Source organism: Paenibacillus cellulosilyticus (genome assembly GCF_003182255.1).
Classification (GTDB): domain Bacteria; phylum Bacillota; class Bacilli; order Paenibacillales; family Paenibacillaceae; genus Paenibacillus_T; species Paenibacillus_T cellulosilyticus.
This window is the reverse complement of the sequence record NZ_QGTQ01000018.1, coordinates 1-57,671: the sequence shown is the minus strand read 5'-3', so window position 1 is coordinate 57,671 and position 57,671 is coordinate 1. Positions and strand designations below refer to the sequence as shown.

General features: G+C 51.3%; 53 protein-coding genes, 1 pseudogene and 1 other annotated feature (1 of these 55 running past the window's edge). Of the genes and pseudogenes, 46 read left to right on the top strand and 8 right to left on the bottom strand.

What is annotated here, in order from left to right; translation table 11 throughout:
• From DFQ01_RS19760 to DFQ01_RS19715, 10 genes are all read left to right on the top strand, one after another.
• A protein-coding gene (locus DFQ01_RS19760; protein WP_110045636.1) for a DUF4129 domain-containing transglutaminase family protein crosses the window boundary here: on the top strand, positions 1–908 show its end. It extends 1,408 nt beyond the left edge of the window; the window shows 908 of its 2,316 coding nt (coding positions 1,409–2,316); its start codon lies off the left edge, out of view; it ends in the stop codon at positions 906–908.
• A gap of 117 nt (positions 909–1,025) precedes the next feature.
• Entirely contained in the window at positions 1,026–1,550 is a 525-nt protein-coding gene (locus DFQ01_RS19755; protein WP_110045635.1) for a YqeG family HAD IIIA-type phosphatase, read from the top strand.
• Positions 1,547–2,674: a ribosome biogenesis GTPase YqeH gene (gene yqeH, locus DFQ01_RS19750; protein WP_110045634.1), complete on the top strand. Its 1,128-nt coding sequence runs from the start codon at positions 1,547–1,549 to the stop codon at positions 2,672–2,674. The genes DFQ01_RS19755 and yqeH overlap by 4 nt, the downstream gene beginning before the upstream one ends.
• Before the next feature lie 44 nt (positions 2,675–2,718).
• Positions 2,719–3,600 carry a shikimate dehydrogenase gene (gene aroE, locus DFQ01_RS19745; RefSeq protein WP_110045633.1) on the top strand — a complete coding sequence of 294 codons (882 nt, stop codon included), beginning with the start codon at positions 2,719–2,721 and terminating at the stop codon, positions 3,598–3,600.
• Positions 3,601–3,648: 48 nt separating this feature from the next.
• Positions 3,649–3,942 carry a ribosome assembly RNA-binding protein YhbY gene (gene yhbY, locus DFQ01_RS19740; RefSeq protein ID WP_110045632.1) on the top strand — a complete coding sequence of 98 codons (294 nt, stop codon included), beginning with the start codon at positions 3,649–3,651 and terminating at the stop codon, positions 3,940–3,942.
• A 3-nt stretch (positions 3,943–3,945) separates the two neighbouring features.
• Positions 3,946–4,548, top strand: coding sequence for a nicotinate-nucleotide adenylyltransferase (gene nadD / locus DFQ01_RS19735; RefSeq protein ID WP_110045631.1), 603 nt, complete (start codon positions 3,946–3,948; stop codon positions 4,546–4,548).
• Positions 4,526–5,095: a bis(5'-nucleosyl)-tetraphosphatase (symmetrical) YqeK gene (gene yqeK, locus DFQ01_RS19730; RefSeq protein ID WP_110045630.1), complete on the top strand. Its 570-nt coding sequence runs from the start codon at positions 4,526–4,528 to the stop codon at positions 5,093–5,095. The genes nadD and yqeK overlap by 23 nt, the downstream gene beginning before the upstream one ends.
• A gap of 3 nt (positions 5,096–5,098) precedes the next feature.
• Positions 5,099–5,446: a ribosome silencing factor gene (rsfS, locus tag DFQ01_RS19725; RefSeq protein ID WP_110045629.1), complete on the top strand. Its 348-nt coding sequence runs from the start codon at positions 5,099–5,101 to the stop codon at positions 5,444–5,446.
• A complete protein-coding gene (locus tag DFQ01_RS19720; protein WP_110045628.1) occupies positions 5,443–6,363 on the top strand; it encodes a CvfB family protein in 921 nt (306 codons plus the stop codon). Before rsfS ends, DFQ01_RS19720 begins: the two co-directional genes overlap by 4 nt.
• Complete coding sequence (locus tag DFQ01_RS19715) at positions 6,363–7,154, top strand: class I SAM-dependent DNA methyltransferase (RefSeq protein WP_110045687.1); 792 nt, start codon at positions 6,363–6,365, stop codon at positions 7,152–7,154. Before DFQ01_RS19720 ends, DFQ01_RS19715 begins: the two co-directional genes overlap by 1 nt.
• A gap of 305 nt (positions 7,155–7,459) precedes the next feature.
• Here the strand turns inward: DFQ01_RS19715 and DFQ01_RS19710 are convergent, their stop codons facing one another.
• A complete protein-coding gene (locus tag DFQ01_RS19710; protein ID WP_110045627.1) occupies positions 7,460–7,750 on the bottom strand; it encodes a hypothetical protein in 291 nt (96 codons plus the stop codon).
• A gap of 279 nt (positions 7,751–8,029) precedes the next feature.
• Positions 8,030–8,263 (top strand) — a binding site (T-box leader).
• Positions 8,264–8,548: 285 nt separating this feature from the next.
• Between DFQ01_RS19710 and leuS the strand changes: the two genes are divergently transcribed.
• Positions 8,549–10,993, top strand: coding sequence for a leucine--tRNA ligase (gene leuS, locus DFQ01_RS19705; RefSeq protein ID WP_110045626.1), 2,445 nt, complete (start codon positions 8,549–8,551; stop codon positions 10,991–10,993).
• A 75-nt stretch (positions 10,994–11,068) separates the two neighbouring features.
• On the opposite strand, the gene comER is transcribed toward leuS, so the two are convergent.
• Positions 11,069–11,908, bottom strand: coding sequence for a late competence protein ComER (gene comER, locus DFQ01_RS19700; protein ID WP_110045625.1), 840 nt, complete (start codon positions 11,906–11,908; stop codon positions 11,069–11,071).
• 150 nt (positions 11,909–12,058) lie between these two features.
• Between comER and DFQ01_RS19695 the strand changes: the two genes are divergently transcribed.
• From DFQ01_RS19695 to holA, 6 genes are all read left to right on the top strand, one after another.
• Complete coding sequence (locus DFQ01_RS19695; protein ID WP_110045624.1) at positions 12,059–12,646, top strand: ComEA family DNA-binding protein; 588 nt, start codon at positions 12,059–12,061, stop codon at positions 12,644–12,646.
• 85 nt (positions 12,647–12,731) lie between these two features.
• A complete protein-coding gene (locus tag DFQ01_RS19690) occupies positions 12,732–13,262 on the top strand; it encodes a deoxycytidylate deaminase (RefSeq protein WP_110045623.1) in 531 nt (176 codons plus the stop codon).
• 99 nt (positions 13,263–13,361) lie between these two features.
• Positions 13,362–16,007 (top strand): DNA internalization-related competence protein ComEC/Rec2, encoded by a 2,646-nt coding sequence (locus DFQ01_RS19685; RefSeq protein WP_110045622.1) that lies wholly within the window; start codon positions 13,362–13,364, stop codon positions 16,005–16,007.
• A 181-nt stretch (positions 16,008–16,188) separates the two neighbouring features.
• Complete coding sequence (locus DFQ01_RS19680; RefSeq protein ID WP_110045621.1) at positions 16,189–16,737, top strand: RNA polymerase sigma factor; 549 nt, start codon at positions 16,189–16,191, stop codon at positions 16,735–16,737.
• On the top strand, positions 16,734–17,882 hold the full coding sequence (locus DFQ01_RS19675) for an anti-sigma factor family protein (RefSeq protein ID WP_110045620.1): 1,149 nt from the start codon (positions 16,734–16,736) through the stop codon (positions 17,880–17,882). Before DFQ01_RS19680 ends, DFQ01_RS19675 begins: the two co-directional genes overlap by 4 nt.
• A 226-nt stretch (positions 17,883–18,108) precedes the next feature.
• Entirely contained in the window at positions 18,109–19,152 is a 1,044-nt protein-coding gene (gene holA / locus DFQ01_RS19670) for a DNA polymerase III subunit delta (RefSeq protein ID WP_110045619.1), read from the top strand.
• A gap of 458 nt (positions 19,153–19,610) precedes the next feature.
• On the opposite strand, the gene rpsT is transcribed toward holA, so the two are convergent.
• Positions 19,611–19,883: a 30S ribosomal protein S20 gene (gene rpsT / locus DFQ01_RS19665; RefSeq protein ID WP_110045618.1), complete on the bottom strand. Its 273-nt coding sequence runs from the start codon at positions 19,881–19,883 to the stop codon at positions 19,611–19,613.
• 223 nt (positions 19,884–20,106) lie between these two features.
• Here rpsT and gpr point away from each other — a divergent pair, with 223 nt between their 5' ends.
• From gpr to lacZ, 19 genes are all read left to right on the top strand, one after another.
• Positions 20,107–21,114: a GPR endopeptidase gene (gene gpr / locus DFQ01_RS19660; protein WP_110045686.1), complete on the top strand. Its 1,008-nt coding sequence runs from the start codon at positions 20,107–20,109 to the stop codon at positions 21,112–21,114.
• Between the two features lie 799 nt (positions 21,115–21,913).
• On the top strand, positions 21,914–23,239 hold the full coding sequence (spoIIP, locus tag DFQ01_RS19655) for a stage II sporulation protein P (RefSeq protein WP_110045617.1): 1,326 nt from the start codon (positions 21,914–21,916) through the stop codon (positions 23,237–23,239).
• Positions 23,240–23,262: 23 nt separating this feature from the next.
• On the top strand, positions 23,263–23,682 hold the full coding sequence (locus DFQ01_RS19650; RefSeq protein WP_110045616.1) for a hypothetical protein: 420 nt from the start codon (positions 23,263–23,265) through the stop codon (positions 23,680–23,682).
• A 125-nt stretch (positions 23,683–23,807) separates the two neighbouring features.
• Positions 23,808–25,625: a translation elongation factor 4 gene (gene lepA, locus DFQ01_RS19645; RefSeq protein ID WP_110045615.1), complete on the top strand. Its 1,818-nt coding sequence runs from the start codon at positions 23,808–23,810 to the stop codon at positions 25,623–25,625.
• A gap of 260 nt (positions 25,626–25,885) precedes the next feature.
• The gene (gene hemW, locus DFQ01_RS19640; RefSeq protein ID WP_110045614.1) at positions 25,886–27,058 is read left to right on the top strand and encodes a radical SAM family heme chaperone HemW; all 1,173 of its coding nucleotides are present in this window, start codon (positions 25,886–25,888) and stop codon (positions 27,056–27,058) included.
• Between the two features lie 93 nt (positions 27,059–27,151).
• A complete protein-coding gene (locus tag DFQ01_RS19635; RefSeq protein WP_110045613.1) occupies positions 27,152–27,622 on the top strand; it encodes an N-acetyltransferase in 471 nt (156 codons plus the stop codon).
• Between the two features lie 123 nt (positions 27,623–27,745).
• Positions 27,746–28,774: a heat-inducible transcriptional repressor HrcA gene (hrcA, locus tag DFQ01_RS19630; RefSeq protein WP_110045612.1), complete on the top strand. Its 1,029-nt coding sequence runs from the start codon at positions 27,746–27,748 to the stop codon at positions 28,772–28,774.
• 215 nt (positions 28,775–28,989) lie between these two features.
• Positions 28,990–29,571: a nucleotide exchange factor GrpE gene (gene grpE / locus DFQ01_RS19625; RefSeq protein WP_110045611.1), complete on the top strand. Its 582-nt coding sequence runs from the start codon at positions 28,990–28,992 to the stop codon at positions 29,569–29,571.
• Between the two features lie 66 nt (positions 29,572–29,637).
• The gene (gene dnaK / locus DFQ01_RS19620; RefSeq protein ID WP_110045610.1) at positions 29,638–31,476 is read left to right on the top strand and encodes a molecular chaperone DnaK; all 1,839 of its coding nucleotides are present in this window, start codon (positions 29,638–29,640) and stop codon (positions 31,474–31,476) included.
• A gap of 145 nt (positions 31,477–31,621) precedes the next feature.
• The gene (gene dnaJ, locus DFQ01_RS19615) at positions 31,622–32,758 is read left to right on the top strand and encodes a molecular chaperone DnaJ (protein WP_110045609.1); all 1,137 of its coding nucleotides are present in this window, start codon (positions 31,622–31,624) and stop codon (positions 32,756–32,758) included.
• A 232-nt stretch (positions 32,759–32,990) separates the two neighbouring features.
• Positions 32,991–33,170: a YfhD family protein gene (locus tag DFQ01_RS19610; protein ID WP_110045608.1), complete on the top strand. Its 180-nt coding sequence runs from the start codon at positions 32,991–32,993 to the stop codon at positions 33,168–33,170.
• The gene (locus DFQ01_RS19605; RefSeq protein ID WP_110045607.1) at positions 33,167–33,397 is read left to right on the top strand and encodes a hypothetical protein; all 231 of its coding nucleotides are present in this window, start codon (positions 33,167–33,169) and stop codon (positions 33,395–33,397) included. The genes DFQ01_RS19610 and DFQ01_RS19605 overlap by 4 nt, the downstream gene beginning before the upstream one ends.
• A gap of 222 nt (positions 33,398–33,619) precedes the next feature.
• Positions 33,620–34,288, top strand: a complete 669-nt coding sequence (locus DFQ01_RS19600; RefSeq protein ID WP_110045606.1) for an SGNH/GDSL hydrolase family protein — start codon at positions 33,620–33,622, stop codon at positions 34,286–34,288.
• A gap of 150 nt (positions 34,289–34,438) precedes the next feature.
• Entirely contained in the window at positions 34,439–36,001 is a 1,563-nt protein-coding gene (locus DFQ01_RS19595) for a response regulator transcription factor (RefSeq protein WP_110045605.1), read from the top strand.
• 4 nt (positions 36,002–36,005) lie between these two features.
• On the top strand, positions 36,006–37,772 hold the full coding sequence (locus tag DFQ01_RS19590; RefSeq protein ID WP_110045604.1) for a cache domain-containing sensor histidine kinase: 1,767 nt from the start codon (positions 36,006–36,008) through the stop codon (positions 37,770–37,772).
• A 233-nt stretch (positions 37,773–38,005) separates the two neighbouring features.
• Positions 38,006–39,313, top strand: coding sequence for an ABC transporter substrate-binding protein (locus DFQ01_RS19585; protein WP_110045603.1), 1,308 nt, complete (start codon positions 38,006–38,008; stop codon positions 39,311–39,313).
• 140 nt (positions 39,314–39,453) lie between these two features.
• Positions 39,454–40,314 (top strand): carbohydrate ABC transporter permease, encoded by an 861-nt coding sequence (locus DFQ01_RS19580; protein ID WP_110045685.1) that lies wholly within the window; start codon positions 39,454–39,456, stop codon positions 40,312–40,314.
• Positions 40,314–41,138 (top strand): carbohydrate ABC transporter permease, encoded by an 825-nt coding sequence (locus DFQ01_RS19575; protein WP_110045602.1) that lies wholly within the window; start codon positions 40,314–40,316, stop codon positions 41,136–41,138. Before DFQ01_RS19580 ends, DFQ01_RS19575 begins: the two co-directional genes overlap by 1 nt.
• Before the next feature lie 32 nt (positions 41,139–41,170).
• Complete coding sequence (lacZ, locus tag DFQ01_RS19570) at positions 41,171–44,206, top strand: beta-galactosidase, LacZ type (protein ID WP_110045601.1); 3,036 nt, start codon at positions 41,171–41,173, stop codon at positions 44,204–44,206.
• 96 nt (positions 44,207–44,302) lie between these two features.
• Here lacZ and DFQ01_RS19565 read toward each other — a convergent pair whose 3' ends face one another.
• Genes DFQ01_RS19565 through DFQ01_RS19555 form a run of 3 tightly spaced genes read right to left on the bottom strand, consistent with a single transcriptional unit; the run spans position 44,303 to position 46,257 of the window.
• The gene (locus DFQ01_RS19565; protein WP_110045600.1) at positions 44,303–44,983 is read right to left on the bottom strand and encodes a hypothetical protein; all 681 of its coding nucleotides are present in this window, start codon (positions 44,981–44,983) and stop codon (positions 44,303–44,305) included.
• Positions 44,984–45,889: an ABC transporter ATP-binding protein gene (locus DFQ01_RS19560; protein ID WP_110045599.1), complete on the bottom strand. Its 906-nt coding sequence runs from the start codon at positions 45,887–45,889 to the stop codon at positions 44,984–44,986.
• Positions 45,886–46,257 (bottom strand): GntR family transcriptional regulator, encoded by a 372-nt coding sequence (locus DFQ01_RS19555; protein WP_110045598.1) that lies wholly within the window; start codon positions 46,255–46,257, stop codon positions 45,886–45,888. The genes DFQ01_RS19560 and DFQ01_RS19555 overlap by 4 nt, the downstream gene beginning before the upstream one ends.
• Before the next feature lie 250 nt (positions 46,258–46,507).
• Here DFQ01_RS19555 and prmA point away from each other — a divergent pair, with 250 nt between their 5' ends.
• The 6 genes from prmA to deoC all read left to right on the top strand — a co-directional run bounded on the left by prmA (position 46,508) and on the right by deoC (position 51,727).
• Complete coding sequence (prmA, locus tag DFQ01_RS19550; protein ID WP_110045597.1) at positions 46,508–47,506, top strand: 50S ribosomal protein L11 methyltransferase; 999 nt, start codon at positions 46,508–46,510, stop codon at positions 47,504–47,506.
• Between the two features lie 6 nt (positions 47,507–47,512).
• A complete protein-coding gene (locus DFQ01_RS19545) occupies positions 47,513–48,184 on the top strand; it encodes a site-2 protease family protein (RefSeq protein ID WP_110045596.1) in 672 nt (223 codons plus the stop codon).
• 192 nt (positions 48,185–48,376) lie between these two features.
• Positions 48,377–49,138, top strand: a complete 762-nt coding sequence (locus DFQ01_RS19540) for a 16S rRNA (uracil(1498)-N(3))-methyltransferase (RefSeq protein ID WP_110045595.1) — start codon at positions 48,377–48,379, stop codon at positions 49,136–49,138.
• A 3-nt stretch (positions 49,139–49,141) separates the two neighbouring features.
• Positions 49,142–50,524, top strand: coding sequence for a tRNA (N(6)-L-threonylcarbamoyladenosine(37)-C(2))-methylthiotransferase MtaB (mtaB, locus tag DFQ01_RS19535; RefSeq protein WP_110045594.1), 1,383 nt, complete (start codon positions 49,142–49,144; stop codon positions 50,522–50,524).
• Positions 50,525–50,556: 32 nt separating this feature from the next.
• Positions 50,557–50,997, top strand: a complete 441-nt coding sequence (locus DFQ01_RS19530; protein ID WP_110045593.1) for an NUDIX hydrolase — start codon at positions 50,557–50,559, stop codon at positions 50,995–50,997.
• Entirely contained in the window at positions 50,990–51,727 is a 738-nt protein-coding gene (gene deoC, locus DFQ01_RS19525) for a deoxyribose-phosphate aldolase (protein WP_110045592.1), read from the top strand. Before DFQ01_RS19530 ends, deoC begins: the two co-directional genes overlap by 8 nt.
• On the opposite strand, the gene DFQ01_RS19520 is transcribed toward deoC, so the two are convergent.
• Positions 51,648–52,625, bottom strand: coding sequence for a Na/Pi cotransporter family protein (locus DFQ01_RS19520; RefSeq protein WP_110045591.1), 978 nt, complete (start codon positions 52,623–52,625; stop codon positions 51,648–51,650). The two genes, deoC and DFQ01_RS19520, sit on opposite strands and share 80 nt — an antisense overlap.
• A 176-nt stretch (positions 52,626–52,801) precedes the next feature.
• Between DFQ01_RS19520 and DFQ01_RS19515 the strand changes: the two genes are divergently transcribed.
• Positions 52,802–54,190: a class I SAM-dependent rRNA methyltransferase gene (locus DFQ01_RS19515; RefSeq protein WP_110045590.1), complete on the top strand. Its 1,389-nt coding sequence runs from the start codon at positions 52,802–52,804 to the stop codon at positions 54,188–54,190.
• 190 nt (positions 54,191–54,380) lie between these two features.
• Positions 54,381–55,397 carry an LCP family protein gene (locus DFQ01_RS19510; RefSeq protein ID WP_110045589.1) on the top strand — a complete coding sequence of 339 codons (1,017 nt, stop codon included), beginning with the start codon at positions 54,381–54,383 and terminating at the stop codon, positions 55,395–55,397.
• A gap of 77 nt (positions 55,398–55,474) precedes the next feature.
• On the opposite strand, the gene DFQ01_RS19505 is transcribed toward DFQ01_RS19510, so the two are convergent.
• The gene (locus DFQ01_RS19505; RefSeq protein WP_110045588.1) at positions 55,475–56,473 is read right to left on the bottom strand and encodes an LLM class flavin-dependent oxidoreductase; all 999 of its coding nucleotides are present in this window, start codon (positions 56,471–56,473) and stop codon (positions 55,475–55,477) included.
• Between the two features lie 212 nt (positions 56,474–56,685).
• On the opposite strand from DFQ01_RS19505, the gene DFQ01_RS19500 reads away from it, so the two are divergent.
• Together DFQ01_RS19500 and DFQ01_RS19495 are read left to right on the top strand one after the other, a co-directional pair.
• Positions 56,686–57,177: an NUDIX domain-containing protein gene (locus DFQ01_RS19500; protein ID WP_110045587.1), complete on the top strand. Its 492-nt coding sequence runs from the start codon at positions 56,686–56,688 to the stop codon at positions 57,175–57,177.
• Between the two features lie 303 nt (positions 57,178–57,480).
• Positions 57,481–57,671: pseudogene (locus DFQ01_RS19495) on the top strand (IS110 family RNA-guided transposase); the annotation flags it as partial.

Below are 57,671 nucleotides of genomic sequence, written 5' to 3'. Positions count from 1 at the left end.
TAGGAAAGCTGGCCGAGCAAATAACTGCCGGATCTTCGAGCGACTATGAGAAGGCGCTGCGTCTCCAGACGTACTTAAAGGATAACTTTGCTTATACGAATGAACCTGATACGTCGCTTCGTACGAGTTCCGATTTTGTCGATTCTTTCTTGTTTGAAGTAAAGGAAGGCTACTGCGACTATTTCTCGACGGCGATGGCCGTACTAGGCCGTTCGGTAGGACTGCCGGTTCGTTGGGTCAAAGGCTACGCGCCAGGTGTTCTGCCTATTAATGAAGATGAGATGCGTTACCAGGGCTTTACATCAAGCGAAGCGCAGCGGAATCCGAATGGCGCAGGGACGTACACGGTACGCAACGCTGACGCACATTCTTGGGTGGAGATTTATTTCAACGGCTTCGGCTGGATTCCGTTCGAGGCTACGCCAGGCTTTGACTTCCCTTATCCGGTAGAGGATGAGCAGGCGGTTACGGTTCCGGATGTGGATCTATCCGACATGAAGACAACGCCGGTCGTGGAAGCGGGCTCCTCGTTCTTCACGCCACGTGCTGTTATGTGGTATTCCATTGCTATATTGGCTGTTCTGCTCGTCTATGCATGGTTCCGTCGTCGGCAATTGGCCGATTCATATACTCGAATTCGCTATCGGGCTACGAATGCGAATGAGCGTATTGTCGTTGAGACGAATCGGCTTGTCCGCTTCGCAAGACGCAAAGGCTTGCAGCGCGAAGATTGGGAGACGGTGCGTGAGGCTTCTGAGCGCTGGGCACAGGAACGAACATACTTGCGTGCTGATTTGAAAGTAGTCGCCGACTGCTTCGAGCGGGCCAAATATGGTACGACCGTCTATGAACAAGATGAGGTCGATCGGTTCCTTTCACTCGTACGCTCCATTCGTGATCGTATGTAATGGCTAGGACAACCGCATGGCGCCAATCCGGCGCTATGCGGTATTTTTTTGCAACATTTTCGGCTATTATGGTATAGTTTTCGTTGTATAGCAGGTCATTTCAGGGGAGTCGAAACTATGTTTGAACGGCTGTTGCCGAATTTACGCCTTAATTCTGTATACGATCTTGACATCGAAGCGCTTGCGCGCCGCGGAATCAAAGGCATCATTACCGATCTTGATAACACGCTGGTCGGAGCCAAGGAACCGCATGCCACGCCACGACTGATCGAATGGCTGGACAAGCTGCACAAGCATGGCTTCAAAATTGTCATCGTTTCCAATAATAATAATGTGCGTGTGTCACGTTTTGCCGATCCGCTCGGCATTCCATACGTTCCGCTCGCTCGGAAGCCTAGCAATAAAGCGTTCCGCAAAGCATTTGAAATTCTCGGTTTGCGGGAAGATCAGACGGCTGTCATTGGCGACCAGATGATGACGGATGTACTCGGTGGCAACCGATTAGGATTGTACACGATTCTCGTTCTGCCGATCGCACCAAAGGATGAAGGCGTGATGACCCGCGTCAATCGACTGATGGAACGAATCGCGCTGAGAAGCCTGCGCAAAAAGGGTTTATGGTATGAGGAGGAAGCAAAGTGACAGTAACAGAACAACCGGGTAAGGATACAGGTTGTGCCGGCTGCGGCGTCAAGCTGCAGTCGACGAATAAGGAACAGGCGGGCTATATTCCGGCATCGGCTTTGGAGCGGACGCCAACGATTTGTCAGCGCTGTTTCCGAATTAAGAACTACAATGATGCATCATCGATCGCGATCGATCAGGACGATTTCCTGCGTTTGCTTGGCGGCATTGCCAGCACGGACAGCTTGGTCGTGCACATCGTCGACATTTTCGATTTCGAAGGCAGCGTCATCTCGGGGCTGCAGCGGTTCGTGGGTAACAACCCTGTGCTGCTCGTTGTGAACAAAATCGATCTGTTGCCGCGAGCGGTTAATCATAACCGCCTTCGCAACTGGGTGCAGCAGCAGGCGAAGGAGCAGGGGCTTCGTACAGTCGAGGTTGTATTGTGCAGCGCGAAGCGCAACATTGGATTCGATCGCGTCGTTGATGCCATCGAGTATTACAGACGCGGCCGCGACGTTTATGTCGTTGGTGCGACGAATGTCGGCAAGTCGACGCTCATTAATCGCATCATTCACGATTACAGCGACCTGGATGCAGAGCTTACGACGTCCCGTTATCCGGGCACGACGCTTGATGCGGTTCACATTCCGCTGGACGACGGCAAAGCAATCATCGATACGCCGGGTATCGTATACAACCATCGGATGACGGAGATTGTTCCGCGCAGCGTGCTGCAGGCGATTACACCGGACAAGCCGATCAAACCACTCGTTTATCAATTGGATGAAGGCCAGTCGATGTTCGTTGGCGCGCTGGCGCGGTTTGATTTTGTATCAGGCGAGCATCAGTCCTTTACGCTATATTTATCGAACGGGCTGGATGTTCACCGGACGAAGCTGGAGCGTGCAGATGAGCTGTATGCGAATCATAAAGGCAAGCTCCTGTCCCCTCCTTCGGTCGAGGAATTGGAAGAGCTGCCGGCTTGGACGCGTCATTCGCTTCGTATCCCACGCGGCGGCGGATATGATGTATTCGTATCCGGTCTAGGTTGGATGCACGCGAACAGTATGGCAGGAGCGGTCGTAGACGTCTACGCACCTAAAGGCATTAAAGTCCACGTGCGCCGCGCGCTGATCTAATCGATCATCCGCACAGCGTTCGAATTGATGGGAGAGTGGCTCGAATGACTGCAGCAGCAGAAAGTAAGGCAGACGCGATTCAGCGTGTTGACAGCCATACGGTCCTGTTCGGCGTCATTGGCGATCCAATCCGGCATTCCAAGTCGCCGATCATGATGAACCGAGCGTTCCGCGAGACCGGCGTCAATGGCGTTTATACGGCATTCCATATAACAGCAGACAAGCTTGGCGATTTCATCGCAGGTGTACGGGCTATGGGCATTCGTGGCGTTAACGTGACGATTCCGCACAAGCAGGATGTGATGCAGTATCTCGATCATATCGATGAGTCGGCTGCGGCGATTGGTGCCGTGAACACGATTGTGAACAACGATGGTGTGCTTACGGGCTACAATACGGACGGGATTGGCTATGTGCGTTCGCTCAAGGAAGAAGCGGAGCCTCAGCTTGCCGGCAAGCATATTGTTGTGCTGGGCGCTGGCGGCGCTGCTCGCGGTATCGTGTACGCACTTACGAAGGAAGCACCTGCTACGATAATAATTGCGAATCGCACGGAGCAGCGCGCAGTTGAGCTCGCTGCTTCGATGAACGGCGAGACGTCTGTCACAGGTGTAGGCAATGATCAGCTGCAGCAGGTTTGTGCCAAGGCGGATATTATTATTAATACAACTTCAACAGGTATGTTCCCGAATGTGGACGAGTCACCGGTTGATGCGTCTTGGCTGCGGCATGGAGCGGTTGCAAGCGATATTATTTATAACCCGATGAAAACGAAGTTTCTAGCGGATGCAGAGCGGGCAGGCTGCCGAATCCATGGTGGACTTGGCATGTTTATTTATCAAGGTGCGTATGCATTCGAGTATTGGACGGGTCAGCCGGCACCAGCGGCAGCGATGCGCGAGACGGTGCTGGAAGCGCTGCGGTAACAGCAGGAAACTAACGTTTAACGGCAAGAGGAAAGAGGGACAACATTCATGTTGACAGGTAAACAAAAACGGTATTTGCGTTCGATGGCGCATCATTTGACTCCGATCTTCCAGATTGGCAAGGGCGGCATGAACGATCAGCTCGTTCGACATATCGAAGAAGCAATTGAAGTGCGTGAGCTGATTAAGGTGAACGTGCTGAACAACAGCTCGGAAGACCCGCGTGAGGTTGGCGCTGAGCTGGCTGCCGGCGCAGGCTGCGAATTGGTTCAGGTCATTGGAAAAACGATAGTGCTCTATAAAGAGTCGCGCGATCACAAAACGATCGAGCTCCCTCGTTAATCGATGAAGCAAATCGGCATCATGGGCGGTACATTTGATCCGATTCATATCGGTCACCTGCTTGCGGCTGAGACAGCGCTTGATGCTTGTCAGCTGGATGAGGTGTGGTTTATTCCAACGAATGTGCCGCCGTTGAAGGAAGGCGTTCAGGGCGCGGATGCAGAGATGCGTCTGCGCCTCGTTCGATTAGCGATCGCGGGCGAACCACGCTTCAAGGCGCATCCGATCGAGCTGGAGCGTGGTGGAGTCAGCTATTCCTTTGACACGATAAGCGAACTGATGGAGCGAGAGCCTGGATGTACGTTCGCCTATATTATCGGATCGGATCGCATTCATGATCTGCCGAAGTGGCATCGGATCGATGAGCTGGCGGAGCGGATCCGTTTCATTGGTGTCGAACGGCCAGGTGAGCCTGTACAATTGAATCGGCTTCCTGAGCATCTTCGTCACCGTGTAACGCTAGTGGAGATGCCGCCGATGGGCATTTCGTCAACGGATATTAGGCGCCGCCGCATGGCAGGTCGATCGATTCGTTATTTGGTACCCGAGCCAGTCTATTCGGAAATTACGAAGGAGGGGCTGTATGAACCGCGAAGAAATGATTGAATCGGTCAAGGCAGAGATGCCGGAACGCCGCTGGCTGCATGTACAGGGCGTCATGGCAACGTCAGTCGAACTAGCGAATCGGTTTGGTGCGGACCCTGTTCGCGCCGAGCTCGCAGCCATCTTGCATGACGTTACCAAGTATTGGCCTACTGCACGTATGGAGCAGATTATTCGTGAAGAGCAGCTTCCACAGGAGCTGCTGGACTACGATAAAGAGCTGTGGCATGCTCATGTTGGGGCATTCATAGCGGAGCGGGATTACGGTGTGACCGATCCCGAGATATTGGATGCTATTCGGTATCATACGTCGGGACGTGTCGGCATGACGCTGCTTGAGAAGATCGTCTGTCTGGCGGATTATATGGAGCCAAGCCGCGATTTTCCAGGTGTGAATAAAATTCGAAGTGAAGCCGAGCATAGTGTGGAGAAGGCGCTGTTGACTGGATTCGATGGAACAATTACTTTTCTCATCGAGAAGGGCAAACGAATCTTCCCATTAACCGTGCTGGCGCGTAATGATATGGTAAGACAAGTAAATGGAGGCTGAAGAATGACAGTAAACGCTGATCGTTTGTTGGAAGTAACAGTTGCTGCCGCTGAGGATAAGAAGGCAACTCGTATCGTCGCACTTAATTTGAAGGAAATCTCGCTCGTAGCCGACTATTTCGTTATCTGCTCCGGTAACTCGGATGTACAGGTACAAGCGATTGCAACGGAAATTCGCAAACAGGCGGAGTCGATTGGCGTACGCGTTCGTGGACTCGAAGGAATGGATTCGGCTCGTTGGGTGCTTATTGACCTTGGCGATGTTGTTGTCCATGTATTCCACCGTGATGAGCGTGAATACTACAACCTCGAGCGGCTCTGGTCCGATGCGAAAGTTGTGGAGTTCGCATGATCGCCGGTACGATTGTTCGACTGCGGGTGGCACGTGAGGTGTCGCCCTATGGCTTCTTCGTAACCGATGGAACGCAGGACGTGCTGCTGCATTACAGCGAAATCGTCGGCCAGAAGATCAAGCCTGGCGATGACGTCGAAGTTTTCATTTATTTCGATACGGATGACCGCCTATCGGCTACGATGCGCAAACCGCTCATTACGCTTGGCGAAATGGCTCGGCTTCGCGTAGCGGATATCCATCCGCGGCTCGGCTGCTTCCTCGAGATCGGCCTTGGTCGTCAACTGCTGCTGCCGTTGTCAGAACTGCCAGAGAACAAGGACTTCCGTCCAGTCATCGACGACGAAGTTTTCGTTATTTTGCGTAATGACAAACAGGGTCGTCTTATTGCAAAGCTTGCAGGCGAAGACGATTTTATGACCAAAGTGTTCCGTGCTCCTTCTGACTGGCGCAACCGTTGGATTGAAGGTTGGGTAACGAAGACGTTGCAAATGGGTTCGTTCGTGCTGTTGGACGGCGGCGTAGTCGGCTTCGGCGCCTTCGGTATGATTCCAGCTTCTGAGCGCAATCGGACGTTGCGTCTTGGCGAGCGGGTACGCGCGCGCGTAACGTTCGTACGTGAGGATGGCCGTGTGAATCTGTCGATGGTTGAACGGAAGGAAGTCGGCATGCTGGAAGATTCGGATCGGATTCTCACGTTCTTGAAAGAACGCCCGAACGGCGCGATGCCGTATTCGGATGAGACGCCGGCAGATCTTGTGAAGCAGCGGTTCGGCATTAGTAAATCTGCCTTCAAGCGCGCGCTAGGCAAGCTGATGCGCGAAGGCATTGTGGAGCAGGAAGGCAACTGGACGAAGCTGATTGTGAAGCCATCAGAGGATGGCGCAGCAGATGCAGCTAAGGGACCTGTGCAATGATGGCGTCCTATCGGCAGTTTGCAACCGTCTACGATCGGTTGATGGAGAATATGCCGTATGCGGATTGGCTCCGTTTTGCACGCACGATATGGTCGGAGCATGGCGAGATGCCGCATTCTGTCGTTGATCTCGGCTGTGGCACGGGTAATATATCCATTCCATTGGCCAAATCGGGCTTCCATGTGTATGCGATCGATCTGTCGGCGGACATGCTGACGATTGGCCGTGGCAAATGGGATGAGACGCCTCAGCGCGCTGCGCGCCTTGGAAGCGGATCGATTCGGTGGCTGCAGCAGGATATGCGCGAATGGGAGCTGCCGGAGCAGGTCGATACGGTTATTTCGTTCTGCGACTGCTTGAACTATTTAACCGAGGAAGATGATGTAGAGGCTGCGTTCCGAGCGACTTACCAAGGGCTTCGCCCTGGCGGTGTGTTCTTGTTCGACGTGCTTCCGCCTACACAGCTGCAGCGATATGTGGAGCAGCAGCCGTTCACACTCGATGAACGAGATGTAGCGTACATATGGACATGCGAGCTGGATACGACGCTAAACGAGATTGAACATGCGCTGACGATATTCGCGCGAGACGAGCAGGACGCTCTGGGGCGCTTCGTGCGAATCGAAGAGACGCATGTGGAGCGAGCCTATGATACGGATTGGCTTGTATCCTCGCTGCTGCGTGCAGGCTTCTCTCGCGTCGATCGCTTCGCAGACTTCAGCACCGTCCCACTCAAGGGCGAGGCACCAGAGGAAGCCGAGCGTCTATTCTTCGCAGCGTACAAGAAGTAGGGACTCTGACTTATATTTCTCCAGTATGAAACGCTCTTCGCTGCGTATATCACTTAGTTTTATTAGCTAAAACAAAAAGAAGCACAGCCGAGGCTGTGCTTCTTTTTGTTTCAACCCACAAATAAATACTTACGTACAACCAGAAGCTTGCCCAAAGGGCACGCGACCCCTAGCACGTAGTAACTTACATACGCCTCTGTCCCGCCACCAACCTCTTCCGGGGTCCAGGGGACGGGAGTCCCATGGGGTCCTCCCTAGCAGGGAGGATTTAGGTGGGTAGAAAACATAGGTGGGTAGAAGTCCTATTATCCGATGAACTTAAGGCTGTCTGCATACTTGTCGATGTTCGCCTTGAACTGCTCTTCGAGCCTAGGCAGATGGCGTTTCATGCAGCTGCAGTAGTAATCTTTGCGACATACAGGGCACGGAATATTCAATAAGCGAGCAACGTCAACCAGCTGCCATTCCGGATCCTTCTTCAAGAAGAAGCGAGTGCGCGAATAGTCATCGAGCGTTACGATGAGCTGGTAGATCTTTTCCTTGTTGTTATAATCCCCGGAGTCTTCGATGTTGATAATAACCGGATTGAATGACATTTCACATACCACCTGTCTGTATAAGGTCTACACGATAGAATAGCTTGATATTATAGCTGCTGTCAATGATTCAATTACATTTTTTGTTGAATAAGGTGTTTGTATTTCGCTAACGGTCATACAGATTAGTTTGCCGCATAATCGAATGTTTTATTCATCTGAACGAAGAAGAGCGGCAGTGCCGCGAATCGCAAGCGCCTTTGGTTGACATCATCTACGGCTTCTCCTATAATCTTTTTATATATGTACAATTAATACATGATCTTGTACAACATCAAGCAACAGGCATGGAAGAGGAGCAGTATTCGCAGTCGTACGCTGCAGAGAGCCGGCGGTAGGTGCAAGCCGGTGCGGACGCGTGAAGAATCTCGCCTCAGAGCCGCATGATGGAGCAGGTTTCCTGTTACATCGCGCCGAATCGCCCGCGTTATGGGTATTGAGTGAGCGATTGGACGAAGCACGTCCGCGCTAACTAGGGTGGTACCACGGGAATAACAACCTCTCGTCCCTAGCGTTATACGCTGGGACGGGAGGTTTTTTTGCTGAAAATAGGATTTTAAGTTTTCAGCATTTTAGGTCCGTTTGTTCTTGCTTGTCAAGCTCGAACGAAAGCTATGTCCGAAAGGGCAAGCGACCCCCAGCAGGGAATAGCTTTCTCGCACCAGAGTCTATCCTAAGCCCCTTCCGGGGTCCAGGGGACGGGAGGGTTTGGGTGGGTAGAAATCTCTGAACCAATGGGGTCAAAGGGGCGGAGCCCCTGTTTCAATGAATGAAAGTGTCGAAGGGAGAAGTTTCGTGATGAGTCAAGACAATCAGAATCAACAGCAGGGCTATAACCCGCTTGTCATTGAGCCGAAATGGCAGCATTACTGGGATGCGAACAAGACGTTTGCAACGCAAGAGGACCCAGGCAAACCTAAATTTTATGCGCTTGATATGTTCCCATATCCGTCTGGCGCCGGCCTGCACGTAGGTCACCCAGAAGGTTACACAGCAACAGATATCGTGTCCCGCTTTAAGCGGATGCGCGGCTTTAACGTTCTCCATCCAATGGGTTGGGATGCATTTGGCCTTCCAGCCGAGCAGCACGCGCTCGATACAGGTGAGCATCCGCGCGAGATCACAGTCAAGAACATTAACAACTTCCGCCGTCAAATTAAATCGCTTGGTTTCTCGTACGATTGGGACCGCGAATTCAGCACGACGGATCCGGATTACTATAAATGGACGCAGTGGATTTTCATCCAACTGTACAATAAAGGTCTCGCTTATGTTGCCGAAGTGCCAGTTAACTGGTGCGAAGCGCTCGGTACCGTTCTCGCGAACGAAGAAGTTATCGACGGCAAGAGCGAGCGCGGCGGCCATCCGGTCGTCCGTAAGCCGATGCGTCAATGGGTTCTGAAGATTACGGAATATGCGGAACGTCTCCTTGAGGATCTGGAAGAGCTCGATTGGACGGAAAGCATTAAAGAAATGCAGCGCAACTGGATCGGCAAATCGACCGGTGCGGAAGTTACGTTCGCTATCGATGGCAATGACGATTCGCTCGTTGTATTCACGACACGTCCTGATACGCTGTTCGGCGCAACGTACTGCGTACTGGCGCCTGAGCATGAACTCGTAGCGAAGATTACCTCGGCTGATCAGAAGGCGGCTGTTGAGGCTTACCAAGAGGTTGCAGCTCGTAAGAGCGATCTCGAGCGTACGGATCTTGCGAAAGAGAAAACAGGCGTATTCACAGGTGCTTATGCAGTGAATCCAGTAAACGGCGAGAAGCTGCCGATCTGGATCGCTGATTATGTACTGGCAGGTTATGGCACAGGTGCAATCATGGCGGTACCGGGCCACGATACGCGCGACTGGGAATTCGCGAAGCAGTTTGACCTGAAGATCCTCGAAGTTATTCAAGGCGGAGACGTTCAGGCTGAAGCTTATACGGGTGAAGGCGAGCACGTAAACTCCGGTTTCCTTAACGGTCTTGGCAATGAGGAAGCGATCGCGAAGATGATTGCTCATCTCGAAGCGGAAGGCAAAGGTAAAGGTAAAACGACTTACCGCCTGAGAGACTGGCTGTTCAGCCGTCAGCGCTACTGGGGAGAGCCGATCCCGATTCTTCATCTCGAAGACGGCACGATGAAGCCGGTTCCAGAATCGGAGCTGCCGCTGCTGCTGCCTGACGTTGATGCGATCAAGCCATCGGGTACGGGCGAATCACCACTGGCGAACGTAACGGAGTGGGTTGAGACGATCGATCCAGAGACGGGCATGAAAGCTCGCCGCGAGACGAACACGATGCCGCAATGGGCGGGCAGCTGCTGGTACTACCTGCGCTTTATCGATCCGCACAACAGCGAAGAGATCTGCTCGAAGGAGAAGCAACGCGAATGGCTGCCAGTTGACCTGTACATCGGCGGAGCTGAGCATGCGGTTCTTCACCTGCTCTATGCACGTTTCTGGCACAAAGTGCTGTACGATATCGGCGTAGTGGATACGAAAGAACCGTTCCACAAGCTGGTTAACCAAGGCATGATTCTCGGTACGAACAACGAGAAAATGTCGAAGTCGCGCGGCAACGTTATTAACCCGGACGTCATCGTGAATGAATTCGGCGGCGACACGCTGCGTATGTACGAAATGTTTATGGGGCCTCTGGAAGCGACGAAGCCATGGAATACGAGCGGCGTAGAAGGCATGTACCGTTTCTTGAGCCGCGTATGGCGTCTGTTCGTAAACGAGGACGGCACGCTGAGTGCCAAAATTACGGACGGGGACGGCACCGACGCATTCAAGCGGACGTGGCACCGTACGGTTAAGAAAGTTACGGAAGATTTCGAAGCGCTGCGCTTTAACACGGCGATCAGCCAGCTGATGATTTTCGTCAACGACGCGTACAAGGCAGAATCGCTGCCGCGTCAAGCGATGGAGCACTTTGCTCAGATGCTGTCGCCACTTGCGCCGCATATCGCGGAAGAGCTGTGGGAGAAGCTGGGCCACTCGGAATCTATCACGTATGTGGCATGGCCAACTTACGAGGAAGCTTGGACGGTCGACCAAGAGGTCGAGATCGTCGTCCAAGTGAACGGCAAAATCGCAGAGCGTCTCAGCATTGCTGCTGATACGGACGTTGAAGAAATGGAGCGCCTGGCGAAGGAGCTCGACAAAGTAAAACAAGCGATTGAAGGGAAGACGATTCGCAAAGTTATTGCCGTTAAAGGCAAGCTCGTGAACATCGTAGCTAACTAATCCTTCAATGCTTCTATAACGATTAATATCCGCTCTTGAAGAGGTGAGCGGCCCGTCACGCTAAAGCATAGCGTGTTACTGGCCGTTCACCTCTTCGCCGTATAAGGACGTAGCGACTTTGTTGGCATCCTCTTTATACTTGGCGTGCGTCGTGCGTATTAGACGATTAAACATGCCGTCGCAATCCAAATTGAGCAGCTCCAACGCCTTGGCTGTAATGCCGCCTGGCACTGCGACACGCTCTTGAATTTGCTCAGGGGTCATTCCGCCTTCTGTCAGCAGCCTGCCTGTGCCGAGCAGCATTGCGCTCGCTACAGCAAGTGCATCCTCATGGCTAATGCCGGTTTCTTCTACCGCTGCTTCTACGAAGCGCTGAACGAAGAATGCAAAAAATGCAGGCCCGCAGCTCGATAAGTCGGAGACGATTCGTGTATACTGCTCGTCAATTCGAATCGGCTCGCTAATATGACGAAGCAGCTGCTCAAGCCGCTCGCGGTCCGTGTCTTTCACGCGGCTGCCGTACATACATAACGTAGCGCCGCTGCCGACATGGTTTGTAATGCTAGGAATGACTTTGGCAGCCTTACAAGGCAGCCAGTCTTCGAGCTGCGCAAGCATTACCGGACTCGTAATCGATACGACGAGCTGCTCCTGACGAAGGCTATCGCGAATATCGGCGAGTACAGAATGGAACTCATGCGGTTTTATGCACAAGAAGACGATGTCTCGTCCTAGCGCTGCTTCGACGTTCGTGCTTTTAACACGCAAGCCCGGATATTGAATAGCCAAGCTCTCGACCTTGGCAATTGTCCGATTGCTCGCCGCGATCTGTGATGGCTTGAGCGCGCCCGATGTTATGAATGCGCCGATGAGCAGGCTGCCCATGCTGCCTGTGCCGATAAACCCGACATTCATCGGTACCCCTCCCTTGCAACTATGATCATGCGTTAGGCGGCAAGACCCAATCATGCTCTTACTACAGTATGCAGGAGAGCGTGGCCAGCATGACGACTATTTTGTAAACCTGTTAATTCAGTAAGGAGAAACGAAAAGGAGGTTAAGCAAATGTTCGCTCGATCGGAATCTTCACGCCGTTTGAATGCCATTCGCCCAGCGATAATGATTGGCTGCCTTGGGGCGCTGCTTGTGGTCATCGGGATCTTCAATATGAGTAACGGAACGGAAGAAAGCTGGCAGCCACTAAACGAAGATTTGCATGCAATATTAGGGAACAACAATTCAGTGGAGGCGTCCAATGCAGTGGAAGAGTCAGCCTCTTCGTCGAACAATACATCGTATCAGGGGGCTGCCTCAACAGATATTGCACCATCAACTTCAGCTGCCGCTTCACCTCAACAGCAGGAGCAGGCCAATATCCCCACTACATCGCAAGACCATGCAAATACAACGCCATCGACGGTTGAATCGACATCTGCCTCGGCAGTCGCAGCTGATGGCCGCATTGATATCAATCATGCTACTGCTCAGCAGCTAGACGAGCTGCCGGGCATTGGGCCGGCAAAAGCGGCTGCAATCATCGCGGATCGTGAGGCGAATGGACTTTTCCGATCGGTAGATGACTTGGACCGGGTGAAGGGCATCGGAGCGAAGATGATCGAGAAGCTGCGTGCTTCGGTTGTCGCTCTTCCATAAATATGCGACAATATCAGGAGTATAGTAACGTCAATTACATCGGCTCCTAGGGAGAGCGAGGCTGCAAGGAAAGGAAGATACAACAATGACACAGGCGAACAACGATGCTTCCCGTAAAGACTGGGATACGTATTTCATGGATATTGCCTATATGGTGGCGACGAGATCGCGATGCAATCGGCGGCATGTCGGTGCGGTGCTCGTCCAAGGGAAAAAGCTGCTTGGTACTGCGTACAACGGTGCGCCTATGGGTGTAGAGGATTGCCTGGAAGCGGGATGTATGATCGTAGAAGAATATGCTTTGGAAACCGTCGATGGTGCAGAGAAGATGGTGAAGAAGGAACGCTGCATTCGAACGATTCATGCGGAGCAAAATTTACTGTTATTCACGGACCGCAACGACCGTGAGGGATCAACGGTATACGTAACGGATCAGCCTTGCTGGACTTGCGCGAATATGCTCGCGAACAGCGGCATACGCGAAATCGTGTTCCACCGTCCTTATCCGAAGGACAGTGAGAAGGTGGAGACACTGATGCGGAGCAAAGGCATTATTTTCCGAACCATTGACCAATATGAACCGCCAGCGAAAACATCTCGTGCGGTTATTTCATAAACCGGCAGAGGAAGAACCTCTCGTGCAAATCCCTTGAACATGGGGATCGTACGGGAGGTTTTTTGCGTTTGTACGTCTTAACGAGAGGAGCAAGAGGTTTTGATCAACCGGCGACTAATCGTATGGCTGGCTATAGGCTGGACGCTTGGCATAGGTCTTGCAAGTCAGCCAATCGTGATAATAGGACTGTTTGGCATTGGGGTGGTGCTGCTGCTCGCGGCCGCAGTTATGTTGAAGGAGGCAACGAGGCGCAATGCTCTGTTGTGTATAGCTGTTTATTGTGCAGGGGTCATATGGGCTTCATGGTCGGATCATCGAGCAGCTACGGGGTTGTCAGATTTGCTGGAAGCCGCCGAGCGAGATTATCCGCCTGCTACGTTCGAAGTGGAGGTAGATGGAACAATCGTCTCTGCCATTCTGGTGGATGGCGATAGTGTACGATTTCAATTACAGGGCTCCGTCGTGAAGGTGAACGCAGAATTAACAACGAGAGCGTTACATGAGACCTTGCAAGTGCAGTTGAAACTGCTGACCGAAGAGGAACAACGGCAAGTCTATACCTGGCAGCGTGGAGAACGTGTGCATGCTGTCGGAGAGCTAGAGCGACCAGCTGGGCCATCAAATGAAGGCGGATTTGACTACCGAAGCTATTTGAAGTCAACTAGTCACATTCATTGGCTGCTGAAGGTGAAAGGTACGGAAGCGACAACGGTAACACCGGGCTCTCCCTATTCGATCTCTACCTTGCTCGGTCGCGTCGATGCGGTACGGGATTGGCTTGGTGCACAGATGGATGAGCTATACCCTGAGGAGCAGGCGGGGTACATGAAAGGGCTAGTCCTTGGCAGCAGTGATGATATAGATCCTGATGTGTTCGGGCAGTTTTCAGCGCTTGGTTTGACGCATATATTAGCGATATCAGGCCTGCATGTGGCGGTATTTCTCTATGCTGTTCATGCGATTCTGCGAATGGTCCGTCTATCGCGGGAACGCTCGCTGCTCGTCATGGCTGCACTTACGCCGCTATACGTTCTGTTGTCTGGCGCTTCGCCATCAGTTGTACGTGCGGGACTAATGGCGGTCATCGGGTTGATCGCTGCTTACTCCAATCGATTGAAGGATGGCCTTCATCTGTTGTCGGCATCAGCCATCCTGATGCTGCTGTGGAACCCTTCTTACATACACAACGTTGGCTTTCAACTGTCCTATCTTGTAACTGCAGGATTGATTGTTGGCGTCTCGCCTATGCGAGCGCTGCTGCCTCAATGGCGAAGAGGTAAGGCAATGCTTGATCTTGTCGTCGTAACACTTGTCGCGCAGCTCGTTTCATTCCCGGTCTCTATTTACTACTTCAATCAGTGGAATCCATTGTCGATTCCAGCTAACTTCGTATTCGTTCCTTTCATTAGCTTTGTCGTAATGCCACTTGGTGCGGCTTCGTTAGCCCTCGGTCCAGTATGGCCGCTAGTCGGTCAGTGGCTGGCTGTCGCAGGGCAGACGATGAACGGGCTTACCTTCATGCTCGTACAATATACGGCAGAGCTGCAGGGCTGGCAAACGGTGTGGGCGAAGACGCCGATCTGGTGGATTGCAGCTTGGTATATTGCACTGGGGATCGGCTTCCGTATGGCGGGTCAATGGTCGCTGCATCGAAAAGCAAGCCGGGAGGAGCATGCAACGGCGGGGGATGGCATTACATTGCCACTCTCCTCAAACAGCCAGTCGCACGCAGTCACGAGCAAGAGAAAACAGCTGGCTGGAATGGCTGCTGCCATTGTGATGCTTGCCGCGCTGCTTACTTATGCTTGGCTGCCAGATACGACGGACCGCACTGCGCGGTTTAGCGCATTAGATATTGGGCAGGGCGACTCCCTGCTCATTCGGACAGGAAGCGGGATGCATGTGCTGGTGGATGGCAGAGGTACAGTATCTTTCGGCAAAAAGAAAGAGGAGTGGCAGGAGCGGCGTGATCCGTACGAGGTCGGACGTAAGGTGCTTGTTCCTCTGCTGAAGCAGCGAGGCGTACATGCGATTGATTTACTCGTTATATCCCATCTAGATGCCGATCATATTGGAGGTCTTCAGGCGGTGATGGAGTCGATCCCTGTTAGACGAATATGGTGGAACGGCACGGTGAAGCATTCGGAGGATGCGGTTAAGCTGATGGAGACAGCTATAAAGCTGAATGTCCCAATGTACGAGGCGACAGCCGGTATGAACTGGCAGCTGGATACGAGTGTTTCCCTTGACGTGTTGTGGCCGGAGAAGTCTGCAACGGCTGACTCTCTCCGAGAAGTCGAGGACCAGAACGAAAGCAGTGTTGCTATGATGCTGACGATGTATGGCAGAACGTTTCTTCTGACAGGAGATATCGGTAATGAGTCGGAGCTGGCGTTGCTTAATCATTTTGCCAACCAGAGTGCCTGTGAGTCTATCGGATCATCAGATTCACCGTCTGGAGCGGGAGGAGGTCATTGCTTGGATGTCCTGAAGGTGGGACACCATGGGAGTAAAGGTTCAACATCCGCAAGTTGGATCTCTTATTGGCGACCGGCTTATGCTGTTATATCTGTGGGTAAGGATAATGTGTACCGGCATCCGAATAAGGAGACGCTTGAGCGGCTAGAGCAAGCGGGGGTTCGGCTGTGGCGAACAGACCGGGATGGAGAAACGACGTTTGCTGTACAACCGAATGGTGAGTTGTTGGTTCGCTGGGTTCGTCACAAATGGGTGGATCGCATGTAAGATACTGTAAACCCTTACTATGTACGGCGACCTCATTTTCTGTTATTCTAAAGGTTAGTTTGGTAGCTTAGTCTTAGGCCGAATCGAATGAATAATGAATTCTTTAAAATAATTTTAGGTAACGTGCAACCTTTGGAACGACTAGAACGTCGATAAGGTTGTATGAGAGGGGGAACCTTCATTGGTGGAGCCTAGTCTCATCAGAGCGGCTCAATCGGGCGATCGCGACGCTCTCATCACCTTATTGCGAGAGATTGAAACCCATGTGTATCGGACAGCCTATTATATATTAAATAATGAGCAGGACGCCATGGACGCCGCACAAGAAGCACTGATTCGTATTTATACCAAAATCAATTCTTATGAAGAGAAAGCGCAATTCAAAACATGGATTCAGCGCATTGTTACAAACATTTGTATCGATAAGTTTAGACGGAACAAGCCGACGGTTTCGGTTGAGGAGCATGATCTTGTGTTCCAGGAGAAATCGAACGTCGAAGATGAAGTGCTGTCGACCTTTACCGCCCAAGATATACGACAGGCGATAGAGATGCTGCCGTCGCATCATCGCGCTGTTGTCGTGCTAAGATACTTGCAGGATTTTTCATACAACGAGATTGCAGATTCACTTAATTTGCCGCTCAATACGGTCAAATCCTATTTGTTCCGAGCCAGGCAGCAGCTGCAGTCGCTACTTCATGAATATCAACAAGGAGGTGTCCGCGGATGACTTGTCAAGAGGTGATGGCTTATATGCAGAGACAGCTAGATCATGATCTCGATGATCATGAGGCAGAAGTGCTATTCGAACATATACGGCATTGCTCCGACTGCGCGGATACGTTCGAACGGCTTAAGCGATTGTCTCTTGAATTGGAAAGCTTACCGAAGGTAGTGCCTGCCTTTAGTCTAGTTGACGCGATTATGCCTCAGCTTGATCAGCTTGTTCCTGAGGTTAGTGCGGCAGTTGCCGAACCGGATCAGCTAGCTGGTGTAGATCAGCCTGCTGAACCGTTCGTAAAAAGTCGGAGAACGTCTAGAAAACGCGAAGGCGGTTGGCTCAGAAATGTGTCATGGACCGCATTTGGCGGAGTCGTAACCGCGGGCATCGTCGTCGGTCTCGTGCTTGTATTTGCAAACCCGGTCTCACCGTCGAAGTCCGACGATAGTGCTGAGATGAAGTCGCTGGAGATGAGCACGGCTGCAGCTGATTCAACTGCAACCGCTACGGACCGTTCATCTGATCCTGTCTATGATGAGAAGGTGAAAATCCAATCGCCTGAAGTGTCCGCCAAGAGCGTGACTAAGACGGATACGGGCCGCAGCACATCTTCTAACCAAGCAAATGCGTCAGATGCAGTATCCGCGGATACGTTCACGAAGGATACGCCTTATGAGGATCCTCCAGTTGACACAGGTGTGACGAACGAATACCAGGTCGCTCCTCCGGAGCAGGATCAGAACGCCGATACATCGGCATCGGCATCGGCAAGTGATCAAGCACCAGAGTCGGCAGATACGGCTGGTTCGGAATCGCTCAAGGAAGACAAAGACTCCACTGCGCTTATTGCGAAGGACCAGTATGGAGAACCGATGGCTATAACGAGCAGCGGCGCTTCTCAGGACGCTGATATATCGAAAGTATTGGTATCACCAAGCGGGTCGCTGTCAGCAGCCGTAGTCGATCAAGCGGTATTCATCTATTCGGTTCAAGAAGGAACCGTACTGCTCGACAGCGGCAAGTTTACTGGCGAAATCGGAGAGCTGCAGTGGTCGGATGACAGCGTATCGTTGTTCTTCGCCGTGAAGGACAGCGAAGGCGCGACGGCCCGATACAAGGTCGATACGAAAGATTGGTCTGTGACGAAGCAATAAAACAAGATAGATCGGCACACATGCTGATGGCCTTGCGTATAGTATATAGAAGGCGTCAGCGACGGTTACCTTGACGTCGTATGACCATCACCGCGGCAGGTGCCATGGACCTGCACGGATGATGTTTATATAGATGTTCAGGGACAAAGGGATGGAGAATGCTCCATCCCTTTGTTGACGTCATACGGTGCTATAAAGGTTTCTCACGTTCATCAGGGAGGCGCGAATGGATACAACTGAAGCTTTGAAGGAACTGAAGAGCGGGAAAGTGCGGCCAGTCTATGTGGCCTATGGCAGCGACCGGTACCGGATGGAGCAGTTCGCCTCGCAGCTGGCGGACAAGCTGTTCAATCGTGAAGAGCGGGAGCTCGGGATCGTCAAATTCGATACGTCGGAGACGGCTATTGAAGAGGCGGCTGCAGAAGCAGAGACGCTTCCTTTCTTCGTGGATAAGAAGCTTATTGTGATACGTGATGCCTCGGTGCTGGCTGCTGCAGGTGCAGGGACCAAGGAAGGCAAAATCGAGCATCGTGCAGAACGTATGCTGGAATATATCGAGCAGCCGTTGGAATCAACCATAATTTTGTTCATGGTTTATGCCGACAAGCTGGATGAGCGTCGTAAGCTTGTGAAGCGGCTCAAGGAGCAAGGAGCGCTCCTCAGTTTTAATGAGCTGGAAGGACCTGAGCTGCGCAGATGGGTCGTTCGACGAGCGTCCGATCAGGGCAGGACGATGGAAGACGATGCTGCAGAGCTGCTGGTTACACGGACGGGCAATCGGCTGCAGCAGCTCGCACAGGAGACAGACAAGCTGTGTTTGTACGCAGGAGAAGGCGGGAGAATTGATGTTGCCAGCGTTGAGGAGTTGACTGCCTCTACAGTTGAAGAGGATGTATTCTCCTTAATCGATGCGATTGCAAGCATGCAGAAGGACAAGGCGCTGCGTCTGTACCGTGAGCTGCTGCTGCGGCGCGAAGAACCGATCAAGATTGCTGCGCTGCTAGCTTCGCAGCTTCGTCTTATGCTGCAGGTGAAGGAGCTGTCCGGACAGCAATACTCGCCGCAGCAGATCGCCTCGCATCTGGGCATTCACCCGTTCCGCGTGAAGCTTGCTGCGGAGAAATCAACGCGATTATCGGTACAGCGCTTAGGCGAAAGTCTATCCACGCTTGCGGAGCTTGACTACCGTATGAAGACGGGGCAAGTGGACAAAACGTTAGGCTTAGAACTATTCCTGCTATCGTTTGGCGTAACGAACAGCAGATCCTAAATCAAGAAGAAGACCACGATGCTTCGAGCTCGTGGTCTTCTTCTTGATTGTTTTTGGATCCAATCGTTTAAAGCATGCTGGCTTGGACTGTCTTGGATCTCAGGCGATAATTTCACATCGTATCGTATCGTATCGTATCGTATCGTATCGTATCGTATCGTATCATACCGTAACTAACGGATGTGGCAGCGCTTATATAACTTTTAAAGTTGTTTCCTGGATGCTAACGGATGCAGAGGAGCTTAACTGACCGAATCAAGTCATCAATGTTCCCTTTGGTGCACAATAGCCGCAATGGCAACCGTTAGACAATAAAACCTAAAGAAAACAGTTAAATAATCGCTGTGACAACCGTTATCCAGTTCGATTCGTAAAACTTAATACATAGCAGCTGCCCAACGTTTGTGATGAAATGAAAAAACGGCCCCAAGTTCCGAGGAACAAGGAGCCGTCGTTCATTAAGCTTGTGCCGAAAGGGCATTCAGCTTTTTCGCCAGACGGGATTTCTTGCGGGCAGCCGCATTTTTATGAATCAGGCCTTTAGTAGCTGCTTTGTCCAGCTTCTTCGTAGCTGCGACGAGCGCTGCTTTAGCAGCTGCTGCATCTGTGCCAGCGATAGCTTGGTCAGCATTTTTAACGGCCGTGCGAAGTGCGGATTTTTGCGAAGCGTTCAGTGCGCGACGTTTTTCGCTTGTTTTCACGCGTTTGATAGCGGATTTAATGTTTGGCATCACATTCACCTCCTGTAAAAAGGGAAAAAACCCAATACTGCAACACAACTTAAAATATCTTATCACGGGCAAGCCCAAAAAGCAATAGCAACACAAGATGTAATCCGACTGATATTGTCTGCTCACCGCAATTCATCCATTATATCGCATTAAACATAAACCGCATAGAACGTTCTTTGCCATCGCACACTAAAGGCAAAGAAGGAAAGGGATGGTCATGCGCATGGATCAACTCGATTTGCGTCAATTTGACGTTCATACCGATCTCGCTCTAGAAGCGAAGGAAATGGCAGAAACAGCTAACGGGGGCCCTATCCCGGGCGTCCACTCCGATATTGTAGACGAGGACGGAATCAAAATATCCCGTGTTCACGTCCAGACCGAGCAAGGTTCGCGAGCGATTGGCAAAATGCCAGGCCGTTACGTCACACTCGAAGTGCCTGATTTACGCAAAGGCGATACGACTCTTCAGGATAAAGTGGCAACAAAGTTCGCACAGGAATTTGAGACGTTCCTCGAAGAGGCGGGTGTCAATAAGAATGCTAAGATCCTCATTGTCGGCTTAGGTAACTGGAACGTGACGCCGGATGCGCTTGGTCCGCTCGTTGTCGAGAATGTAATGGTCACGAGGCAGTTTTTCGAGCTGATGCCAGATCAAGTTGCACCAGGCTATCGTGAAGTGAGTGCAGTTGCCCCAGGGGTACTCGGCATTACCGGTATTGAGTCTAGTGAAATTGTGCTGGGCATCGTGGAGAAAACCCGCCCGGATGCAGTCATTGCAATCGATGCACTCGCCTCGAAGGCGCTGGAGCGGGTCAATACGACGATTCAAATCGCGGATACTGGCATTCACCCTGGCTCGGGCATTGGCAACAAGCGCAAAGGGCTGACACGGGACATACTTGGTGTGCCTGTTGTGGCCATCGGAGTTCCAACCGTCGTGTTCGCCTCAAATATTGTGAACGACAGCCTGCGGATGTTGGAGGATCACCTAGCGAAGCATACGACTAATGCGGGCTCGCAGGTAATGGGGCTTATGCACAAAATGGAAGAAAACGAACGGCTCCAACTCGTGCGCGAAGTCCTTCAGCCACTGGGCCATGATCTGATCGTTACACCGAAGGAAATCGATCAGTTCATCGAAGACATCGCCAACATCATCGCAAGCGGCTTGAATGCCTCGCTGCACGACGCAGTAGACACATCCAACGTAGCTGCTTATACCCACTAACCTCAATACAAACTACAGAAGAGAGGCGCGAAGCAGCGCTTCTCTTTTTTTTTTTGCGTGTAAAAAAGCTTTGTCTAGCACAGCTTTCATCTTTTACTAGCTCGCTCGAACGAAAGTAGTGCCTAAAGGAGCACGCGACCCCAAGCGCGGAGCCAGCCCACATCCCGCCCCAGTCCCGCCCCACTACTGTACCGCTTTCGACCCCTTCCGAGGTCCGAGTGTTGCCAATCGCTCTAACGGACCGGGCCGTCGCTATTTGCACAAAATCATTCATTTTAGATTCTAACGGACTCACATGCGCTTATTATGCTGGATCTCTCGTACGAAGCACATCCATCGAGTAAATAGCGCTATAGGAGTCCGTTAGAGTTCAATATGATCTACTAAATGATAATTGGTGTCTCTGTAGTCCGTTACGGTAATAGAGTGTGATGAACAAGGCAGACAAATCAACTCGATCAAAAGCTCGAACGAAAGCTCGAACGAAAGCTGCCCCGGAGGGGCACGCGACTCCCAGTACGCAGCCAGCTCACACCTCGCCCCAGTTCCACCCTGGACCCCTTCCGGGGTCCAGGGGTAAAGGTTTCCGAAAGGAAATCACATCGGGAGCATACGCTTCGTCCCATGGGGTCCTCCCTAGCAGGGAGGATTTAGGTGGGGAGAATTCCCGAGGGTTTGGGTGAGTAGAAAACTGGTAGAAAACCGGTAGAAAACTATGTGTTCTATCATCTCTCTCATTCTCATAGGCTAGTAACAGTTGAGGGCCGGAAGAAAGATAGGACAGGGAGGATGGGCGGCAATGAAACGAATGATCGTAACGTTCAACTGGAGTAGGGGAAGCCGCAAATGGAGGGCACTTCTTGTGACGGGGCGTACATTCGCCATCATGTCAATTAGCTCAATGGCGTTTTTTATTGCAATCGGACTAGGAGATATCGTTCATCAAAGTACAGCGGCATCGCCTGGCTCGACGATGAAAGGTTTTGCAGCGAATGTTTCGGGGGCGATGTTCTCGGATATGCTAGAAATGGAAGTGCCGGCATTCAAGTCAGACCATGACCATGCCAGTGACAGCGTGCTGTCGACTAAGCAAGTAAGTGCATTCCTGCTGCAGCTCGTAACCGATATCAATCCCAATAATCCGCAAAGCTTGCTCGCAAGAGAGATGCCAGGACTATCATCGGACGAGCCGTTCCTCATCCGCAAAGGATCGGGCAATGAAACAGCAGTTGGCCCGGAGGATCATCCGCCGATTCCAGATAATACGCCGTCGGGTTCAACGAACAGCACAGGTAATACAAGTAATAATGGTACAAGCGGTACAGGAGCATCTACAGTAGATCCCCACGATCCTGTTCCAGATGAAACGGACGACACGCCAGATACGACGACTCATGATACAGCTGCACCGGGTGGTGCGGATAAGACGCAGACACCACCTGCTGATGACACCAATCCTCCTGCCAAGTCGACTGATGACAAGCTAGTATTCATCTATCATTCTCATAATCGCGAATCTTGGTTCCCGGTTGTTGGCGGAGAGAGCAATGATCCGACGTCTTCGAAGCAAAATATTACGCTGGTCGGCAAACGTTTGGCATCAAAGCTTGAAGAGCTTGGGCTAGGTGCATCAGATTCTGATTACGACTATCCAACGAAAATCAAAAATTATAAATGGGCGCTCTCCTACAAATATTCGCGGACTATTGTCCAAGAGGCGCTGGCGACTAACAAAGATCTCAAATACATTTTCGATATTCATCGCGATTCGCAGAAACGCAAATATACAACAACGACGATCAATGGCAAAGATTATGCACAAGTTTATTTTATCATCGGTCAGGAAAATCCGAATTGGCGCCAGAACGAGAAGCTTGCAACGAACATTCATAAGGCGCTGGAAGCGAAATACCCAGGAATTTCGCGCGGTGTCTGGGGCAAGACGTCGAAGGAAGGCAACGGGGAATACAATCAGTCGCTGTCCAATGGCAGTGTATTGATCGAAATTGGCGGCGTAGACAATACCCTCGAAGAATCATATCGCACCGCAGATGCACTGGCAGAAATTATTGCCGATCTCTATTGGGGCGATGCGAAGAAAGTAACCGCTCCGAAGGAAAGCTGATATAGAAGGAAGGTAAGTCGAAGATGAAGCGAGACGGATGGAAATGGGCGCTCGCAGGTGGCGCAATCGCTCTGTTAATCGTATACGGACTCGATTCGGCGGATAACGGCATTCGCAACGTCTATGGCCCTGTAGGAGCGGACGTTCAGCCGCCTGCTGTCAATAGCAGCAGCAATCAATTGACGACAGAAACGGCGTCGACAGTTGAGCAGTATGAGCCCAATGCTTCAACAAGAGGTAATAACGATAACACGAGTGCCTCGAATGACAACGGAACATTTCACAATGCTTACGCAGGCAACGAAAGACTGCCAGGCGTGCCGTACGACACGAGTGAGCCGACTGTGAACAAGCTTGCAGACGGTGCAGCAGGTGTATTGCAGTCCGTATCAAGCGGAGGCATCAAATGGTTCGTCTCCGTGTTCGACGGAATTATGGATTAATGACAGCTGCGGATGGCGTGCACGGCCGGTACATTTGGCTGCTGTACGACCATCCGTTGCCGCTTGGCCTCAATACTGCTATAATTAATGGGATAGTTAGCACTTAGACAGTGTGGGGGTTACGCATGGCGGACGTTCGCGAACGACAGAAGAAAATCAGAAACTTTTCCATTATCGCCCATATCGACCACGGTAAGTCGACTTTGGCGGATCGCATATTGGAATACACAGGAGCACTCTCGACGCGTGAAATGCAAGAGCAGGTGCTTGACCAGATGGATCTAGAGCGGGAACGCGGCATTACGATTAAGCTGCAGGCTGTTCGACTCGGTTATAAAGCCGATAACGGCGAGGAATACATTCTCAACCTGATCGACACGCCTGGGCACGTCGACTTCACGTACGAAGTATCGCGAAGCATGGCGGCCTGCGAAGGCGCGCTGCTCGTGGTTGACGCGGCACAAGGGATCGAGGCACAGACGCTGGCGAACGTATACTTGGCGCTCGACAGCAACCTTGAAATTTTGCCGGTCATTAACAAGATCGACCTTCCAAGCGCAGAGCCAGAGAAGGTTAAACAGGAGATCGAGGATGTGATCGGTCTCGACGCTAGCGATGCCGTTCTTGCATCCGCAAAAGCAGGTATCGGTATTCGCGAGATTCTGGAACAGGTCGTACAGAAGGTGCCAGCACCAACAGGCGATCCAGACCAGCCGCTTAAGGCACTTATCTTCGATTCTCACTATGACCCGTACAAAGGCGTTATCGTTTACGTTCGCGTCATGGACGGCAGCATCAAGGCAGGCAAGAAGATCCGGTTCATGGCAACTGGCGCAGAGTTCGAAGTTATCGAGGTAGGGGCATTCAAGCCTCGCATGTCCGCAGTCGATGAACTGGCAGTCGGCGATGTAGGCTTCGTCGTTGCGGGTATCAAGAACGTGAAGGATACACGTGTCGGCGATACGATTACGGAATCTAAGCGTCCAGCACCAGAACCTCTGCCAGGGTATCGTAAGATCAACCCGATGGTATTCTGCGGTCTGTATCCGATCGAATCGCAGGACTACAACGACCTTCGCGAAGCGCTTGAGAAGCTGGAGCTGAACGATTCCTCGCTCCAATATGAGCCAGAAACGTCGACAGCGCTCGGCTTTGGTTTCCGATGCGGCTTCCTCGGCTTGCTGCACATGGAAGTTATTCAGGAACGGATTGAGCGCGAATTCAACATTCCGCTTATTACGACGGCACCGAGCGTTGTGTATCACGTTACGCTGACGAATGGCGAAGTGCTGCGTATCGATAACCCGTCGAACTACCCGGAAGTTGGCAAGATCGATTATGTCGAAGAGCCTTATGTGAAAGCTGCAATTATTGTTCCGAATGATTATGTCGGTACGATTATGGAGCTGTGCCAAGGCAAACGCGGCGAGTATGTGAACATGGAATATCTCGATACGAATCGTGTTACGCTTACGTACGAGATGCCATTGTCCGAGATTGTCTATGACTTCTTCGATCAATTGAAGTCGCGTACGAAGGGCTATGCATCATTCGATTACGAAATGCTAGGCTATCGTCAATCGAGCCTGGTGAAGATGGATATCATGCTTAACGGTGAGCAAGTCGATGCCTTGTCCATCATCGTACACCGCGAGCGCGCATATAACCGCGGCCGGATTATTTGCGAGAAGATGCGTGAGCTGATCCCTCGCCAGATGTTCGAGGTTCCGATCCAAGCATCGATCGGTACGAAGGTTATCGCGCGTGAGACCGTTAAAGCGATGCGGAAGAACGTACTCGCGAAGTGCTACGGCGGTGACATAAGCCGTAAGCGTAAGCTGCTCGAGAAGCAGAAGGAAGGCAAGAAGCGGATGAAGCAGGTCGGCAGTGTCGAAGTGCCGCAGGAAGCATTCATGGCGGTACTGAAGATCGACGAGGACTAAGTCTGGCTGCGACAAGCTGCGATAGATGTTTTCTCATCGTACGGACAGGGAGAGCGCCGCTCTTCCTGTCTTTTCACTTACCACATAAGAATTTATTCGTTTTCAAGTCTCTCGAAAGAACAAATTCTTATTGGCGATAAAACCTACCTCTAAACGCGGTCGCTCATCTTCGAATGGCCTCGATAGAGGTTTTCTCATTAGAGGGCCATACAGGCAACAGCCTGTAGCAAAGCAGGTCCAACAAGGAGGGCGAACGCCCAATGCTTATGAGCGCGCCAAGAGCGCTTTACATTCATATCCCGTTTTGTACGAACAAATGTCATTATTGCGATTTCAACTCCTTCGTATTGAAGGGGCAGCCCGTCGATGCGTACCTCGATGCGCTCGAATCCGAGATGAAGCAGACAGTCGCAGCGCTTCCTCCCGAGTCGATCGATACCGTATTCGTCGGCGGCGGTACACCGACAGTTCTGACGCCTCCACAAATGAAACGATTTTTGGAGTCCGTTCATCGCCACTTTCCATTGTCTCCAAACGTGGAATTCTCCATGGAGGCGAACCCAGGTACGACTGACCTCGATAAGCTTACCGCGATGTTCGAAGGCGGCGTTAACCGAATCAGCTTCGGCGTGCAGTCGTTCGATAATGGACTGCTGGAGCGGATTGGACGTATCCATAATACCGATGACGTCTACCGCAGCATCGAGAATGCGAAGAAGGCCGGCTTCACGAACTTGTCTATCGACTTGATGTTCGGATTGCCGAAGCAGACAGTCGAGCAGCTGTCTGACAGCGTAGATAAGGCACTCCAGCTTGACCTCACTCACTACTCACTATACAGCCTGAAGGTTGAGGAGAATACGTTATTCCATAAGCTGTACGAGCGCAACGAGCTCCCGCTGCCGACAGAGGATGAAGAACTTGCAATGTTCATGGTCGTAATGAATAAGTTGAATGCAGCTGGCTACAAGCATTACGAGATCAGCAACTTCGCATTGCCAGGCAAGGAGAGCCGTCACAACTCCACTTATTGGCGCAATGAGCCTTACTATGGACTTGGCGCAGGCGCACATGGCTATGCGCTTGGCGAACGCCACTTAAACATTAAAGGCGTTCAGCCTTATATCGATGCGGCAAACGTACGTCTGCCGCGCCTAGATACGAATCAGATCTCCGATGCTGAAGCGATGGAAGATTTCATGATGGTCGGACTGCGGCTCCTGCAAGGCGTCAACGCTGATGCATTCGGTCGTCAGTTTCCGGGCCATACAATGGAAGATGTATTCGGCGAGCAGCTGGAGCGTCTCGTGCGAGACGGGCTTCTAGAGGCGATTCCGAGCAATGGAGGCTACCGACTGACCGATAAGGGAATCCCGCTTGGCAATGAGGTTTTCGGCGCATTTATAGGTGTGCTTCCGCTCCCTGCAAAATAAGGATTGGACAATAATTTTGCTATTGAACATTCATTCGTTTCGATGTATATTTATTCATATTGTTCAGGATAACAACGAAACGGGGGGACGAACGTGAAGCAAGCAGTGGTAGTTTGCAGACCGGCGGCTGCAGAGGATGTTGACGTACTTTACCATTTGATCCAAGGCTACGCAGAGAAAGGAATTATGCTGCCGCGAAGCCGCGAAGCGCTCGCTAGAGCGATCGGGTCCTTCGTTATAGCAGAGGTAGACGATGAGGTTGTCGGCTGCGGCTCGTTGTGTCAGCTCGGTAAGGATCTCGTAGAAATTCGTTCACTTGGAATGACGGAAGGCTACAAAGGGCTTGGTATCGGAAGCAAGATCGTCGATAAGCTGATGGAGATGGCGCGTGAACAGGGACTCACGAGAGTAATGGCGCTCACCTATGCAGACAATTTCTTTGTGAAGAACGGGTTTACGGTCGTTGATAAAGAGATTTTCCCGGAAAAAGTATGGGCTGATTGTGTGAACTGTCCTAAGCAGCACAATTGCGACGAAATAGCTGTACTCAAAGTACTGAACTGACTTGACAATCGTCAAGTTGGTTTGGTATTTTTGTATTGACGATTAGCACTCGACGACATTGAGTGCTAACGGTCGGATGGGCAGCGATCAGACTGCTTGGAAATCAAGAGGAGGGTTTCGGTTATGTTAACGGATCGACAACGCATGATATTAAACGCCATTGTAGACGATTATATACGTTCTGCCGAGCCCGTAGGATCCCGCAGCATCTCGAAACGCAGCGATGTTGGCTTTAGCCCGGCAACGATTCGTAACGAAATGTCGGATCTTGAAGAGCTTGGTTTTCTAGAGCAGCCGCATACGTCCGCTGGACGTGTCCCTTCGATTAAAGGCTATCGCTATTATGTGGATCACTTGGTCCATTTTGGTGGCGAAAGCCCTGATGATGTACTGAAATTCCGTTCTTATTTTGCAGAGCGAATGACAGAACGCGAGCAGATCCTGCAACAGGCTGCGAACATTCTGGCGAATATGACAAGCTACACGTCGATTGCGCTTGGACCTGAATCGGTCAATCATTCTTTGAAGCATTTTCAGCTCGTTCCGCTGAACGCTGAGACAGCTGTTGCCATTGTTGTAACTAGCACAGGTCATGTTGAGAATCGAATGATTCCACTGCCGCCGGGCGTTAGCGTTACAGATCTGGAGAAGACGGTTAATATCTTGAATGCTAAGCTGACTGGTATTCCGATGATGCGCGTAACGTCTAAGCTGTATTCGGAGATTGGCGATGAGCTGAGCCGCTACGTTGATCATTATGAGCAGGTTATGAGTATGCTTGAGCATTCGCTTCCTGCGGGTGACGAGCACGAGCATCGCGTGTTCCTTGGCGGAGCGACGAATATGTTGACGCAGCCGGAGTTCAAGGACGTCGACAAAGTGAAGACGATTCTCGACCTATTAGATGAGACACCAACGCTGTCCAAAATATTGTCGCCCACGCAGTCAGGCATTCAAGTGCGAATCGGTACAGAGAACGAGCATGCAGCTATTAACGATTGCAGTGTAATTACAGCTACTTATGCTGTGAACGGACAATCGCTTGGAACAATCGGTATATTAGGTCCTACGCGTATGGATTATGCGAAGGTTATCGGATTGCTGGATGTTGTGTCGAGGGATATGGCGGCATTGTTATCCCGCTGGTATTAATGACCTAGTTACTGATCCGGCGCGAGTCAGTCAGCTGTATATCGATTTGTCCGAGACGGGCAAATTAAGCGTATGCTTACGAAGCAAGCAATTTTCCTAAATGTAGCAGTATCGAAGAAGAAGCAAATTGCTAAGTGTACGCTTACGAAGTAAGCAATTTGCTTACAGGAAGCAGTATCGAAGAAGAAGCAAATTGCTTTAAGGAGGTGAGCAAGATGAGTGCGAACGATCAAACGATGGAGGATCAACCAACGGTGACGAACATCGATAACGAAGAACAGCAAGCACATACGAATGAAACAACTTCTGAACAAGCTGGCGAAGAGCAGGCGGCACAATCGACTAGCGATGCTCGCATCGCTGAGCTCGAACGTCAGGTAGAAGAGCACCAGCAACGATACTTAAGAGCTCAAGCGGACTTCGACAACTTCCGTCGTCGTACGGCGAAGGAACGCGAAGAGCTTGCACAATATGCAACAATGAAGCTAATTACACAACTTCTGCCGGTCGTCGACAACTTTGAACGTGCAGTTACTGCTGCGAAGCAAAACAATGATTTCGAGGCATTGTCCAAAGGCGTCGATATGGTATCGCGTCAATTCAACCAAGTACTCGAGCAAGAAGGCTTGAAGCCGATGGAGTCGGTTGGCGAACCATTCAACCCTGAATATCACCAAGCTGTTATGCAAGAGCAATCTGCTGATCACGAAGAGGGCATCGTCCTTGAAGAGCTGCAGAAGGGCTATATGCTCAAAGATAAAGTTCTTCGTCCAGCCATGGTGAAAGTAAGCGGCTAATGCTTAATTGTCATCTGCGACTATAAGCTTGAATATATCGATAAGAACAATGAGGAGGCTATTACGATGAGTAAAGTAATTGGTATTGACCTTGGTACTACAAACTCCTGCGTAGCAGTTATGGAGGGCGGCGAAGCCGTCGTTATCCCGAACCCAGAAGGCAACCGCACGACGCCATCGGTCGTCGGCTTTAAGAAAGACGGCGAGCGTATCGTCGGCGAAACAGCTAAACGTCAAGCAATCACGAACCCAGACCGTACGATCATGTCGATCAAGCGCCATATGGGCACGAGCCATAAAGAAGTAATTGAAGGCAAAGAATATACAGCGCAAGAAATTTCGGCAATCATTTTGCAGAAGCTGAAAGCTGATGCTGAAGCATACCTCGGCCAATCGGTAACGCAAGCCGTTATTACGGTTCCTGCTTACTTCAATGATAGCCAACGTCAAGCAACGAAGGACGCTGGTAAAATCGCAGGTCTCGAAGTTCTCCGTATCGTGAACGAGCCAACGGCTGCAGCACTTGCATACGGCCTTGAGAAAACAGAAGATCAAACGATCCTCGTATACGACCTTGGCGGCGGTACGTTCGACGTATCGATCCTTGAGCTCGGCGACGGCTTCTTCGAAGTTAAAGCAACGAGCGGCGACAACAAGCTCGGCGGCGACGACTTCGACCAAGTCATCATCGATTACCTCGTAGCGGAATTCCGCAAAGAGCATGGCACAGACCTGTCCAAAGACAAAGGTGCTGTACAACGTCTGAAAGATGCAGCTGAGAAAGCGAAAAAAGAACTGTCCGGCGTTCTGACGACGACGATTTCGCTTCCGTTCATCACGATGGTTGACGGCGTTCCACAGCACTTGGAGCTTAACCTGACTCGTGCAAAATTCGAAGAGATTTCTGCTAATCTCGTTGAGCGTACGCTGGCTCCTACGCGCCAAGCACTTAGCGATGCAGGCCTGACGTCTGCTGGCATTGATAAAGTTGTACTCGTCGGCGGTTCGACGCGTATTCCAGCCGTTCAAGAAGCAATCAAGAAGCTGATCGGCAAAGAGCCTCACAAAGGCGTAAACCCAGACGAAGTCGTAGCACTCGGCGCAGCGGTTCAAGCAGGCGTACTGACTGGTGACGTTAAAGACGTCGTTCTTCTCGACGTTACTCCGTTGTCGCTCGGTATCGAGACGGCAGGCGGCGTATTCACGAAAATGATCGACCGCAATACAACGATTCCTACGAGCAAATCGCAGGTATTCTCGACATATGCAGACAGCCAGCCTAGCGTTGAAATTCACGTTCTGCAAGGCGAGCGCCAAATGGCTGCTGGCAACAAGACGCTTGGCCGCTTCACGCTCGGCGACATTCCACTTGCTCCACGTGGCGTACCGCAAATCGAAGTTACGTTTGATATCGATGCCAACGGTATCGTTAACGTATCGGCTCTCGACAAAGGTACGGGTAAGAGCCAAAAAATTACGATCACTTCCTCGAGCGGTTTGAGCGATGATGAAGTTGAACGTATGATGAAAGACGCTGAGCTGCATGCTGAGGAAGACAAGAAGCGCCGCGACCTCGTCGAAGCGAAGAACAATGCAGACCAGCTCGTTTACTCCGTAGACAAAACGATCAAGGATCTTGGCGATAAAGTCGATGCAGGCGAAATCGCAAAAGCCGAAGAAGCGAAAGAAAAAGTGAAAAAAGCGGTTGAAGGCGAAGATCTGGAGCAAATTAACGCTGCAGTTGAAGAGCTGACGCAAGTTGTTCAAGCGCTGTCCGTGAAGCTGTATGAGCAAGCTGGCGCACAAGCAGGCCAAGAAGCACCAGAAGGTGCGGCTGGCGATGCAGGTCCTTCTAAAGATAACGTTGTAGACGCTGATTACGAAGTTGTCGACGACAAGAAATAAGATAACCTCGATCGAGGTTTAAGAATCGACCGTTTGCGAACGCAGAAGATAGGTCAAAGTCAGGCGTGGCCTGGCTTTGACCTATCCTTGTGTCTATATGCCGCAATCTCGCGCGCAGATGGGAACAACGTGGGGGTGAGAGGAATTGGCGGATAAGCGCGATTATTATGAAGTGCTTGGTGTTGAGAAGAACGCTAATGATGAAGAGATCAAGAAGGCGTACCGTAAGATGGCACGTCAATACCATCCAGACGTGAACAAGGCGTCGGATGCAGAAGCCAAGTTCAAAGAAGTAAAGGAAGCGTATGACGTTCTTAGCGATGCTGGTAAACGTGATACGTATGACCGACATGGTCACGTCGACCCGAACCAGTTCGGCGGTATGGGTGGCGGAGCTGGCGATTTCGGCGGCTTCGGCGATATTTTCGACATGTTCTTCGGTGGAGGCGGCGGCGGTCGTCGCGATCCGAACGCACCACAGCGTGGTAACGACCTGCAATATTCGATGACTATCGAGTTTAAAGAAGCCGTGTTCGGTAAAGAAACGGAAATTACGATTCCGCGTACGGAATCTTGTGATACGTGTCATGGATCTGGTGCGAAGGCTGGTACGAAGCCAGAGACTTGTGGCACTTGCCGAGGCACGGGCCAGCAAGAGGTTGTGCAAAATACGCCGTTTGGCCGTATGGTTAACCGCAGAGCCTGCTCCAGCTGCGGAGGCTCAGGCAAAATCATCAAAGAGAAATGCGGTACATGCCATGGCGCGGGCAAAGTGAAGAAGCAGCGCAAAATAAATGTTCGCATCCCGGCGGGTGTCGATGACGGCGCACAAATCCGTCTGTCTGGTGAGGGCGAAGGCGGCCTGCGCGGCGGTCCTGCAGGTGATCTGTATATCGTTCTCCGCGTCAAGCGCCACGAGTTCTTTGAGCGCGTTAACGATGATATTTTCTGCGAGGTGCCGCTCACGTTCGCGCAGGCAGCGCTTGGCGACGAAATCGAAGTACCGACGCTGACGGAGAAAGTGAAGCTGAAGGTGCCTGCGGGCACGCAAACGGGTACTTCGTTCCGCCTCAAGGGCAAAGGCGTTCCACGTCTACGTGGAAGCGGCAGCGGCGATCAGCATGTGAAGGTGACGATCGTAACACCAACGAAGCTGTCGGACGAACAGAAGGAACTGCTCCGCCAGTTCGGCGGATTGTCCAGCGGCGGTGCGCAGGAGCCTGAGCAGGAGCATCATGAGTCCATCTTCGAACGGATGAAGAAGGCGTTCCGAGGCGAATAGTTAGAAGCGATCATCCCGTCGGTGAATGAATAGTTTGCGTTCCGGCCGCTCATCCTATAATCGGTTCCAGGACCGATTAAGCGTTTGCTTACGAAGCTAGCAATTTGCTTGCAGGCAGTAAGATCGCGGAAGTAAGCAAATTACTAAGCGTATGCTTACGAAGCAAGCAATTTGCTTGCAGGCAGTAATGTCGAAGAAGTAAGCAAATTACTTTTTAGGAGGCGTATCCGGCATGGTTAACTTGAAAAAATCCGATTTGGAGAAAGTGAACTTCGGCAATTTGCCAATCGCTGAGAATGAGGATGTCGAGTTCTCGGAAGAGCTTGCTGACGAAGCCGATCGTGTCGCGCAGCAGCGCGCTGCTGCAGCTGATCAGCGTGCTAAGGGCCAAGAGTTAGGCGAAGAGTCATGAGGGACGATTCGTCCGAGGCTGCGGAAGGCATCGCCATCCACGCCTCATACAGCCATGAAGCGGGTGCTCGTGAAGCCGCGATGAAGCTTCGGCTTCTTCGTGCCGAAGGCATTACTGGCGATGGGAGCTTCCTCTCCGCGACGGTGAATCCCGATGTGCTCGATCGCGCGCTTTATCTCATTCGTCAGACAGGCGGCGAGCCGAACATGGCGGACGCGTTTAGCTGACACGGAACTTGAATTACTGCAAGACAAGAAGGCATAAGCGGCTCATTATGAGCGGCTTATGCCTTTTCTTTTGCATCCTGCATGCTTATCTACGCAGGAGCCGCGAATCCTCTCGCCAATGTGCTAGAATAGATAAAGGTAGGGAAGGCTCGGAAGTCCCGCGCTTTACCAGATCGGACAATCCGTTCAACAGCCATTATACATAGGAGGAGAGAGTTCAGTATGAGCGATACTCAATCTAGCTGCACAGTCCTATTCCAAGGTGATTCTATAACAGACGGTAATCGGGGACGCAGCGAAGATCCGAACCATATTCATGGCCATGGCTATGTGTATCTAATTGCAAGCCGCATAGGGGCGGCCTATGCAGAACATGGACTTACCTTCATCAATCGCGGTGTAAGCGGCGATCGTGCTGTCGATTTGTATGCCAGATGGGAGACGGAGGCGCTTGCCTATCGTCCTCGTATGATCAGCATTCTTGTTGGCATCAACGATGTTCTTCGTGGAATCGGAGAAGGAAATGCTAACTTTGATCGCTACGAGCGTTCCCTCCGAAGACTGCTTGAAGAAGCTAGAGAGAACGATCCGTCTGTAACGCTCGTCGTATGCGAGCCATTCGCGCTTCGCACCGGAATGACGGCAGAGCGCTGGGAGCAGGATTGGGAGCCAAGACTGATCGAGAAGCAGCAAACAGCTCGTGCCGTCGCAGAGGAGTATGGAGCGATCTTTGTTCCATTGCAATCGGTGTTCAACGACGCCTGTAAGCGTGCAGATGCTTCCTATTGGATGTGGGATGGTGTCCATCCGACGACAGCTGGTCATACGCTGCTCGCCGAGCAATGGCTGACGGCAGTTGGCTTCGAGCAGTGGCTTCGCGAACGGCTGTAAAATAGAATCGCGTATAAATATACATTTAGAAACGGGTATGACCTCCGGCATTGCGTATTTGATGCCAATGGGGGATACCCGTTTTTGTATTGCCGCGCTTACGTATTCGGGTATAATAAAACGAATTAACTTCGAATGGGGAATCAGAGAATGACGGATACGAATCTATGCCGTGTCGTCATCGTTGACGATGAAATATTGATCCGGCAAGGAATCAAGCATTATTTGAACTGGGAGCAAGAAGGATTTCAGATCGTTGGTGAGGCATCCAATGGCAAGGAAGCGCTGGAGCTCATCGAACAGACGAAGCCGCATATTGTACTAACTGATATTGTCATGCCGATCATGGACGGCGAGGAAATGATCCGAATTCTGAAAGCTAGTCATCCAGAAATTGAAGTTATCGTGCTGAGCAGCTTCAGTGAGTTTCATTACGTTCGTTCTACGTTTCAGAGTGGAGTGGCCGATTATATTCTGAAACCGAAGCTTGATCCGCAGGAGCTGCTAGCGATTCTAAGGAAGACAGCTGATCGGATTCCGATGCTGCAATTGGAGCGTTCAAGTGAGTGCGCTGCGTCATCCATTGAGACTAAGATGGACAAGCTGCTCTCCGGCTATGATACGGTCGAGTCCGATGGTACGGTTCAAGAAGCGTTTCCCTATGATCGTTATTGGCTGATCGGAGTAGATGTGCGACGTGCTGCACAGCCCCCAGAAGCAACAGCGTCGATGCTGCAAGAGCTGGCTGATCGGCTTCTGAAGGAACATCCGATCGCATATCGAATGACGGTGACCGAGAATCAGCATTGGATGCTGCTGTTGAACGCTTCAGTTCGTACGAGGGCAGTAATCGATCAACTAGCAGCTTCAATGGCCAGCAGCACGACATCACTCGAGCTAGGATGGATGCTCAGCAGTACATTTGAGGATTTCAACCGATTAGGCGAAATCTACCGAAGCGAGCTGCAGAAGCTGCTCGGCTATCGATTTTTCTTGCCTGCGCAGCATCTGCTTTCCATGGACCACCTTCCGGCTCAAGCGAAGTCGGTTGGTCAGTTTCAGTTGAATGATTTTGCCGATCAGCTTCGCCGCAAACAGTTTGGGCAGGCCGTCGATTATTTGCGTGAGCATGTAACCGCGATGAGCAGCGACTATCGAATGGATATATTCGAATTCAAATCGTTTCTGAGCAACATCATATTCAATATGATTGTGCTGCTAGGCAATATGGATGTCGATGTGAAGTCGCTGGAGGAGCATAAGTATGCTTATTTCAAATCGATTGAAGAAGCCCGGTACGCTGACGATGTCGCCCGGCAGCTTGACGCATTTATTGGCGAAGCCGAAGAGCTGATCGCTGCAAAGCATCAGACGACGAATCCGAATATGCAGCTGCTGCTGGACTACATTCATGCTCATTTCACCGAATCGCTGACGCTAACGGAAGTGGCGAAAGTGTTCCATTTTAACCCATCCTACTTGTCGACGTTCTTTGCCTCGCATAATCCAGAAGGGTTCAACGAGTATCTCAACAAAATCCGGGTAGAGAAAGCGATCGAGCTGCTGCGGGACGGAGAAGCAACGATCTCTGAGATTAGTTGCATGGTCGGCTATTCCGACCACAGCTACTTCACGAAGGTGTTCAAGAAACGGACCGGTCTGTCACCGAGCCAATACCGAGTACAACAGCTGCAGAAGCAGTGGAAGGATTAATAGGATGCGAGCGATTCTCGAGCGGTTAAAATATAACGGGCTGTTCGTCAAAATGTTCGTCATCATGGTCGTAAGTATCATTTCGGTGACACTGCTGACATCTTGGGTGACGATTCGGATGTCCGAGCGTTTGTTCATGAATACGTTCAGCATTACGAACTCGAAGGTTATTACGCAAATCAAGACGAACTTCGAGTCGTTCAATTATGCGGTCATAACGGCTGCAAACAACGTCCTGCAGAGCGGTTCGATCAAAGGGTTCCTCTCTCAAGGGGATGGAGACAGTGGTACGATTGAAACGAACAGAATTTACTTCACGGCCATTCAGCTGATGAAGCAGTATCAAGCCAATTTGGATGCTTATGATGTCGGAATGACCATTATTGGTGCGAATGGGAGAAGTTATACAAGTGACAACACCGTATGGCCGATTCCGAAAAATCAGCTTCGTACGCATCCCATTACGATCAACACGAATGCAGAGCCCAAACGGGTCATGTATCAATTCAGCGGGGGGACGCCGGATTCGTTGAATCCCGTCATTGTGGCAACCAAGGCGTTGTATGAAAGGACGTCTGGCACCTTATATGGCGATCTGTATATCGCGATACGTGAGACTGCGTTCAAGCGCTTCTATACGAATTTCACAAGTGACGGGAACGATGTTGTTATTCTCAATCGGTCAGGTGTCATCGTATCCAGCAATCGCGACGATCTGATCGGTAAGCTGAATGTCGGACTGCTGAGCTTTGCCAAGCAGATCGAAGAGGAAGGTCTTCCGTATAAAAATGCCTCAGTTATGGGCGGCGAATATGTACTGCTGGCCGAATATTTGCCAACATACGATTTTTATGTCGTCAATTTGGTCGATAAGGAGACAGCGCTGGAGCAGCTCGTAAATACACGGGCGGTAGCGCTCATTTGTGCTGCGATCGTTCTCGTTGCGCTCTTAATCGTATTCGTCATTTCGAAGAGGCTGACGCGTTCGCTGTCGCTGCTCGTAAGGCAAATGTCCAATGTTACCAAGAAAAACTTCCACAACTACATCAATGTCAAAGGCAGCTTCGAGGTGAAGGAGCTTGGCTATGCTTATAACTACATGCTGGATGAGTTGAACGATTACGTGAAGCGGCTGGTGGAAACGCAGCGGGAGCAGCATAATGCAGAACTTGCCGCTTTGCAGATGCAAATAAATCCGCATTTCCTGTATAACACACTGGCCTCCATCAAAATACTAGTACAGCAGGGCAGCAAGGAAAAGGCGTCGGATACCATCAATGCGTTAATTTCGCTTCTGCAAAATACGATCGGCAACGTCAGCGAGACCGTTACGGTAAGCGATGAGATCGAGAACCTGAAGCATTATGTGTTCATCAACCATATGCGTTATGGTGAGCGAATCAAAGTAAGTTATTTTGTCGCCCCGGACTGTTTGGATGTTCGTGTTCCTAAGCTGATCCTGCAGCCATTCATGGAGAATGCGTTCTTCCATGCCTTCAATGATAAACCGGATGGTTATATCTACGTGCTCGTGTCGGCAGAGGCAGGCTCGCTGCTGTGCGAAATCGTCGACAATGGCTCCGGTATTGAGGGGCTGTCGGATAATGGCAAGCTGCCTAATCCCAAAGGAGGCAGACAGCTGTTCTCCGGCATTGGTATCCGCAATGTCCATGATCGTATCGTCCTATTGTATGGGAATGCGTACGGGGTAGTGATCGACAGCAAGCCTGGCGAAGGAACGAAGGTTAGAATTCGAATGCCGCTGTTGTAGCTTGATTATTTACAAATGACCTAACAAAAGTACCAGAAGCTAAAACGTTTACAAAGTACCAAGTAAAGCGCTTTACAATGGACAACAGAATGACAAGCGGAAGGCAAATTTATTGCTAACGTCCGGTTTTCGCAGGATGCTATGATGATGTTGTTAGCCGGCAAACGCTTTCAATGAAGGTTTCATAAGTACACCAAACATAAGCATCGTATGAAGAAAAGGGGTTGTTACGCTTGAAAAAAGTACTCGTATTGCTGCTTGCCAGCTTCGTTCTGCTGACGGCATGCTCGAGCAAATCAGACAACGACACATCGACTTCTGAAGGTACGAACGACACAGCTTCGCAGGGAACCACGGAATTGACGGCTTGGGCTTGGGACGCTAATTTCAATGTCGCGGCTCTTAATATGGCGAAGGATGTATACGCAACTCAGAATGCAAATGTGAAAATCGATGTTCAGGAAAACGCGCAAGCAGACATCGTTCAGAAGCTGAACACGGGACTCAACTCCGGCACGACGAAAGGTCTGCCGAACATCGTACTTATCGAAGACTACCGCGCACAAAGCTTCCTGCAAGCTTACCCAGATGCGTTCTATGATCTGTCGAGCGTAATCAACGCTTCCGACTTTGCAGATTACAAAATCGGACCAACGAGCTTGGACGGCAAACAATACGGCGTTCCGTTCGACTCCGGTGTAGCAGGCTTGTATGTTCGTAAAGACCTGCTTGAGCAAGCAGGCTACAAAGTAGAAGACCTTCAAGACGTTGACTGGGACAAAATTATTGAAATCGGTAAAGCAGTGAAGGCTAAAACGGGTAAAGCGCTTCTGACGCAGGACCCTAACGATCTGGGCCTGATCCGCATGATGATTCAATCGGCTGGTTCTTGGTACACGAAAGAGGATGGCACGACACCTGATCTGAAAGATAACGCAATACTGAAACAAGCGCTTGAAACATACAAGAAGCTGATGGAATCCGACATCGTAAAAGTAACGTCCGACTGGAGCCAATTCGTTGGCGCATTCAACAGCGGCGATGTTGCATCGGTTCCAACGGGTAACTGGATCACGGCATCGGTCAAAGCGGAAGCTTCGCAATCCGGCCAGTGGGCAGTTGTACCATTCCCGACGCTGCCGAACACGCCTAGCTCGGTTCATGCTTCGAACCTTGGCGGCAGCTCGTGGTACGTGCTTAACATCGACGGTAAAGAAGCAGCAGCTGAGTTCCTGAAGCAAACGTTCGGTTCCAATGTGGATCTGTACCAGAACTTGAACAAGCAAATCGGCGCAATCGGCACATTGAAAGCAGCCGCAAGCGGCGAAGCGTACAGCGCGGCGGACGAATTCTTTGGCGGTCAAACGATTACTGCAGATTTCGCAAAATGGACAGAGCAAATCCCGCGTGTTAACTACGGCATGCATACGTACGAGATCGAAGATCTTCTCGCCGTAGAAGTGCAAAATTACTTGAACGGTAAAGATCTGGATAAGGTGCTGTCTGATGCACAATCGCAGGCAGAAACGCAAATCCAGTAATACGGCATGACACCTTGGGCGCACGCATGCTCCGCCCTGCCGACTCATGGCGGTAAGGCGGAGCAGCAAGCCCAAGGTTTTTATTTTCAGACGAAAGGGGTTAGGCTGACGTGAAAACGGCAAAGCCCGGCATTAAGCTCATGAACAAAGGCCGACTTACTGGTTGGTGGTTCATCGCAATCGCGGTCATTATGATTGCAGCCTTTTATTTCTACCCAATGATTCAAGCGCTGCTCTTGTCTTTCAAGTCAGGCAAAGGTGCAAATCTGCACTTCACAGGCCTCGACAACTATAAGCGTCTCTTCAGCGATAAGACATTTCTGACGGCAGTTAAGAACACCTTCATCTACCTCATTATTCAAGTGCCGGTTATGATCGTGCTTGCTATGTTCATCTCGGTATTACTTAACGACAGCAAGTTGAAGTTTAAAGGTTTCTTCCGTACAGCGATTTTCCTTCCATGCGTTACATCGCTAGTTGCTTATTCGATTGTGTTCAAATATTTGTTTGGTGCAGACGGTCTCGTCAACATGCTGCTCACGAAGCTGCATTTGATTTCAGCTCCGATTCAATGGATTACGGATCCCTTCTGGGCGAAGGTGACCATTATTATCGCGATCACATGGCGTTGGACGGGCTATAACATGATTTTTTACCTCTCCGCGCTTCAAAATATCGACAACTCGATCTACGAAGCAGCACGGATCGACGGCGCTTCATCGGTTAGACAATTTTTCAGCATTACGGTTCCGCTGCTCAAGCCTATCATCCTGTTTACGTCCATTACGTCCACGATTGGTACGCTCCAGCTGTTCGATGAAATTGTGAACATTACGAAGGGCGGACCAGGCAACGCAACGATGTCGATTTCTCAGTACATCTACAACTTGTCGTTCAAATATTCACCGGACTTCGGTTATGCGGCGACTGTTTCGTATTCCATCGTAATCATGATCGTCATCTTGTCGATCGTTCAGTTTAAAGCGGCAGGTGAAAAATAATGGATAAGATGAAACGAACGTTTACTTATGTGTTTCTAAGTGTTGTCTCGCTCGTCTCGATCTTCCCGTTCCTGTGGATGCTCGTCAGCGCGACGAATAAATCCGTCGATGTCACGAAGGGCAAGCTGACGATCGGCTCGCATTTGGTTGAGAACTTCAAGAAGCTGACCGATACGATTGATCTGGGAACAGCATTCTGGAACTCGGCGAAGATTTCGATTATTACGACGGTTTTGGCCTTGCTGGTTGCTTCGCTTGCAGGGTATGGTTTTGAAATTTTCCGTACCAAAGCGAAGGATGCCGTGTTCAATATTCTTCTCATGTCGATGATGATTCCGTTCGCGGCGCTTATGGTACCGCTGTTCAAGATGTTTGCGTCCATCGCTAACAGCTTCCCAGCACTTGGCGTTAATACACTGCCAGCGGTTATCTTGCCAACGTTCACGACGGCGTTCCTGATCTTCTTCTTCCGTCAGAGCACGAAGATGTTCCCGAGGGAACTGCTCGAAGCAGGCCGTATCGACGGTCTACGTGAGCTTGGTTTGTTCTTCCGCATTTACATGCCAACGATGAAGACCACTTACGCAGCAGCTGGTATCATTACGTTCATGTCGAGCTGGAACAGCTACCTGTGGCCGCTGATCGTATTGCAAACGCCAGAGAAGAAAACCATTCCGCTGCTGATCTCGAATCTGGGCTCCAGCTACTCGCCTGATTATGGCGTTATTATGACAGCCGTTGTCATCTCGACGATTCCGACGGCGCTCGTGTTCTTCTTGATGCAGAAACATTTCGTAGCAGGTATGACGGGTTCCGTGAAGTAACGGTTTGAAATAGGAAGGCAGGAGATAGAGCAATGACTAACGTAACAAAACCAAGCCTCGACTGGCTTTCGGATCCGGCTGTGTTCGCTGTTAACCGTGTCCCTGCCCACTCGGACCATCGCTATTATGCGACGATGGCAGAGGCGCAGAAGCTTGCACCGATGGCGATGCGGCACAGCCTCAATGGCAATTGGAAGTTCAGCTATGCTGTTCATCCGGCAGCAAGAGCTGAGTCGTTCTATCAACTCGATTACGACTGCGGCGGCTGGGATATCATCGAGGTACCAGGCCACATTCAATTACAAGGATACGGCAAGCCGCAATACGTCAACACGATGTATCCGTGGGACGGCCATCATGATCTGCGTCCGCCGGCTATTCCGGAGAACGACAATCCAGTAGGCAGCTATGTGAAAATATTCGATTTGCCGCAAACGATGGAAGGCAAACCGGTATTTGTGTCTTTCCAAGGCGTTGAATCAGCTTTCTATGTATGGCTGAACGGCCAATTCGTTGGTTATGCAGAGGACAGCTTTACGCCATCCGCGTTTGATCTTACGCCTTATGTGCAAGCTGGTGAGAATAAGCTCGCGGTTGAGGTGTATCAGCGCAGCACAGGCGGCTGGCTGGAGGACCAAGACTTCTGGCGTTTCTCGGGTATTTTCCGCGACGTCTACCTATATACGGTGCCAAATGTTCACGTTCGCGATCTGTTCTTGCGCACGGAGCTTAACGATACGTTCAGCCAAGGTACGCTGCTTGTGGAAGCGAAGCTAAGCGGCGTGTCTGCTAGTCGTGTTGCATTCGAGCTTCATGATGCAGCGGGGCATCAAGTGGTTGCGGGCGAAGCTGCTTCGCCTAGTGAGCTTGCTTCTGTGTCGCTGGATGCCGGCGCCGTCCAGCTGTGGAGCGCAGAGCGTCCTTATCTCTATACATTATATGTGCAAGTATTCGACGAATCAGGAGCTCTTGTTGAAGTTGCACCTCAGAAGGTTGGCTTCCGCCGCTTCGAGATGGCAGATGGCATCATGAAGATTAATGGTGAGCGCATTGTCTTCAAAGGTGTGAATCGCCACGAGTTCAACCACCGCAGCGGCCGTGTTATTACGGAAGCCGATATGCTGTGGGACATTAAGATCATCAAGCAGAGCAACATGAATGCGGTTCGTACGTCCCATTATCCGAACCAAACGCGTTGGTACGAGCTTTGTGACGAATACGGCATTTACCTGATCGATGAGATGAATCTCGAGACGCACGGATCATGGCAGAAGATGGGGGCAGTCGAGCCTTCCTGGAACATTCCAGGCAACAAGCCGGAATGGCATGATATCGTCATGGACCGAGCAGTGTCGATGCTGGAGAGGGACAAGAATCATCCTTCGATCCTCATCTGGTCTTGCGGCAACGAGTCCTATGCGGGCGAGGTTATCCTCAGTGTAACCAACTACTTCCACGAACGGGATAGCAGCCGTCTGGTTCACTACGAAGGTGTATTCCATAACCGTGATTATGATGCAGCGAGCGACATGGAAAGCCGGATGTATGCTAGACCTGCGATGATCGAGGAGTATCTGAACGATAATCCTCAGAAGCCATACATTAGCTGCGAATATATGCACGCGATGGGCAACTCGGTTGGCGGCATGCACAAGTACACGGAGCTGGAGAACAAATATCCGAAATACCAAGGCGGCTTCATCTGGGACTTCATTGATCAAGTGCTTGTCAAGCAGAACCGCTACGGCGAGACGTTCCTCGCTTATGGCGGAGACTTCGATGATCGCGCTACGGATTATAACTTCTGTACGGACGGCATCGTATACGCCGATCGCCGCGTATCGCCGAAGATGCAGGAAGTGAAATATTTGTACCAGAACGTGAAGCTGACGCCGGATGCGAAGGGTGTACTTGTTCGCAATGAGAACCTGTTCATCGGCACAGATGGATATACGCTGAAGCACACGCTTTTCCTCGAGGGTGAAGAGGTATTCGCTGGTAAGCAAGATATTCAAGTGGCGGCGCAGACGGAAAGCTATATCCCACTTGAGCTGCCGGATACGTCTCAAACAGCTGGCGAATATGCACTGCATGTATCGCTGGTGCTCAAGCAAGCAGAACGGTGGGCAGAAGCAGGACACGAGGTTGCATTCGGGCAGTATGTGTTCCTCGTAGAGAGCAAACAAACAGCCGCGCTTCCAGCAGGTCCGCTGCGCGTTGCCCATGGTGACGTCAACATCGGCGTTCATGGCCGCGACTTCAGTGTCATGTTCTCGAAGCAGGCGGGCAGCTTGACGTCGCTCCGTTATGGCAGCCGTGAGATGATCGCTGCACCGCCGGCGCCGCTGTTCTGGCGTGCGACGACGGACAATGACAAGGGATACGCGCAAGGCTTCGAAGCAGCTGGCTGGTATGCAGCAAGCTTGACGCGCAAATGCGTCGGTATCGACCTCAAGGAGCAGCCTGGCAGCGTAACGGTCTCGTATCGCTATGCCCTTAGCATCAGCAAGGATGTAGAGGTTACGGTCAGCTACACCGTCTATGCGGATGGCAGCGTGAATGTTCAATCCCGTTATGATGGCACAGAGGGACTGCCAGATCTTCCGATCTTCGCCTTGTCGTTCAAAGTACCGGCTGACTACGCAAACCTTGATTGGTATGCAAACGGACCTGAGGAGAACTATATCGACCGTGCACACGGAGCTCGCCTTGGCGTCTTCCGCAATCAGGTATCCGATAACGTAGCGGCATATGTTGTTCCACAGGAATCCGGCAACCGTACGGGCGTCCGTCGCGTTAACATTGCTGATGACAGCAGCCATGGCATTCGCATCACTTCGCCTGCGACGCAGCCGGTAGAATGCAATATTTCGCCGTACACGGCGTTTGAGCTTGAGAATGCTGCGCATCATTATGAATTGCCGAAGGTACATTACACGGTTGTGACCGTTGCTGGTCGTCAGATGGGCGTTGGCGGCGATGACAGCTGGGGTGCTCCGGTGCATGATGAGTATCTGATCAAGGCAAACCAGTCGTTATCGTTTGAATTTACGATTCGACCTCTATAACGATTATCCGCTTGCGGCACTCGTCTATAGCAAAGCGCCTCATCGAACCTGATAACAGGCCGGTGAGGCGCTTGTTTTATTAAATCAATGACATGGTTAGGTGCATCGGCGAAGTAGTAGGTATGAGACCGCCGAGAACAGCAGTGTAATTGGCAGCGTCCATAGTGCAAGGCCCGTCATCGTTTGATCTTGCAGCCAATTGAAGATATTCGTCCAATAATCGTTCAGACCAATAACGAACGAAGCGATTGTACCGAGAAGGACGATAGCGAGCGCGCCGATGAGCAGACCTGTTTTGTTGAAACGGCGGTAGTACGTTCCGATCAGAATGCCGGCAGCGAACATGTTGAGCAGCAGCACGAACGGAATCCACAGTCGGTTAATAATCGGACCATCGCTCCAGTATGGCAGCTCGAAGAAATGAAGTCTAACGCCCCAGTAATTCGTCCACTTGCCCTCGGTCATTGACATAAGGAACAAGAATACGGCAAAGACCAAGACGGTTAGAAGGCCAGTAGCGAAGGTTCCTCTGTAATAATCCAGCCTTCGGATGCCCATGCCGAGTGCGAATGGAAACGTCTGTGCGAATGTAATAATGCCCATAACCATCATATAGACGAAGATCGATGATAGGCCGCCTGTGTAGATAGGATCATCGGTGAACGCGCCGATGAGCACATTGATGATGAAGCTGGAAAGGAGGACGGCAACCGGAACGAGCAGCCAATTTAACTTTTTGCGCAAATGCATGCGTACGACAGTGGATGTACGGTTCATTTATTTTGCCCCCTTATTCGAACTAGTGTCTCGATTTTGCAGGCGGGTGTAATAGACCGTTAATTGCTGCAAGGAGACAGGTGCGACGGCAAGACCAATTGATTCTGCTTCCGACTGGCCTGAGGATGAACCTGGGTTATTCAGAATCGATGCTGTCACAAGGCCGCCTAACTGCTGGCGATCGATAACGGTTCGCCCCGCTATGAAGCGTTCGACGGCGACGGCCGGCCCCGATACAGAGAAGGCGCGACCGCGCAGCGAGTCTGTTTCCTCATCCAGCAGCAATTGTCCGCGATTAATGAGCAGCACGTGTTCGAGCATGGTTCCAACTTCGTCGATCAGATGTGTGGACAGCAGTATCGTTCTTGGGTGCTCGGCGTAATCCTCCAGCAGACGATCATAGAACAGCTGGCGCTTCTCGGCATCCAGTCCAAGATAAGGCTCATCGAATATCGTCAGCGGCGCCCGGCTCGCTAGGCCAATGAGAATGCCTACAGAGGAGAGCATACCGCGCGACAGCTTCTTCATGTTCCGCTTCAGTGGCAGTTGAAAGTCCTCTACGAGTGACATTGCAAATTCGCGATTCCAATTCGGGTACAAATCAGCTGCTATTTCCAGCACGTCGCGAACGTTATAGTTATCCGGATACTTCTGGCTTTCTTTAATGAAGCAAACCTGCTGCAGAACATGGTTATTCTCGTAAGGGTGTTCGCCGAACACACGCAATGTGCCGCTCGTTTCGAACTGCTGGGCAGTCAGCATATGCATGATCGTCGTTTTGCCAGCGCCATTGCTGCCGAGCAGACCGTAGATTTTGTCGGCTTCGAGCTTGAAGGTGACGTTGTTGACGGCTTTCACATCGCCATAGGCTTTCGTTAATCCGTTCACTTCTACCACATGGGTCATTGTTGTGCAGCCCCTTTCTTGATCATGTCATTCAATTGCTCGGTCGTAATGCCAAGCCGGTTCGCTTCTCTCACCAAGTTGATAATGTACTGCTCAAAGAATTGTTCTTTGCGTTTTGTTAATGCGATCTCTCGTGCACCCGTCGCTACGAACATGCCAATCCCTCTTTTCTTGTACAAAATCCCTTCGTCAACGAGCAGGTTGACGCCCTTTGCCGCCGTTGCAGGGTTGATGTGGTAGAAGGCCGCAATTTGTGTAGTAGACGGCGCTTGCGCTTCTTCTTCAAGCGTACCTTCGATAATGTCGTCTTCAATTCGTTCAGCGATCTGTAAGAAAATCGGCCGTGTATCATCCATTGCAGGACCCATTCAAGTTCACCACCGTGTTGGTTAATTACTCATGTAACTAACCATACAACCGATGAACTTAACTGTCAATGGGCACGGCTTGTCTTTTTATGAAAATGGGCTTGGCTGGTCGGTTGAGAGGGGGCAGGAAGATTTTATGGACCGATTTATGCTACAATAGTCGCTATCAGGCAGTACAAAGGAGCGTATGCTTCCGGTACAGGTTTAAAGCGTATTGTTATGAAGTAGTATCTTTTAGGAGGACACAACATTGAAATGGCATGAACTAACGATCTCGACACGCGAGGAAGTCGTCGAGGCGATCTCTGATTATTTGCACGAAGCGGGCGCAGGCGGCGTCGCGATTGAAGAATCCGGTTCGCTGGAGCGTCCACGCGACACGAAGCTTGGCCAGTGGTATGATCGGCCGCTGAATAATATCCCGATCGGTGATGCGGTTATTCAGGGCTATTTTGCAGAAGAGACCGAAATGGAGCCGTTGATTGCGGCGATCGAGCCGTTTATCGCGGGTCTGCGTGAATTTGATCTTGATCCAGGCGACTTCAAGCTGTCTTATAAGATGGTGGATGAAGAGGACTGGGCGGATTCGTGGAAAAAGTATTTCAAACCGATCCGAGTGTCCGAACGTTTGACGATTCGTCCGACTTGGGAAGAGTACGAGGCTGGTCCTAACGAGCGCATTATTGATCTTGATCCAGGGATGGCGTTTGGTACAGGCACGCATCCAACGACGGCACTGTGCCTTCGCACGCTGGATTCCGTTATCCGGGGCGGCGAAGAGGTAATCGATGTTGGTACGGGCTCCGGCATTCTCGCAATCGGAGCAATGAAGCTCGGCGCGAAAGCGGTGCTTGCCGTTGACCTCGATCCGGTAGCGGTATCAAGCGCGAAGGAAAATACGCGTTTGAACGGCTTGTCCGAGCAAATCGACGTTCGTCTGAGCGACCTGCTTGGCGTTCTGAAGGGCGAGACGAAGGACGAGAGCGGTGCAGATGCTGGCCCGATTAACGTCAGCGTACCGGTCGATGTGGTCGTAGCGAACATTTTGGCAGAAATCATTATGCTGTTCATCGGTGACGTGTATGACGCGCTCAAGCCAGGCGGAATCTACATAGCTTCGGGTATCTGGAAGAACAAAGAGGAAGTTGTAGAGCAGGGTCTGCTGCAAGCAGGCTTTGAAATCGTGGATCGCCGTCGCGAAGACGATTGGATCGCCTTCGTTGCGAGCAAGCCGAAAGCGGGTGAATAAGCCGGAATGGAGAGCCTTCTCTGGTTTCCGATTGGAGAGTTTCCTTTTGTCGTCCTGACGTTCATTATTGCGTTCACGGTGCACGAATTCGCGCATGCGTACTCGGCTTATAAATTCGGTGACATGACGGCCTACAATGCCGGTCGAGTCACGCTCAATCCGCGCGTCCATCTGGACGTGCTCGGTACGATTCTCATTCTGCTGGCAGGCTTCGGTTGGGCGAAGCCTGTTCCAGTCAACCCGAACCGATTCAGTAAACCGCGGTTGATGAGCATTATCGTGACGGCTGCGGGGCCGATCAGCAACTTGATCATGGCTTTCGTCGGCCTGCTAGCCTTTCATCTGCTCTTTAGTACAGGAGTACTCGATTCGAGCTCCGTTGGCGTACAGAAAGCATTTTATACATTCCTTATCGTTTATTTTGTACCGATGAACATACTATTGTTTCTGTTCAACCTTATTCCGCTGCCGCCGCTTGACGGTTATCGGATCATATCGAACTTGCTTCCGCTGCGCGTACAAATGAAGCTGGAGCAGAATATCCAATGGGGCATGTTTTTCTTCCTGCTTCTCGTATTTATTCCGCCGCTTCATGATATTACGATTGGGCCGTTATTCAGTCTGATCGATGATATTATGCTTGGGCTTAATGACATCATTGCGCCTTGGTTCATTTAGCTGGCAACGAGTTCAACATGGATTGCACAGGCGATCCATGGTATCATGAAGGTTAGTATTTTGGATCTTTCGTAAAAAGTGCGAGTTCAAAAAGGTCGGTTTTCAGCACCTGATGCCGAATACGCTTCTTGTGATGCTTCGTGATCAAAAGCGGACTTTTTGAACTACCTCTAAAAAGTGTGGGTATGACATATGCAAAGATATTTCGTGCCGACGGAGCAGTTCACTGCTGATACGGTCGCGCTGATGGGCGATGATGCTCATCACGCGTCCCGTGTCATGCGGATGCGCGTCGGCGATTCATTCATTGTAAGCGATGGAGCGGGACGCGAGGCGATTGCCAAGGTTACCGACATCGCAGCAGGACGCGTTGATGCCGCGATTGAGGAGCTGCTAGCTTCGGATCGCGAGCCTGCTTGGCAGATTACGATCGCTCAGAGCTTGCCGAAGGGCGATAAGATGGAGCTTATCATCCAGAAGGGAACGGAGATTGGCGCTTATGCGTTTGTCCCGTTTGAATCCGAGCGGATGATTGTCCAGTATGACGCCAAGAAGGAAGCGAAGCGTCTCGAGCGCTGGGAGAAAATCGCCAAAGAAGCAGCAGAACAAGCGCATCGCAGTCGTATTCCTAGCATTGCTAAGCCGCACAGCTGGAAGCAGCTCGTTGGCAGCATGAAGGAATATGACTTGGTGCTCTTTTGTTATGAGGAAGAAGGGCGCAGTGGTTCAGCTGGTCTGCGCGGAGCAGCAGCACCGCTGGCCGCAAGCCGTGACTTGCGTGCGCTCGTCATTGTCGGGCCGGAGGGCGGCTTTACGGAGCAGGAGGCGTCAGAGGCGCAGGTTGCAGGTGCCGTACTTGTCGGCTTAGGCAAACGAATTTTGCGTACGGAAACAGCGGGTATTGTCGCACTGACGGCACTGCTGTACGAATCCGGAGAAATGGGAGGACTATAAGAAATGCCATCAGTCGCATTTTACACCTTGGGCTGCAAAGTTAACTTTTACGATACGGAAGCGATGTGGCAGCTGTTCAAAAACGCCGGCTACGAGCAGGTCGATTTTGAAGAGAAGACAGCTGACGTTTATATCATCAATACATGTACGGTTACTAATACGGGTGACAAGAAAAGCCGTCAGATCATTCGCCGGGCGGTTCGCCGTAACCCGGATGCTGTTATTGCGGTAACCGGCTGCTACGCGCAGACGTCGCCTGCAGAGATTATGGCGATTCCAGGTGTCGACCTCGTTGTTGGCACACAGGATCGCGAGAAGCTGCTTGATTTCGTTGGTCAGATCCAATCGGATCGTACACCGGTCAATGCGGTACGTAACATCATGAAGACGCGCGAATTCGAAGAGCTCGATGTGCCTGATTTTGCCGATCGTACGCGTGCATTCCTGAAGATTCAAGAGGGCTGCAACAACTTCTGTACGTTCTGCATCATTCCATGGTCCCGCGGCCTGTCCCGCAGCCGTGATCCGAAGAGCGTTATCTCGCAAGCCGAACAGCTTGTGCAAGCCGGCTACAAGGAGATCGTTCTGACAGGCATTCATACGGGTGGCTACGGCGACGACATGGAGAACTTTGATCTAGCCGATCTGATTATGGAGCTGGAGAAAGTCGAAGGTCTGGAACGTATCCGGATCAGCTCGATTGAAGCAAGCCAAATTGACGAGAAAATGATCGACGTGCTCAATCGTTCGAGCAAAATGTGCCGTCATTTGCATATCCCGCTGCAAGCGGGCGAAAACTCCGTATTAAAGCGGATGCGCCGCAAATACACGACAGAAGAGTTTGCTGCTAAGATTAAGCGTCTGCATGAAGCATTGCCTGGCGTTGCGATTACGACCGACGTAATCGTGGGTTTCCCGGGCGAGACGGAAGAAATGTTCGAAGAAGGCTTCCGTTTCATGCAGGATATCGCGTTCTCCGAGATGCACGTATTCCCTTACTCCAAGCGTACTGGTACGCCTGCAGCCCGCATGGACGATCAAGTGGACGAAGAAGTGAAGAACGAACGCGTACACAAGCTGATTGAACTGTCGGAGCGCATGCAGCTGGATTATGCGAAGAAATGGGTTGGCGAGGTTGTAGACGTTATCCCTGAACGGGATTACAAAGGTGCACCGGGTACGGGTCTTGTCATGGGTTACTCGGATAACTACTTGCAGATCGTGTTCGAAGGTACGGAAGCGCTTGTCGGCCAGCTGTGCCGTGTGAAGATTACAGAGGCAGGCGTGAACGAATGCCGTGGACAGCTCGTACGCGTGCTGGATCAAGGCACGACGTCGGTACGCCATGAAGTGAGCGCACCTGCTCTGGAAGCGAAGGCGCTGTAGATCAATCGATAACCGTGAGAGGAGTGCCGAGCATGAAAGAAATATCGGCCGGAGGCGTCGTATTCCGTCGCACCGAGGACAATGTGCTGCAAATTCAGTTAATTCAGGATCGTTATGGCAAAGTGTCGCTTCCGAAAGGCAAGATGGAACCGGGCGAGACGGTCGAGGAGACGGCACTTCGTGAAATCGTCGAGGAGACGGGCATGATCGGCTCCATCATTTCACCCATCGATCAGATTAAATATCAGTATAAGCACGAGTCCAAAGGGATCGTAGACAAGGAAGTTCACTACTATCTCGTAGAGGCAATTGGCGGAACGCTTCAGCCGCAGGTGGAAGAGATTCGCGGCGTTGACTGGTTCTCGCCGGAAGAGGCTTGGCGCAAGCAGCGTACATCCGGCTATGACAACAATGATCGCATTCTTGCTGGCGCGCTGAGACTGCTCGGCTTGGAGGCAGAGAGTCATGCTTGAGCTCTGGTCGCCGGATAAAAATATTGCACGTTTCATCGATCATACGCTGCTCAAGCCTGGTGCAACGACCGAAGAGATCGATCGTTTGTGCCAGGAGGCGATGGAGCATCATTTTTACAGCGTGTGCGTGAACGGCTCTTGGGTTTCTTACTGCACGGAGAAGCTCGCAGGCACAGATGTTGCAGTGAGCGCCGTCGTTGGCTTCCCGCTTGGTGCAATGTCTACGAAAGTCAAAGTATTCGAAGCGGCAGAAGCGGTCGAGGACGGCGCTGCGGAGATTGACATGGTGCTGCCGATTGGCGCCTTGCTCGAGGGGCGCTACGGCTTCGTGGCGAACGATATCGGAGCGGTTGTGCGTGCTGTTGAAGGCAGCGCGATCGTGAAGGTTATATTCGAGACGGGGATGCTGAACGATGAGCAGAAGTCGGAGGCATGCCGGGTTGCGGAGGCTGCAGGCGCGCATTATGTGAAGACCTCCACAGGTTTTGGCGTAGGCGGCGCTACGGAAGCAGATATTCGACTCATGCGCAAATCCGTAACGCCGGGTATCGGAGTCAAAGCTTCAGGCGGCATACGCAGCCGTGAGACGGCGCTTGTGATGCTGAATGCTGGCGCAACGCGTCTGGGCACAAGCGCAGGCGTTGCGATCGTTACCGAGGCTGGATCGAACGCGAGTTCCACACCGGCAAGTAGCACAGCGGCAGAGCCAGGAGCGAGCACGCCATATTGAATATCGTCTGAGCGTGAGCGATTTGTGCGGCTGGCGAGTGGCTGATAGCGGCTGCAGCATCGGATAACAGCGGAATGAACGGGAGAAACAGCAGTGCGCCCGCAGCGTTCAGGACGATATGGGAGATTGCGACGCCTCGTCCAGCATTGGTTGCACTGATGGCGGCAAGCATCGCGGTAAAGCAGGTTCCGATGTTGGCGCCGAGCACAATAGCGACGCTAACCTCAATCGGCATAGCGCCTGTGGCGGCAAGTCCCATGACAAGCCCGATAACGGCAGCGCTGCTGTGCACCATTGCGGTTAGCAGCGTACCCGCTGCCAGACCCCACAGCACGCTGTCTCGCGAGCGTTCTAGGAATGATTCGAACAGGCTGCTTGCTTGTACAGCAGGCCCGATGGATTGCATGGTCGTAATGCCGATGAGGATAAGCGCGAAGCCTGCTGAGGCGACAGCAAGCAGGCGAACGGGCTGAAGCATCGGTTCGGCGCGGCTCCATGCTAAGATGCGCATCTCGCCGAGAAGAGCCGTTAGCAGCCATGCAGCGGAAGCGCCAATGAGCATCGGCAGCGCAATGCGCCCGATCTGGAGGCCAATCAGCTCAGTCGTCAGGCAGGTGCCAATATTCGTACCGAGTACGATACCGAGCGTACGTGAAAACGTTAATAGCCCTGTATTGACGAGGCCGATCGAGAGGACGGTAACGGCGGTGCTGCTTTGCAGCACCGCCGTTGTTGCAGTGCCCGTCAGAAGACCGTGAACGGGCGTAGCGGTGAAACGCTTCAATACGGCGGACAAGTAAGGTCCCGCCCATCGGCTGAGCGCCATCTCCATCAGCTTCATGCCGAACATGAAGATGGCGAACCCGAGTATAAGCGGTGCGATTATGGCATGCATCATAGCAGAGGCTCCTTTCCTAACAGCGGACAACATACGTCATCATGACGATCATGAATAGAACATACTTCGAAACGTCATTAAGCACTATTCGTATTTGTATGTAGCGGCAAGGACTGAGATGACAAGCCTCTACGATTGGATTGAACAAATTGGATTGCGGAAGGAGATGGACGATAGTGACACGAGCGACGATTATTTTGAGCAAAAATCGCAAGAAAAGAATTGAGGAAGGTCATCCTTGGGTATACGCCAGTGAGATCGATCGGATGGAGGGAGAGGCGCAGCCTGGCGATATTGTCGATGTGCTTAACCACCAGCGTAAATATATTGCGAGCGGATTCTGGAATCCTGCGTCGCAGATTACGGTTCGAATTGTCAATTATCAAACGGGTATCGAGATGGACACCGCGTTTTTCCGCGAACGTTTCCAGCGCAGCGCCGATCATCGCCGCCGCTTCGTGAGCGACGTCGATTGCCGTCTGGTGTACGGTGAGGCCGATTATCTTCCAGGCCTTGTTGTTGACCGCTTCGGAGGCGTACTTGTTGTACAAATATTGACGCTGGGCATGGATGTGCGCCGAGATGCAATTGTACAAGCACTTATCGAGGTTTTTGCGCCGCAAGGCATTTATGAGCGCAGCGATGTTGGCGTACGTTCGCTCGAGGGATTGGAGCAGCGGACAGGCGTATTGTACGGCGATTGCCCGCGTATCGTCGAGATTATTGAGAACGGCCTCAAGATTGAAGTGGATATTGTTGAGGGGCAGAAAACGGGGTATTTCTTCGACCAGCGGGAAAATCGCGCTTCCATCGCACCGCTCATGACGGGCTGGGGCGAGCGCAGCGGCATTCGCCTGCAGGACGTTCCTGCAGAGGATGGGGCCGGGGTGAAACGTGTTCCTGTTAACCCGAACGGCAAGGAAGTGACGTTCCCTTATTGGGATGGCGCGACGGTGCTGGAGTGCTTCGCGCACACGGGAAGCTTCACGCTGCATGCGTGTCAATACGGCGCGAAGAAAGTAACCTGCCTCGATATTTCGGAGCATGCAATTGATACTGCGCGCCGCAACGTTGCTCGCAACGGCTTCGAGGACCGGGTAGAGTTCGTTGTAGCCGATGCTTTCGATTATTTGCGCCAGCAGGCAAGAGGGGTGGACGAGCGCGCTGCTCGTGCAGCTGTTAACCGCGAGGACAGCAGCAAGGTCGATACGTCCAAGAAGATGACGGCAGGTGGCGGCCGGACATGGGATGTCGTCGTTCTCGACCCGCCTGCGTTCACGAAGACGCGTGGTGCGGTCGGCGGCGCAGTTCGTGGATACAAGGACATCAACCTGCACGGCATGAAGCTGGTGAACGAGGGCGGCTATCTCGTGACAGCCAGCTGCTCGTACCATATGAAGCCGGATTTGTTCCTGGATACGATTCAGGAAGCGGCAAGCGATGCGGGCAAGCTGCTTCGTCTCGTCGAATGGCGTGCCGCAGGCAAAGACCATCCGCAGCTGCTTGGCGTCAGCGAAGGACACTATCTTAAGTTTGCAATCTTCGAAGTACGCAGCAAGCGTTAATTGCTGCTTAATTCATATAAAGAACAACGAACTTATGGGTATGCCAAAGGTTCGTTGTTTTTTTATTTTTCACTTATTGATCTAGGATGGGGGAAGTTGCTAGCCGTTAAATGTTTTACAAATATGGGGAGTGGGTTAATTGTGTTTGTATGTAATCAACTATTAATCATGTGAAGGAAGAGGAAATACGATGGGTAATAACAAAGGTCAGCTCAAACGAGCCAAAAGGAAGAAAAGGAGGGGGCGTCCGCTGCTGCTGGTGCTCGGCATCGTCCTTGTACTTGCTGCTGGCTCGGGGCTGCTATTTAAAAAGCAGCTGGCGCTGTTTGCTTTTCATGCCTTTTTCGAGAATAACATAAAGAGTACGCTTGAAGATTCCTATGTCCCAGTTGATGAAGCGGATGAACAAACCGAGGATCAAGCCGACGAACCATTCTCCTTGCTGCTCATTGGCACGGACCAGAGAGAGTCAGAGCCTGCTCGTTCCGACACGCTCATCTTCTCGGTTGTGCGGCCTAAAGATAATCGGATGCTGCTCCTGTCCATCCCAAGGGACAGCTACGCGACGATCGTTGGCTACAAAGGGGATGTGAAAAGTAAAATAAATTCGGCTTATGCACACGGCGGCGTAAGCATGACGATCAATACCGTTGAGAATTTGCTGGACCAGCAGATTCAATATTATGCAACGGTTAACTTTAAAGGCCTTATCAATATCGTAGATACGTTAGGCGGCGTCGAGCTTCCTATCACGAAGGACATTGTCAATAAACAAAAGGACCATGAGAAGTTTACGATCGAGGCGAATAAACCGATTTACAGCGGCGAGGAAGCACTGAACTATGTGCGCTATCGGGAAGACTCGGATTTTAATCGGACGGCTAGGCAGCGGGAATTTATTGGTCAACTGTTTAATCGGATCAAAACCTTTAGCAACATGACCAAGATTGACGATGTCATTCGAATAGGCGGCGACAATCTTCAGACGAATATGAAGCCGGATAAAATCATCGATTTGGCTGAATCGACGTTTAAAGCCTCACCGCAAATTACGAGTTATATGCTGAAAGGTAAAGACGCCATGAAGAGCGGCATCTATTACTACATCCTGGACGAAGATGATGTGAAGTTTGCGAATGAGGTTATTGGCAAATGGTTGAACCCCGATACGAATGTGATGGACTTAAGCATTGAAGAGGCGAGTTAGTGTGATAAAAAGACATTCATCCCTGCGAATGGAGGGGTGAATGTCTTTTTGTTTCTTGATTTGAAAAGCAGGCCTTATTACAGAAGCTCTCGAGCTAACAGCCGAAGCTGGTTCAGTCGAATCTGTTGCGTCGGAGCCGACGCAGAGATCATGATTTCATCAAATCCAAGCGCTTGTTGGTCGGCCTGCAACTGATCGGCAATCTCAGAGGCCGTCCCGACGAGGTGCAGTTTGCGATCTCGGTTGGACTGGATGAGTGCGCGATCTGATGCGGTAAGCGGATATTCGAGCGCTTCCTCGGGCGTAAGCGGCTGCTGAATGCGGCCTTTCATCAAGAAGAGGCGGCTTAGATCGACAGGCAATGCAATGTACTCGGCTTCTTCTCTCGTTTCTGCGATGGAGATCGAATAAGTCACATTGATGACAGGCTTCTCCATGAACGTCGATGGCACGAAGCTTGACTTATACGCGTCGAAGATTTCCTTTGACATTTCCCCATTGAAAAATTGCGCGAACGAATAGCCGACACCCAACCGGCCAGTGCGAACCGCGCTGTTGCCGGTGGAACCAAGCAACCAGGCTTCCGGCAGCCTAATCTCTGCAGGTGTAGCAACAAGTCCATCGTGCAGCGAGTCTGTGATCGACTGACCGCTTATAAGATCTAAGGTCGTACGAATCTTGTCATATAGATCCGTAGGTAGATAAGGCCGGCCTTCCGCCAGCGCTTGCGTGGAGCGATGATCGCCGCCAGGAGCGCGTCCAACGCCAAAATCGACGCGGCCTGGCGCGAGGGCGCTCAGCGTCTTGAACACTTCAGCCATTTTATACGGCGAGTAATGCATCGCCATGATGCCGCCAGTGCCTACACGAATACGGTTCGTCTTCGCAGCAATGAACGACGCAGTAATCTCCGGCGCGCTGCTCGCGAGCGTCGCCAAGTTATGATGCTCGGCCAACCACATGCGATGATAGCCCAATTCCTCTGCCACCCGTGCCGTCTCCACCGCATTCTGCAGCGCTCCGCTCGCCGTATTCCCTTTCGCAATTGGCGCCTGATCCAAGATGCCTATTTTCATGACGTATCATTCCTTTCTTCTTAGGTTCATTGTAATAGAGCCGCACTCCTCTTTCAACTGTTGCAAATATTGCACAGAATAAAAATTTATATAGCAGCGATCGCGTTTCATAGTTTGTATCTATTAGTGAATAGGAAGCTGGTATTATTCTCGAATAAGTCGATGTGATAAACTTCCGACAAAAGGACATTGTTGTACAAGGAGGAGAGTAGATGAGAATTGCTTGCTCAGCAGGAGGTTTCATTGTTAATGACAACAAAGTATTGCTCGTCCAAATTACATATGGGGCGAATAAAGGGTATTGGATGCTGCCGGGTGGTTTTGTCGAGGAAGGGGAGTCCTTCGAAGAGGCAGCAATTAGAGAAGTGAAGGAAGAAACCGGACTTTACGCAATTCCTACACGCCTAATCGGTGTTAGAACGGGCTTCAAAGAACGACCTGATGAGCTCGAACACGGCATCTACTTTATTTTTGAAATGGAAGTCCTCTCCGGCGAGCTCGTTGCAGACGGCTCCGAAATCTCAGAAGTAAAATATGTACCTATCCCTGATGTATTAGCCCACCCTCAGGTTGTAGGCTTAACCAAAGAAATCGTCCGTTCCTACCAGCATGCATCCCAATCCTCAGGTTTATCCCGTACAGCCTCTGAAATCCAAACCAATAATAAATACGCCAAGTACAAGGTGTACTCCTTGATGGAGTAACATGCTGCTTCACAACGGTGCTAACCGATCTAACACCGTTTGTTTGTTTTTAATCTAACCTTTGCTCCCTGCCACAATGCCAACTTCCCAACTCGAAATCTACATTCTGCGCGTAACCAATAGATCACTCATCTGAAGTAAGTCTTACGGTTGCCACGGCGCTTATTACGTCGAAAACAGCGACTTTGCATCCGTAAACATTCCTGTAGAGTCTAAGATTTGAGCTTGGACAAAAAAAGGAGCGCCTCGTATGATGGGGGTTGAACGGATCAATGTCCTAAAACCCATCAGGAGGCGCTGTATATGAAGTTTACTCGAAATGACCCAACAAATCAACGTATCGAACGAATTACCAATCATCACATCATCGTAGGGATCGACATTGCAAAAGATGTACACGCTGCACAAATCACAGATTTTCGCGGCCGCATGCTAACATCACGTCACCTTTCTTTTACGAACACGAAAGAGGGCTTCGAGAAGTTATTCCATTG

What these genes read in the sequence shown, in the direction of transcription:
- DFQ01_RS19755 (WP_110045635.1), top strand. Translation starts at nt 1,026, where the DNA reads ATGTTTGAACGGCTGTTGCCGAATTTACGCCTTAATTCTGTATACGAT.
- DFQ01_RS19715 (WP_110045687.1), top strand. Translation starts at nt 6,363, where the DNA reads ATGGCGTCCTATCGGCAGTTTGCAACCGTCTACGATCGGTTGATGGAG.
- yhbY (WP_110045632.1), top strand. Translation starts at nt 3,649, where the DNA reads ATGTTGACAGGTAAACAAAAACGGTATTTGCGTTCGATGGCGCATCAT.
- DFQ01_RS19605 (WP_110045607.1), top strand. Translation starts at nt 33,167, where the DNA reads ATGAGGGACGATTCGTCCGAGGCTGCGGAAGGCATCGCCATCCACGCC.
- DFQ01_RS19650 (WP_110045616.1), top strand. Translation starts at nt 23,263, where the DNA reads ATGAAGCGAGACGGATGGAAATGGGCGCTCGCAGGTGGCGCAATCGCT.
- DFQ01_RS19710 (WP_110045627.1), bottom strand. Translation starts at nt 7,750, where the DNA reads ATGTCATTCAATCCGGTTATTATCAACATCGAAGACTCCGGGGATTAT.
- DFQ01_RS19555 (WP_110045598.1), bottom strand. Translation starts at nt 46,257, where the DNA reads ATGGGTCCTGCAATGGATGATACACGGCCGATTTTCTTACAGATCGCT.
- DFQ01_RS19580 (WP_110045685.1), top strand. Translation starts at nt 39,454, where the DNA reads ATGAACAAAGGCCGACTTACTGGTTGGTGGTTCATCGCAATCGCGGTC.
- DFQ01_RS19510 (WP_110045589.1), top strand. Translation starts at nt 54,381, where the DNA reads ATGGGTAATAACAAAGGTCAGCTCAAACGAGCCAAAAGGAAGAAAAGG.
- DFQ01_RS19520 (WP_110045591.1), bottom strand. Translation starts at nt 52,625, where the DNA reads ATGATGCATGCCATAATCGCACCGCTTATACTCGGGTTCGCCATCTTC.
- DFQ01_RS19595 (WP_110045605.1), top strand. Translation starts at nt 34,439, where the DNA reads ATGACGGATACGAATCTATGCCGTGTCGTCATCGTTGACGATGAAATA.
- nadD (WP_110045631.1), top strand. Translation starts at nt 3,946, where the DNA reads ATGAAGCAAATCGGCATCATGGGCGGTACATTTGATCCGATTCATATC.
- DFQ01_RS19530 (WP_110045593.1), top strand. Translation starts at nt 50,557, where the DNA reads ATGAAAGAAATATCGGCCGGAGGCGTCGTATTCCGTCGCACCGAGGAC.
- DFQ01_RS19545 (WP_110045596.1), top strand. Translation starts at nt 47,513, where the DNA reads ATGGAGAGCCTTCTCTGGTTTCCGATTGGAGAGTTTCCTTTTGTCGTC.
- comER (WP_110045625.1), bottom strand. Translation starts at nt 11,908, where the DNA reads ATGAATGTCGGGTTTATCGGCACAGGCAGCATGGGCAGCCTGCTCATC.
- deoC (WP_110045592.1), top strand. Translation starts at nt 50,990, where the DNA reads ATGCTTGAGCTCTGGTCGCCGGATAAAAATATTGCACGTTTCATCGAT.
- DFQ01_RS19505 (WP_110045588.1), bottom strand. Translation starts at nt 56,473, where the DNA reads ATGAAAATAGGCATCTTGGATCAGGCGCCAATTGCGAAAGGGAATACG.
- DFQ01_RS19560 (WP_110045599.1), bottom strand. Translation starts at nt 45,889, where the DNA reads ATGACCCATGTGGTAGAAGTGAACGGATTAACGAAAGCCTATGGCGAT.
- DFQ01_RS19500 (WP_110045587.1), top strand. Translation starts at nt 56,686, where the DNA reads ATGAGAATTGCTTGCTCAGCAGGAGGTTTCATTGTTAATGACAACAAA.
- DFQ01_RS19540 (WP_110045595.1), top strand. Translation starts at nt 48,377, where the DNA reads ATGCAAAGATATTTCGTGCCGACGGAGCAGTTCACTGCTGATACGGTC.
- spoIIP (WP_110045617.1), top strand. Translation starts at nt 21,914, where the DNA reads ATGAAACGAATGATCGTAACGTTCAACTGGAGTAGGGGAAGCCGCAAA.
- DFQ01_RS19690 (WP_110045623.1), top strand. Translation starts at nt 12,732, where the DNA reads ATGACACAGGCGAACAACGATGCTTCCCGTAAAGACTGGGATACGTAT.
- DFQ01_RS19590 (WP_110045604.1), top strand. Translation starts at nt 36,006, where the DNA reads ATGCGAGCGATTCTCGAGCGGTTAAAATATAACGGGCTGTTCGTCAAA.
- aroE (WP_110045633.1), top strand. Translation starts at nt 2,719, where the DNA reads ATGACTGCAGCAGCAGAAAGTAAGGCAGACGCGATTCAGCGTGTTGAC.
- lacZ (WP_110045601.1), top strand. Translation starts at nt 41,171, where the DNA reads ATGACTAACGTAACAAAACCAAGCCTCGACTGGCTTTCGGATCCGGCT.
- DFQ01_RS19720 (WP_110045628.1), top strand. Translation starts at nt 5,443, where the DNA reads ATGATCGCCGGTACGATTGTTCGACTGCGGGTGGCACGTGAGGTGTCG.
- DFQ01_RS19610 (WP_110045608.1), top strand. Translation starts at nt 32,991, where the DNA reads ATGGTTAACTTGAAAAAATCCGATTTGGAGAAAGTGAACTTCGGCAAT.
- hemW (WP_110045614.1), top strand. Translation starts at nt 25,886, where the DNA reads ATGCTTATGAGCGCGCCAAGAGCGCTTTACATTCATATCCCGTTTTGT.
- holA (WP_110045619.1), top strand. Translation starts at nt 18,109, where the DNA reads ATGGATACAACTGAAGCTTTGAAGGAACTGAAGAGCGGGAAAGTGCGG.
- dnaK (WP_110045610.1), top strand. Translation starts at nt 29,638, where the DNA reads ATGAGTAAAGTAATTGGTATTGACCTTGGTACTACAAACTCCTGCGTA.
- rsfS (WP_110045629.1), top strand. Translation starts at nt 5,099, where the DNA reads ATGACAGTAAACGCTGATCGTTTGTTGGAAGTAACAGTTGCTGCCGCT.
- hrcA (WP_110045612.1), top strand. Translation starts at nt 27,746, where the DNA reads ATGTTAACGGATCGACAACGCATGATATTAAACGCCATTGTAGACGAT.
- leuS (WP_110045626.1), top strand. Translation starts at nt 8,549, where the DNA reads ATGAGTCAAGACAATCAGAATCAACAGCAGGGCTATAACCCGCTTGTC.
- DFQ01_RS19575 (WP_110045602.1), top strand. Translation starts at nt 40,314, where the DNA reads ATGGATAAGATGAAACGAACGTTTACTTATGTGTTTCTAAGTGTTGTC.
- mtaB (WP_110045594.1), top strand. Translation starts at nt 49,142, where the DNA reads ATGCCATCAGTCGCATTTTACACCTTGGGCTGCAAAGTTAACTTTTAC.
- rpsT (WP_110045618.1), bottom strand. Translation starts at nt 19,883, where the DNA reads ATGCCAAACATTAAATCCGCTATCAAACGCGTGAAAACAAGCGAAAAA.
- yqeK (WP_110045630.1), top strand. Translation starts at nt 4,526, where the DNA reads ATGAACCGCGAAGAAATGATTGAATCGGTCAAGGCAGAGATGCCGGAA.
- gpr (WP_110045686.1), top strand. Translation starts at nt 20,107, where the DNA reads ATGGATCAACTCGATTTGCGTCAATTTGACGTTCATACCGATCTCGCT.
- grpE (WP_110045611.1), top strand. Translation starts at nt 28,990, where the DNA reads ATGAGTGCGAACGATCAAACGATGGAGGATCAACCAACGGTGACGAAC.
- lepA (WP_110045615.1), top strand. Translation starts at nt 23,808, where the DNA reads ATGGCGGACGTTCGCGAACGACAGAAGAAAATCAGAAACTTTTCCATT.
- DFQ01_RS19565 (WP_110045600.1), bottom strand. Translation starts at nt 44,983, where the DNA reads ATGAACCGTACATCCACTGTCGTACGCATGCATTTGCGCAAAAAGTTA.
- DFQ01_RS19695 (WP_110045624.1), top strand. Translation starts at nt 12,059, where the DNA reads ATGTTCGCTCGATCGGAATCTTCACGCCGTTTGAATGCCATTCGCCCA.
- DFQ01_RS19675 (WP_110045620.1), top strand. Translation starts at nt 16,734, where the DNA reads ATGACTTGTCAAGAGGTGATGGCTTATATGCAGAGACAGCTAGATCAT.
- DFQ01_RS19600 (WP_110045606.1), top strand. Translation starts at nt 33,620, where the DNA reads ATGAGCGATACTCAATCTAGCTGCACAGTCCTATTCCAAGGTGATTCT.